The following is a 57,671-nucleotide window of genomic DNA, read 5'->3' on the forward strand; positions in this document are numbered from 1 at the left end:
ATCTCCAAGGGGAATCCGGTGCGGTCGACCAGTAGGCCGACCACGATCTGTGGATCGACCCGGCGTTCTTTCGAGTAGCCGACCTTGCGGAGGTTGTCTTCCTCCTCGGCCTCGAAGTACAGGGTGGTCACGTCGTAGAGCACCAGGGACAGGCCACCGGTCTCGGCCGCATGCTCGAAACATTTCTTCGCGACCTGATCGCGGTAATCGGCTGCGGCGCAACGTTTGAGTGCGTTGGCGTAGGTGTTGCGGTGCGCGGGGGTCAACCCGATATCGCCGACGACCCGGTTGGTGTCGCTCATCGACGTCGGCTCGACGATCCGGCCGAGGACGAGCTGGAAGAACGCCTCGTCGTCGATCACATCGAAACCCAGCCGACACCACGCCGTGGTGATCGCCTCGATCAGCCAGCGGGACCGTTTCGCTGCGATCACCGACCCCCGACCCTCATTGCTGAAACCAAGGTCGAGGTCGAGTTCCTGCTGGCCGGCCTGCAATTTCTCCCGGGCCGTCTGCACCAGAGCCGCTAACTCACCGTCGGTGTGCGCGGAACCGAGGTGTTCGAGGATCTTGTGGCGGCCACCGTCCTTCGCGGCGATTTGCACCGCCGTCGCACCCGACGCGGTCCGAACCTTCCGGATATAAGCTGCCACGATCGGCGATCCTACCGACCGATTAGTGCCCCGATCGGCCGACCCGCAATCGCGCTACCAGCACAAACATAAACCGGATCCGGCAACCGCCTTCAACCTGCGCAAGTCAGGCCTGGCGGTGGACAAGATGTCCGTCTCCGCGGTCGCCCGAGCCCTCGGGGTGGGGTTGGAGCACCGTCAATGCGTTGGCGGTCTCACTGACCCGCGAGATCGTGGTCGACCGGCCCGAACACCTCAATGGCGTGCGCTACCTCGATGTCGATGAGCACAAGTGGAAACACTGTCGCGGGCAGGGTGATCCGTCGTTCGTGACCGTGATCGTGGATCTGACACCGGTGATCGACGGCACCGGTCCGGCCAGGTTGTTGGACATGGTCGCGGGTCGTTCGGGTGCGGTCGTCTCCGACTGGCTCAGCAAGCGAGAGACCAACTTCCGCAGCAGGATTCAGGTGGTATCCATGGATGGGTTCGCCGGCTACCGCACCGCCGCAGCTGACGCGCTACCTGCTGCGCGGACGGTGATGGATCCGTTTCATGTGGTGCACCTGGCCGCCGAGAAGGTCACCGGATGTCGCCAGCGGATCCAACAGGACACCCGCGGGCACCGGGGCAGGGTCGGTGATTCGCTTTACGGGATCCGCCGGGTCCTGTTGACGCGTACCGATCTGCTCACCGACACACAGAAAACGAAGCTCGAGACGGCGTTGGCTGCGGACGACGCCCATGTGGCGGTCGAGGTCACCGCCTGGTGCTATCAGGACCTGATCGCCGCCTACTTCCAACCCTGATCGCAGATCAGGAAATCTGGCGATGCTCAAGTGCCTCAAAGGCATTCGAACAGGACTCCCGAAGGGGCTCGAAGAACTCGCGCAACTCGGGTGGAGTCTGTGGCGACGCCGTCACCAGATCCTCGCCTACTTCGACGTCGGTGTCTCCAACGGACCCGTCGAAGCGATCAACGGCCGCCTCGAACATCTGCGCGGCATCGCCCTCGGCTTCCGCAACCTCGACCACTACATCTTGCGGTCGCTGATCCACTCCGGTCAGATTCAGGAACGAATCAACGCACTCTGAAACGGGAAGAGCCGATTTGATCGGAAGAGGTCATAGCTGTCACGTCCGATCTTGTTGTATTCCTCGTAGTCAACGATGCCGTTACTCACCGGGATCGAAACGTAGTGTCTACCGGATTCCTCTTCGATCCCGACGGAGTATCGCCCTTGTTTCGAGACGATTGTGTCGGTGAATTTCAAGTTGGCTCCTCTCGCTGCTATCCGAATAGTTTTCGAAATGTCCTCGACGGGGAAGTTGGATCGACCCGTCGCATCCGGCCCGTCATTTCGGGGCGAGGCTGCGCAGGGCCAGGTCGAGAACACGCGGCAGATCCTCGGCGTCGTAGCCTGTTTCGGATTCACACGCCCTGTTGGAAATCAGGTGGTTGGACATGGCCAACCCATGCAGGATGACCCAGAGGAGTGGACCGACATCCCGAGCGTCGGCGGCGATGAGGGTCTTCGTTCGTTGCGCCTCGATGACAACTTCGTTGAAGTACGTGGAGAAGTCGGCGGCAGTTTCTTCCAGAACCGGACTCGGTGTGAACGTGTAGTCGCCGCCGAACTCGAGTCGGTAGTGGTTCGGGTAGTCCCAGGCGACACGGACATACGCGAGGCAGGCGCGAAACAGCGGCGTGGAAGTGGTCGACGGTTCCGCGATTGCACGTTGCATTTCGTGCTTCAGGTGCGTCAGGTTCTCTCCGGCGACCGCACTGAGCAGGTCGTCCTTGTCTCGAAAGTGGCGGTATGGGGCGGTCCGCGACACATCGGCCGCCGCGCCGACCGCGCGGAGAGTGACGTGTGCCGGCCCGCCCTGTGCCAAGAGATCACTGGCCGCGGAGAGTAGGGAGCGGCGAGTGTCCTGGGTTCGCTCTGGCATTCACGCAGAATAGGCGAGGTTGACGTTGTCAACAAGCCGATGTTACGTTGACGCTGTCAACAACGAGTCTGGAGGTTCGATGACAACGACAGTGGCGGCACGCTTCCTCGACTTGCTGCACTCTGATGTTGCCGCCTGGAACGACATGCGGGCGTCGGGCGACTCGGCGTGGATCGGTCTCGTCGACATCGATCTGGCCGGAGCGAATCTGACAGGTGTGAACCTGTCGGGCGTCGATCTCACGGGCGCAGATTTGTCGGGAGCAAACCTCACGGATGCGGCCCTGGTGGGTGCTGATCTCACGTCCGCCGAGCTGGTCGGGGCGGATCTGGCACGGGCAAACCTCACCGGAGTGGCCGCTCACGATGCCAATTTCACCGGCGCATACCTCACGCGTGCCTGCCTGCGAGATGCCGACCTGACGATGACCTATCTGACGTCGACATTCCTCGGAGGTGCAGGGCTCGGCGGAGCGGACCTCTCCGGTGCCTACATGACCGGCGCATACCTCGCCGACGCCGACCTGACTGGCGTGATCCTGACCGGCGCCTACCTGGGCAAAGCCAATCTGACCGGGGCACGCGTCGACACTGCAAATCTGGACGGTGCCGACCTGACCGAGATCATCATGCCGGACGGCACCTCATATTCGGACGACCGCTCATCGAGCCTCACTGCGTCGGCTGAGGTGTTCGGCGATCGCGGGAACATCGTCCAGTTCTCCGACTGAGACAGCGATGACCAGGTCGTAGGCCTCGTCGTTGGACAGGGTGAGCCGGCGCCCGTTGACACCCAGGAATGCGAGCGTGGCGGCGAGACAGAGTCGCTTGTTGCCGTCGATGAGGGCATGATTGCGGGCGAGGGAATGCATCAAGGCGGCTGCCTTCTCCGCGAGGCTGGGGTAGGTGTCGGCGCCGAGCACAGTGGTCTTCGGACGTGCCAACGCTGCTTCCAGCAGACCGTGGTCGCGTACGGGAACCACTCCATCGAGCGTCCGTTCTGCCACGTGGATCAACTCAGGCATGGTCAGGTAGATCACTGACCGAGACGCTCCAGTGCCTCCGCGTAACGAGGCAGCTCCTCATCGAGCACCTGGTCGAGTAACTCCGCCCTGCTGTGATTCTCCACGTACTCGCGCACCGCTGCTCGCGCGACATCTTGCATGGACCGATTCTCGCGCTCTGCACGAGCGCGCAGCGCGGCTGCTTCGTCGTCGGATAGGCGCAGAGTCATAGGCATACCACCACGGTATCACCAGTGATACCGTGGTGGTATCTGTTGCCGTGCATGGAGAAAGCCCCGACGGGCAGGCACTATCCGAACAGTTCTCGAATGTCCTCCGCCGACAGCGTGGCGTTGAACGCCCCGCCCTCGTCCACCACGGACGCGAACAGTTCCGATTTGCGGACCTGCAAAGCCATCACCTTCTCCTCGATGGTGTCCTTGGCGATCAGCCGGTACACCATCACATTCCGGGTCTGCCCGATGCGGTGAGTGCGGTCCACGGCCTGCGCCTCCGAGGCCGGGTTCCACCACGGGTCGAGCAGGAAGCAGTAGTCGGCCTCGGTCAGATTGAGCCCGAAGCCACCAGCCTTGAGGCTGATCAGGAACACCGGCGCCTTCCCGGTCTTCCATTCGCCCAACACTTTCGCCCGATCGCGGGTGCTGCCATCGAGGTAGGTGTACCCGATGCCCTCGGCGCCCAGGCGCGTTCGCGCTCGGTCCAGGAACCCGGTGAACTGGCTGAACACCAACGCCCGGTGCCCGCCCTCGATGACATCCTCCAACTGCTCGAGCAGTGCGTCGATCTTCGCCGACCCCACCGCAGCATGCTTGTCGTCGACCAGCGACGCATCCAGGCTCAACCGCCGCAGCAACGTCAACGACTGCAAAATGGTGAACCGGTTCGCATCCACATCTGCCACCAAGCCGAGGATCTTCTGCCGCTCCCGCTGTAGGTGGGTGTCGTAAAGCTTGCGGTGCCGGGGCGACAACTCCACCTCGAGCACCTGCTCCTGCTTTTCCGGCAGATCGGTGGCGACCTGTTCCTTGGTGCGCCGCAACACCAACGGCCGGATCCGACGACGCAACTGCCCAAGCAGCTCACTGTCGCCGCCGTTCTCGATCGGCTTGCGGTAGAAGTCCTGAAACTTCGTCGGATTCGGGAACAACCCGGGTGCGGTGATCGACAGTAGCGACCACAACTCCATCAGGTTGTTCTCCATCGGGGTGCCGGTGATCGCGATCTTCGTCGGCGCCTCGATCCGCCGCATGCACTGATACGCCTTCGACCGATGATTCTTCACGAACTGCGCCTCATCGAGCAGCAGCATCGACCACGGCCGGGCTCGGTACTCCTCGTCGTCGAGGCGAGCCAGGGTGTACGAGGTGACCACCACATCCGCGCCCTCGATCGACGTCGACAGCGGTGCACCACGTTTCGACGAAGTCTGCGACACCGCAACCACGTTCAGGTGCGGGGCGAACCGCGCCGCCTCCGATGCCCAGTTCGCCACCACCGACGTCGGCGCCACGATCAACACCGGGGGATCGGACGGACTCTGCTCTCGCGCTTGGCAAATCAGCGCCAGCGACTGCACCGTCTTACCGAGGCCCATATCGTCGGCGAGGATGCCGCCGAGACCGTGCGACCACAGGAAGCTCAACCAGCGGAACCCCTCCAACTGGTACGGGCGCAGCGTGGCCTGCAACGTCCCCGGTGCCTCCAATTCGGGCATCGCTCCGACGTCCAGCAGTCCTTGCACCTGTGCCCGCCAACGCTCCGCCTGCCGCTCGACGACCCCGAGCGCGGCCAGCTCTTCCCACAGCGAGACTTGAAACCGGCTCAGCCGCAACTGCCCCGAGTTCTTCTCCTGCAACTCACGGGCCTCGCCGATCAACTCCTCGAGACGCCGCAACTCCGGCTTGTCCAACGACAGGTATGCGCCGTCGTCGAACAGCAGATGAGAATTGCCGGCACTGAGCGCCGCAAACAGGTCTTTGAACGGCACCGGCCGGTCCTCCACCCGAACGGTGACCGACAGGTCGAACCAGTCGCCGTCCTCGGTGGCATCGGTGCCCACGCCGATCTGCAAGGAATCACCTGCATCCCGGTAATCGGCAGGGGCGCCCGTTACTCGCACCTGCACGTCCTCGCGGTTGTGCAGGAGCGGCAGCAGTTCGGTGGTCAGCCGCGCGGTGTCCAAGCCCTGGAGCGTCGCCCGTGGCAGCAACTCGCCGTCATCTGCGAGCAAACCGTACTTTTCGAGCGGTAGGTCCAGGCCACCAAGCAGCGACCGTTCGCGCCCCGCATCGCGGAACGGCTCGTCGCTGCCCGGGGTCAGCTCCACTTCGTGCACGCCGTCGCCGATGGTGTAGCGCAGCAGCCAATGCAGCTCGGTTCGGTGCCCCGGCAGATAGCCGACATCGAGCAGCAGCTCAGGTCCGGAGATTGTGGGCGCGGTGAACGAGTCCGCCACCGATCGGACGCTCGCCGCCCGCTGCAACCGTGGATAGTAGGCGGCGGCGAAACGGTCCGCATCCTCGGCGGGCACGGTAATCGAGGCGTTCTCGACCAACAGTTCCTGCATGGCGGGCGCAATCGTGCCGGACAGGCGAGCGATCCGGAACGGCCACTGCGCGCTGGTCATCGCGTGTGTGTCTTCTGGCCGCAAATACAGCACACCGTGCGCGTCCGACCCGACGAACCCGATCACGATCACCGGCATTTCGGAATCGTCGGACTCGACGGTGGGCGTGACCTCGAGGCCGCTTCCATGTCCCGTGTCATCGATGTCCACACACAGTTCGGCGGCGCCCGGGTGCGGGAAGCGGTTGGCGCGCTTACCGGAGTACACCAGCGCAATGCCGGCCTCCGCGGCCTCGTCGAGCAGCGTCCACAATTTGGGGCTACCAACCGTCGTCAGATCGATGTCCTTCACGGCGCCGTACGCGTAGGTGCGCCGACTACTTGCCTGATGGAGCGCATACAACTCGGTCAACAGGGCCAGGTGCCTGCGGTTCGCCTCGAACATGTTTCCCAGGTTCGACCAGTTCAGATTTCCGCTGACCCAACCTGACTTACCAGGCCGGACAATGCGTGCACTCAGCCGCCAGAACTGTGAGCGAGCGCCCGGAGTCAGCGACAGTTGCAGACCCAACGGGACCGCATCCGCGGGCTCGACCTGATGACTGCCGAGGGCAGCGTTGAGCACATCCTCCCAGGACAGGGGTTCTGAGGTGGGTTCGGTAGGTGGATTCTCGAGCAACGCGATCGTCACCGCCACCGTGTGCTTGCAGTTCATCCGAACCGGACAACTGCACTGTCCGAGAGCGAACTCCAGCGGGCTCGTGCCGGAAGCGAACGTCACCTCTGTGCGGTACAGGTCCGTCCCGTCGACCAGCCCGATCGCCACCCGCTCTTCCGGAAACCAATCCAACTGGACGACCGCACCCCGGCGCGCATAGCGGGCACCTCGGTCGTAGGTGACCTGCCCGACAGTCCGAACCATCGTTGCGATGGTGTGGTCGCGGTCCGCGGGCGAGAACATGGCCTACACGATAGCCGCGCGGGCGAACGCGACGAACCGTGCAACGTCCCACCCGCGCCCACTCCCCATCGGAACGCTCGGTCAGGGCGTCGACGGTTCCCTTGCAGGCTCGGTCGCGTCGTCTCGGCGGTCGCTCTCACGGATGAGGAGTGCGGACACCACTGCCGCCACGAGTGCGCCGCACCCGGCAACGACGAAGATCAGCCGCAGTCCTCCGGTGAAGGCCGAGGTTGCCAGCTCGGTTTGCAGTTCGCTCGGGTAGCGCAGCATGCCGGCCAGGACGGCGTCGGCGAACGAGTGAGTTTGTTCCGTGGGCAGACCCAGCCCTGCCTCGTCGATCTTTGCCCGGACCCACCCGGAGATCACCGCACCGAACATGGCGATACCTGCTGCGGTGCCAAGCGGAAACGCCGTGTTTGCGGCGCCCGTTGCCATTCCGACCTTGTTCGGAGGTGCGACGTCGGTCGCCAGGTTCATCAGATGTGGCATGGCCAGACCACATCCGATACCGACTACGACCAGACTCGGCATCATGGCCGACCACTCGGCGTCGTCGCCGATGAGGAGGCCGAGAAACAGTCCGACTGCGGTGATGACCATCGATACCGCCATCGTCTTGCCGACTCCGATGACGGTGGCAAGCGGCGCACTGGCTGCTGCAGTCACCATCAGCGGCACCGCCATCGCCGTCATGACCAGGCCGATCTGGAAAGCCGACAGACCGTGTGCTCCGGCCAGCCACAAAATCAGGAACGGGAACAGGGCGAAGCTGAGGAATCGCACCGTGAGGCCGAGGACGATTGCCGCAGTGAAAGTGGGAATACGAAACAGTGACAGATCGAGCAACGCGTCGGTGCCCAACCGTCGTTCGTGACGGATGAAGATCACCGCGGCGATCACGGCAATGGTCAGGGCGGCGACCACGTCCGGCTGAGACCATCCGGAATCAGCGCCGGTCAGCAGGCCGTAGTTGAGGCCGAAGAGCGGCACCACGACCATTACTGCCCCGGCCCAGTCGGTTCGGCCCGTGGTGGCCGCCGGCGTGCTGTTGGGCACCTTGACGGCCGTCGCAAGCGCCAACACGATCCCGATCGGAATGTTGATCGCGAAGATCCACTGCCACGCGCCGAGCTCCACGAGCCCGCCACCGATCAGCGGCCCGAGGGCGGCGGCCGCCGCGCCGGCAGCCATCGCACCACCGACCGCCTTTCTTCTGAGTTCGGGGTCGGCGCCGGCGTGGGCGTCTGCGATAAGTGCGAGGCAGGTACCGAACACCAACGCCGCGCTGGCACCTTGCAACGCACGTGACGTAACCAACATGGCCTCGGACTGTGAAAATACGCACAGAGCGGAGGTCGCTGTGAAGGCTACGGTTCCGGTCAGGAACACCTTCTTGCGACTCACGTGATCCGACAGGCTTCCAACGGTGAGCAGCAGCGATGCGAACGCCAAAATGTAGGCATTGACCACCCATTGCAGCCCAGTGAGAGACGTGTGCAGATCCGATTGGATCGACGGAAGTGCCACGTTGATGACGGTTCCGTCCAGAGTCATCAAAAAGCATGCCAGTGCAGCGACGAAGGTGGTCCACCGTCGGTTCGCGGCACCGGTGTCCGGTTGCTGTTCGGTTTCGGCCCCGTCTCGCATACCTCTCCTCGTGTTGGCGCCTTCTGTTTGCGTTGGCTAACCATACACAGCCGATAGTGATAATCATTATCGTTTAGAGTCTTCCTGGGGTGGTTGAACCGGGGGGTGGTTGAGCGTCGATGCCCTACCGGGCTCGAGCGAGTCTATGAACCCGCATGGGTAGAGAATGGAGACGATCGAGTTGAAGAGTTCTTTCGGAGAGTTGCCATCGAAAGAATTGCATGACCACACCGACTCACTGGATCAGACCGTCTCTCAGGTTTTTGCAGACTCTGTCCGAAGCCAGGCCGACAGGACGGCGATCCGCCTCGTAGGCCCCGACGGGTTCGATGAATGGACGTACCGCCAGCTCGCCGACAAGGTGGACAGAGTCTGCGGCGCTGCGTTCGAAGGTGTGGAGCCCGGTGCCCGCGTCGCGATGGTGTTACCGAGCGGCGCGGACTATGTGGCCGGTTTCCTTGCCGCACTGCAGTCCGGAGCAATTGCAGTGCCGGTGTACATCCCGTCGACGCGGTCCCCCGAGCGGTACCTCGCGCGAGCACGCAAAGTTCTGCTCGACTGCGCTCCGTCTGCCGTCTACACCTCGGCCGAACTGGTCGACGCGGTCCGCAGTGACTCAGCGCTGGCCGGAGTTCCTGTGTGTACGGCCCAAGGCTCGGATCCGATACGCGACCCTGCGCCGGCATCTCTGCTCGGGCCGGATGCCCCCGCATTTCTGCAGTACTCCTCCGGATCCACTGGCGACCCGAAGGGCATCGTCAATACGCACGCCTCGATCCTTCGGCAAGTCGACATCATCTCGACGGTGTGGAACCGCCCCGAACCCATACGCACAGTCAGCTGGCTACCCCTTTACCACGACATGGGCATGTTCTGGGGCATCTTGGGCCCCTTGCTGAGCGGCGGCACGGCCACCCTCATCAGGCCACACGACTTCGTGCGATCACCGAGAATATGGCTCGAGACGGTCTCCCAGGTGCGCGGAAACTGGATTGCCGGACCCGATTTCGGCTACCGACGATCTATCGACGCCTTCGACGAGAAAGCTGTTGCAACGCTTGACCTTTCCTGCCTTCGCATTGCCACCAACGGTGCCGAGCCGGTACGGGCGGATACCCTCCGTACGTTCACCGGCCATTTCGCTCCTGCGGGGCTGGCACCCGATGTGATGTCACCCCAATACGGGCTCGCCGAGGCGGGGCTCTGTGTGAGCGGCACCGTTCGCTCCCGCCCCTGGCGTGCCACCGATTTCGATGCCTCCGGCCTCGAGCGCGGTCGAGCAGTTCCCGTGAGTTCAACGCGTGCGGACGCCACACGAACTCGCACACTCGTCAGTTGCGGCGACTCCACAATCGGCTGGGACGTACACATCGTCGATCCCGACAGTGCAACGATCCTCGAAGACGGCCAGGTAGGCGAGATCTGGGTCACCGGACTTGGAATGCCTGCGGGATATTGGCGTCGGACGGCGGCGACGGCCGCGACGTTCGAGGCCAGGACCAGCGACGGCCAGGGGCCCTTCCTGCGGACCGGTGATGCGGGGGTGCGCTGCGACGGTGAGCTCTACATCTGCGGACGCTACCGTGACCTGCTCATCGTTGCGGGAACGAACCATTTCCCCAACGACATCGAGGCCACCGCGGAGAACGCCGGTTTCGGCCTGGCCCGGGGGAGCGCCTGTGCCGTGCAGCCGGGCCTCGACACCTCCGAATGGTCGCTCGTGATCGAAACCGACAGTTCCGCAGAGGATCTCGATGACCTGGCGCGGATCATCACCCGGCGCATCCTCGCCGAACACGACACCACCCCCGACCACATCTACTGGGTTCGGCCCCGCACCCTCCCGCTGACCACGTCCGGAAAGATTCGGCGCAGCGAGGTGGTGCGCAGACTCGCCGACGACGACATCGACGTCGTGTACCGGTCGTCGTTCCGGTCGGACGCAGCATCCGAGGAACACAGCGACGTGGTGCGCTTCGTCGCCGGAAGGCTGGGGCGCCGACCCGAACAGCTCACCGCCGACGTGGATCTGGTGGAACTCGGTTTGACGTCGATGATGACGGCCGACTTCGTCTCGTGGGCGGCCGCACGAGGACGCCGTCTCGAGTTCGCCGACCTGTACGCGAGCACCACCATCGCCGCATGGCAACGTCTGCTCGAGCAGACACCACAGACCGCGCCCGATTCGGGTGAACCGGCGTCTGCCGAGGAACCGACCGCGGTCGCCACCACCGCGCTGCAACAGGCGTACTGGGTCGGACGCGATCCACAGCAACCACTCGGCGGAGTGGGGTGTCAAACCTACTTCGAACTCGTCGGTGCGCGCCTCGATGCGGCGCGAATGCAGGACGCCGTGAACGCTGTTGCCGCCCGGCATCCGATGCTGCGCAGTAGTTTCCCCACCCCCGATAGTTGCGTCATCGATCCGAGCCCGCAGCCGGTCGAACTGACCGTCCATCACTACGCCGACACCTCAGTGGACCTCGACACCCATCTCCTCGGTGTGCGCGACCGTCTCCGCAATCAGCGGTTCGACGTGGCCGCCGGGCAGTGTTGGACGATCGAACTCACCCATACCCCGGATGCATCGATTCTGCATGTGGCCATCGACCTGATGATCGCGGACGTCACCAGCATCGGAATCGTGCTGCGCGATCTCGCCGCCCTGTACCGCGGTGAAACACTGCCGGCGCCCGTTCCTCCAGCGCGGAGTCTTCCCGCACAGGGCCTGCCCGCTCCCGCGGTGGTCGGCTCGCTGCCGGAAGGCCCACAACTGCCGCAGATTCCCGAACGCGACATCGAGTTCCGTCGTCGCCACCGCACCCTCTCGGCGCACACGCTGGCGGCCATCGACGCCGCCGCACACGAGGCGGGCGTCACCCGGGCAGCAGCCATGCTCACCTGCTACAACCTGGTGCTGCAACGGTGGTCGAGCAGCGTCGAGTTCATCGTCAACCTCACCACGTTCGGCCGCACCCCGGTCAACGACGGGGCGGTCGGTGATTTCACCGATGTGCGGCTTCACCATTGCGCGTTGACTCCTGGCGCGTCGTTGCTCAGTCATGCGCGAGAAACGCAGCAGGGGTTGCGCGCCGCGCTGCAGTCCGCCGACAGCGGAACCGCACTGCGCGAGCAGGTCACCGGCGGAAGCGGGCATTCCGGCCTGGCGCCGGTAGTGTTCACCTACGCCGGTGAAGCCACTTTGCTCGCCGGCGATGATGTCGCCACCCTGGGATCGGTCGATCAGGCGACGTCGATGACCCCGCAAGTTTTGATCGACAACCAGTGCTGCGCTCTCGACGACAGCATCATGGTCTCCTGGGATTACCGCTCGAGTTGCTTTCCACCCGGGGTCGTCGACGACATGTTCGACGCCTACATCGACCTTCTCGAGCGTGCCGGTTCGACCGACTGGAATGAACAGCTGACGGTCGGTCTTCCTCAGCGGTGCCGCACAATTCGAGCAGACCGCAACGCCACGGGCGCACCGTTGCCGGACGGGTTACTGTTCGACGCGTTCCTCGCACGAGTCGCCGATTCGCCGGAACGCACCGCCATCTGCTGGAGCGCGGACGAATACGAAGACGACGAAGCCGACCGCACGTTGTACGGCTCCCAGCCGCGACTGACGTATCGGGAGCTCGACCGATATGCACGCGGTGTTGCCACGGCTGTGTCCGAACACCACAGCCCGGGCGCCGTGATCGGTATCCAACTGCCCAAGGGTCCGTCCCAGGTGGTGGCGGTCCTCGGCACACTGATGGCCGGATGCACGTACTTGCCCATCTCGGTGGATCAACCGGTCGAGCGGGTCGACAAGATCCGTCAACGATCCGGAATGCGGGGGCTGATCCGTCATTCCCTCTCGCCGAAGGCGACCGACACCTCGTCCGCGATCGTCGAGCAGGTGCTGGCGGACATGATTGTCCGCGACCCGTGCGAGCCGGTCCGCGTGAGCCCGGAACAACCGGCCTACGTCATCTACACCTCCGGTTCGACCGGCGAGCCCAAGGGTGTGGTGCTTTCACACGTCGCCGCCCTCAACACGGTGCTCGACGTGAACGCGCGCAACAGGATCACCCGGGACGACTGCGTGCTGGCGGTGTCCGCGTTGGACTTCGACCTCAGCGTGTACGACGTCTTCGGTGTGCTCAGCTGCGGCGGCGCCATCGTCACCATCTCCGATGCCGCCCGCCGCGACGCGTTCCGCTGGCGTGATCTGATCCGCTCCTTCGGCGTCACGGTGTGGAACTCCGTGCCCGGATTGATGGAGATGCTGCTCATCGCGGCGCGCGCCGACGACACCGCATTGTCGAGTATGCGCGCGGTCTTCCTCTCCGGCGACTGGATCCCGTTGGATCTTCCCGAACGGCTTCGGCAGGCATCCCCGAACGCGCGACTGGTCGCGATGGGTGGCGCCACCGAAGCGGCGATCTGGTCGAACGAATTCGTCGTCGACGAGGTCGACCCGGCGTGGGCCTCCATTCCGTACGGTTTTCCGTTGACCAACCAGATGTACCGGGTGGTCGGCGAGCACGGCCTGGATCAACCCGATCTCGTCCCGGGAGAACTGTGGATCGGCGGAGAAGGGGTCGCGCTCGGGTACCACAATGCCCCCGAACTCACCGCCGAACGTTTCCGCGCCGACACGGACGGCACCCGCTGGTACCGCACCGGGGACCTGGGCTGTTACTGGCCCGACGGCACACTGCAATTCCTCGGCCGCATCGACAGCCAGGTCAAGATCCGCGGGCATCGTGTGGAATGCGGTGAGGTCGAGCATGTTCTGCGCGATCACCCGGCCGTCGACTCCGCTGTGGTGGTCCCCATTGCCGGCAACACCGCGCTCGGCTGTGTGGTGTGCCCGGCAAACGGGGCACACCCTGTCGACGAGGAGCTGCGCGTCTTTGCCGCGGGACGGTTGCCTACATACATGGTGCCCCGCACCTTCGTGCCCGCCACCACCGTGCCGCGCAGCGCGAACGGCAAGGTCGATCGCCGCGCCGCTACCCAGTTGGTCGAGCGGTCGGTGACCACGGGACCCGACACCGATGCACGGGGGTTGAACTCCGTCGAGCAGGTGATCGCGCAGGTCTGGCACGAGGTGCTCGAGGTGCCGGCCGACTCGTTCACCGTGGAAGCCAACTTCTTCGCCCTCGGCGGCGACAGCCTGCGCGCAACCGAGGTGTGCTCGCGTTTGGGGCGCCGCGGCGTGATCGGCGCGGACGTGGAAACACTTCTCGGTAAACAGACGCTGCGGGACTTCGCTGCCGAGTGTGTGCTGGGTGAACGCTCGGTTTCACCGGATTCCATACGTATGACTGCCGGCAGCAGGGTTTCCGGCAGCAGGGCCGCCGACAGCACGACTTCCAGCAGAACAGCTTCCGTGAGCGCGTTCCCGCTCACCCGACTGCAGCAGGCGTATGTACTCGGGGCCGCCGGCATGCGCAATGTCATCAAGTCGCCGACTGCATTCGCGATCGTTCTGGAGAACGAGGACCGCTCTCCGATCGATCTCGACAAGCTCGCGAAGGTGGTCGAACGCTGCACCGCAGAGCTCGACATGCTGCGCTGTCGTCTGGACACGGATGTCACCCAGCGAATCCGGGCCGAGTCCGGGCCCACAGCAGTGCACATCGTGGACGGAATCGACGACGATCCGGACTCGCTCCTCGGCCACCTCGGCGGTGTGGAACTCGACCTGCGTGATGCTCCCGCCCTGCAATGCTTCGCCGCACAGCAGGCACCGGCATCGGTGGGATTACTGGTCAACTACCTGACCCTGGACGCACGGAGCATTGCCACCGTGGTGTCGGCGATCCTCGCAGACTACGACGATCTCCCGCGGCCTGCCCGCATCGATGGCACGGGAGAGACTTTCCAACGTTTCGTGCTGGATGAAAGCAACGATCCGGACCCGGGCTCACGAGGTGCTGCCTCCGTCGCCGGACCGCCCGAATTGCCGGTCGCCGCAGGGGCGCAACAAGCCGGTGTCGGCGTCGATTCTTCGGTGCGGTTCGCCCGCCGGACCTTCACCTTGACGGGTGCCGATCACGAGAAGCTGCGCGCGGTGGCGCGCACCGCGCAGGTGACACCGACAGCGGTGATCCTCGAGGCGTTCACGGACGCCTTGCATTCGGTCGGCGCCGGTGAACGGTTCGCCATCTCCATCCCACGCACCTACCGGCCCGACTACGCCGCTCCTGAGCTGGAAACACTGGGTAACTTCACCCGGCTGTTCCTGTGCGAGAGCGACTACTCGGTGAATCGCCCGGCCTCGTCCGAGGCGATACGCGCGGTGGCGCAGCAGCTTCGCGGCATAGTCGGTGCGGCGGCCGATGGCACCGCGGCGATTGCCGCAGCAAGGTCCGCGCGCCCGGGCGGCTACCCGGTGGTATTCACCAGCACCCTGGGAGTCGGCCGGCCGCCAACCGGCTCGTTGCGCAACGTACGCACTCTCACCCGAACCCCAGGCGTGCACCTGGACTGCCAGGTCGAAGACGACGACGCCGGTATCCGTATCAGCTGGGACGTGGCAGAAGGCGCTTTGGCCGAATCGGCCGTGTCCCAGGCGTTCGCCGCGTTCGAGCGCAGTGTGCGCGCACATCTGGACCCCTCGTCGCTCGCTCATGAGGTAGAACCCGGCGATAGCTTCCCGATCGCGGCGATCTCTGGTGCATTGAAGTGCCTCGCGCAGGAGGGCAGTCGTCCCGTTTCCCCCGAGTACCGCGAACTCGTACACCGATGGCATGCACAGTCACCTACGTCCGGCATTTCCGACCGCGCGCATCGGGCTGGTCGACGCCTCGCCGATATCGTCACCGGGACAACCTCACCGCACGTGCTGCTGGGGGATGTCGAATTGTCACCGGAGGCGTTGCTGCTGCAAGAGCCGCAAGTGGCGACGGGAATCGAGGATCTGGTCGAGCGCGTCTTCGCGCACGCGAGGACGGTGCGCAGAACGCTGCGCATCGCCGAACTCGGTTCGCGCACCGGACTGATCACCGAAAGTGTGCACGCCGCATTGCGGCCGGTGGTTGCCGAATACGTTGCGGTGGAGCCGAACCCCGTGCGGCGGACGATCGCGGCAGAGCGCCCCTCTGCATCATCTGTCCGCCATATCGATCCCGCGGACCTGACCTCGAGTGATCCCTTCGACATCGTGCTGTGCTTCGGCTCGCTGCACCAACTCGCCGATGCCGGTTCAGTGGTGGCGAATGTGCCCGTTGCACAGGATGGGTGGTTGTGGCTCGCCGAGAACCACCGATTCACAGCGGCCTCTCTCGTCAGCGCTGCAGTCCTCGAACCGGCGGTGATCGACCGTGAGCCGGACTCGCCGGACCGGTGGTGGCAGTTCCTGAACGAGCACGGGTGGACGCCGTGGCAGATGACGGCACAGGGGCCTGGGCTGACGATCCTTGCACGCTCGAACGGACCCGGGATGCCGCACACGGAATGTCCTCCGTTTGCCCCGGCCACGTCCGTTTCTGCGGTTAGCGCGGCTGCGGATCCGAGCTTCGTTCCAGAAGAGAACGTCCCCCTGTCGGGTGCGTCGACATCCGGCTCCGCGGCAGAGCTACTGGCAGGCCTGTGGAAACTCCACCTCGGAGTGACCCCGTCCGCCGAAGACGACTTCTTCCTACTCGGCGGTGACAGCCTCGCGGCAACACGGATCTACACCCAGCTACACGAGGCCGGGTACGACCAGGTATCGATGGTCGACCTGTTCAACTACCCCGTGTTCGGCGAGCTTGTCGAACACCTCGGTGGGAAGCGGGTATCGGCGTCACACGAAGGTTCCTCGCCAGAGCGGGGACTCCCAGCGTCCGGCCACGCGGTCGAACAATTCGCGTATCCACTGACCCCCATCCAGCAGGCCTATGCCGCCGGTCGCAGGCCCGGGTATGTGCTCAGCGGGGTGGCGGCACACTGCTACTTCGAGTTCACCGCACACGATGTGGATGTTCCGCGATTCACCGACACCGTCCGCGAGGTGATCCGGCGTCACCCCGGTCTGCGCACGACCACCGACGACGCCATCGCGACGGTTCACGAACACCCGCTCGAACCCGTTGTGCGGGAGCAGGCCGACGTTCGTTCGGCAATGCAGGACCAGGTGATCGACCTGACGATCCGGCCGGGCATCGACATCGGAATCCAGTCGCTCGACGGGAATCGGACGCTGATCGGGATCAGCATGGACAACATGCTGCTCGACGGGGCCAGCATGATGACCGTGCTCGCCGAACTCGACCACCTGTACCGGGGACTTCCGGCATCGGAGTTGCCGGCGATCCCGACGACGTTCGCCGAGTACGTCAACTCTCACCCCACGCTGTCGGGTGAGCGGGACGAGGCCCGAACTCCGCAGCTTGCCAGCGCCCGTAGGTACTGGCGGGAGCGGTTGTCGAGCCTGCCGCCGGCACCGCGGATCGTTCCCAGTGCCACCGTGATCGACATCGAGCGGCCGGTCTTCGATCGCGTCGTTGCCGGGCTCGACGCGACCACATGGGCTGCCGCCAGAGGGCACTGCCGCAGCGAGGGGGTGACGGTGTCGGCGCTGCTGATCGCCAGCTACGCCGAGGTGCTCTCGGCATGGTCAGGTGCCGATCACTTCTGCATCAACGTCACCATGTTCGACCGCGACCCGGCCGTGGCCGGAATCGAGCACGTGGTCGGCGACTTCACGTCGCTGATCCTGCTCGAATGCCGCTTCGACCGACCCGGATCGATCTGGGAGCGGGCCCGCGCCATCCAGGTACAGCTGATGGCGGACATTTCGCATCGTGCGGCGGATGCGGTGTGGCTGCAACGCGAACTGCTCGGCCACCACGGATCGCCGGAGGCGGCGATGTTCCCGGTCGTGTTCACCAGTGGGCTCGGCTTGCGCGACAACAACAGCGGCGGGGTGTTCAGTTTTGGTGAGCAGGTGTTCGGCGCATCGCAGACCCCGCAAACGGTGCTCGACTTCCAGGTGTGGGAGGACTCCGGGCAGCTCCGCTTGTCCTGGGACTTCGTCACCGAGGCCATCCCTGCCCAGACGGCACGACACCATCTCGATCGGCTGGTCGAGAACCTGACGTCCTCGGCCGCATCCAAGTCGGAGGCGCCCAGCCAAACCCAAGCCAGCGCCTCGGGCACCGACCTGCCGGAGAGGATTGCGCAGATCTGTGCCCTCGCTCTGGGCCGATCGGCAGTGAACCCGAACGAGAACTTCTTCCAACTCGGCGGCGATTCCGTCACCGCGACGGCGGTAGTCGAACAGGTCAGTCGTGAGATCTCGGCTGCCGCAACACTACGAATGATGTTCGCGCACCCCGTCATTGCGGACTTCGCCGCAGCGATCCAACGCGCGGTCGCAGACGCCGCAGAAACAGAAACCTCCGACGACGACGTCGAGGAAGGCATGCTATGACCCCCCATGAACTGCTCGGACAGCTGCGCAACTCGGGCGTGAAACTGTGGATCGACGGAGAGAATCTGCGCTTCTCGGCGCCGCGCGGTGTTCTCAGCGCGGACCTGAAATCAGCCCTCGTCGAGGCAAAACCCGAGGTGATGGCCATCATCGCCGCCGAAGAGACCGTCGTGAGCGAGCCGGACAATCGGTATGCGCCGTTTCCACTCACCGACGTGCAGGCCTCCTACCTTCTCGGCCGTACCAACGCGTTTCGTTGGGGCGGCGTCGGATGCCACGGGTACGCAGAATTCCTCCTCGATCCGGAATCGAACACCGCCGGTGTGGAGGCTCCGGATGCAGCCTCGATCCGCGCCGCCTGGCACAAGGTCGTCGCCCGGCACGAGATGCTGCGATGCATCGTCCACCCCGACGGCTACCAATACGTCGAACCGCTCGCCGATGACAGCACATCCGAGGCCGTCCACGGTCTGACCATCCACACGAGCGACTCCGCGGCGCAGGTGGACCGCCTGCGCGAAGAACTCGCACAAACGCTGGCGCATCGCAGCTACACCCCCGGAACCGGGCCGATGTTCGACCTGGTGGTCACCATCGGCCCCGAGGACACGGTCGTTCATTTCTCGGTCGACCTGCTCATCGCGGACTTCGTCAGCATCGCCATCGTCATGCGTGATTTCGAGCGGTGTCTGCTCGACACCGAAGTGGAACTGGCGCCTTTCGATTTCAGCTTCCGCGACTACGTCCTCAACCTCACCCGCTCGGACGTCTCGGCGATCGAGGCGCAGAAGCGCCAACGCGATCTCGACTACTGGCAGTCCCGCCTCGACACTCTCCCGCCTCCGATCGCGCTGCCGTTGGTCCCCGAGCGCGAGGACGGTGGGGACGAGAGCAGTGGGGACGAGAGCAAGCCCACGTTCACCCGGCGGTCACTGCGGCTGACCCCCGAACAATGGTCGACGTTCCTCGGTTGCACCAGCGAACGGGCACTGACACCGAACGCCGCCATGTTGGCCGCCTTCGGTCGTGCCCTCGGCCGGTACGGCGATCGCGATCATTTCCTGCTGATGCTGACCACCATGAACCGTCGACCGTTGACGCCCGAGGTGGCCGAGCTGGTCGGTGACTTCACCGGCACCAGCGCCCTCGAGGTCGACGTCCGAGCCGAGGAAACCTTCGCTGGGGCCGCTCGGCGCGTGGGGGAGCGGCTGTTCGAGGACATGGACCACTACCGGGTATCCGGCGTCGACATCGTTCGGCAACTCGCCCGGCGCGACAACAACCTCGGCGAACAATCGCCGGTGGTGTTCACGTCCACCCTGGGTGCGGCCCGAGGCCAGGTGGCCGGTCACGAGCAGACCGGGGGCATCCTGATCCCGCGAACCGATCGTGGACTCAGCCAAACACCGCAGGTGCTGCTGGACTGTCAGGTCACCGAGATGCACGGCGGAGTCGAGGTCAACTGGGACACCCGCGACGACGCCATCGCCCCCGACATCCTCGACCGCGCATTCGCCGACTTCGGTGACGCTCTCACCGCACTGTGCTCGGATCGGGGGTCCTGGGACCGGGTGTTGTTGCCGGCCACCGCCCCTGAATCGACACGCCTCGACTGGACAGGGGTGCAAGCAGGATCGTTGTTGCACAGCGGTTTTCTTCGGCAAACCCAGCGGACCCCCGATGCGATCGCGGTCCGACATGGCGACCGGGCCGTCACCTACGCCGAGCTGGCGAGTGCTGCCGCCGCGGTGGCCGATGAGCTTCGAGTCGCCGAGGTTCGGCGCGGTGACTACGTCGGCGTCCGTCTCGAGCAGGGCGCCGACCAGATCGCCGCGATTGTGGGGGCACTCCTGTGCGGCGCCGCCTACGTCCCCATCGACGTACGCTGGCCCGACGCCCGGGTGAGCCAGATCGCGGAGCAATGTCAGCTCTCCGCCCTCGTCGATCCGGCCAGTTCGATCGCCGAGCGCCTCAGCCGACCGGAGACCTGGTCGACACCGATGCCGGATGCCGATCTTCAAGGCCACCTCCGCAGCGAGGTCGACCCCGGCGATGTCGCCTACGTCATCTTCACCTCGGGCTCCACCGGAACGCCCAAAGGGGTGGAGCTCTCGCACGCGGCCGTCGTCAACACCATCGACGACCTCAACGAGCGCTTCGACATCACCGCAACCGATGCGGTGCTGGCCGTCTCTCAGCACACGTTCGATCTGTCCGTCTACAACATATTCGGGCTCCTTGCAGTCGGCGGCAGTGTTGTTGTCCCGGAAGGAACCGACCGCTCGAACCCGCAGGCGTGGCTGCACGCCATCGATCAGCATGGCGTCACCGTGTGGAATTCCGTTCCCGCGCAGATGCAGCTGCTCCTCGAGCATGCGCAGACCGAGCGGCCTGCCGGTGCGGCCGCGCTGCCGGGGCTACGGCGGATCATGCTGTCCGGAGACTGGATTCCGGTCACCCAACCCGACAGCATTGCCCAGGCCGCCCCGGAGGCTCTCGCGTTCAGCCTCGGCGGTGCCACCGAAGCCGCTATCTGGTCGATCTGCCATCCGCTCGGCGGCGAGCAGTACCAGCGCAGTGTGCCGTACGGACGTGCTCTGCGGAACCAAAGCATTCACGTGCTCACCCACCGCGGGGAACCGGCAGCGCCAGGGCAGATCGGCGAGATTCACATCGGGGGAGTGGGTTTGGCGCTCGGCTACCTCGGTGACGAACAGCGGACCGCCCAGTCCTTCGTGACGCATCCGCTGAGCGGGGAACGGCTCTACCGCACCGGCGACTACGGACGCACGAGAAACGACGGGGTCGTCGAGCTGCTCGGTCGACGTGACAACCAGGTCAAGATCCGTGGGCACCGAATAGAACTCGCCGAGGTGGAGGCCGCGTTGGGCAGGCTCGACGGGGTTGCCGCGGCGGTGGCGTGCGTCATCGGGGATCGGCACCACAGCACCTTGGGCGCGCGGGTCGTGCCGGGGCCCGCCGACGGCGACGAGATCTGCCGACGGCGCGACACCTCCGCTGCGGTGGCACTTGCGGCGCAACAGACCCACCGCCGACTCACCCAAGACCTGGCCGAGGATGCGCTGACCACGTTCGCCGAGGCGGCGAAATCGGCGGCCCTGCACAGCATGGTCGCGGCATTGTCCACAGTCGCCGAGGCGGGTGAGTGGATCGGGCTGGACGAGCTGGGGCGGCGGATGAACGCGCCCATCGGACATCGGCGTCTGCTGCACCGTTGGGTCGACGTGCTCGTCGAGGAGGGGTTCGCGCAGCACCAGGGCAGTGAGCTCGCATTGACCACAACCTTCGACCTCGACCGGTGTGTGAGGCAGTGGCAGCACGTTCGCGCCTTGGCCCGCGACATCGACTACGGGGACGATTTGCTGGCCTACGTGGAGCGGTGCATCGAGGACCTGCCGGGACTGATGGCGGGGAGAATCGACCCGCTGGCCCTGCTGTTTCCCGAAGGGTCCACCGACACGGCGGCGGCGGCATACCGCGACAACCTGCTCAGTCGCTACGCCAACGGTGTCGTGGTCGCGGCGGTAACCGAACGCGCGAAACGCCATGATGCGGCTGGACCCCTGCGCATCCTGGAGGTGGGCGCCGGCGTCGGCGGCACCAGCAAGGAGCTCGTGGAGGCGCTTGCCGAGTACAACGTCCACTACACGTTCACGGACGTTTCGCAGTTCTTCCTCGGTCAGGCGCGGGAGATGTTCGCCGAGTACGACTTTGTCGACTACCGGAAGTTCGACCTGAACACGGACCCTGCGCTGCAAGGCTTCGCGGCCGCATCGTTCGATGTGATCATCTGCGCGAACGTGCTGCACAACGCTACGCACGTCGAGGAATGCCTGGCCAGGCTGGACGGGTTGCTGATCCCCGGTGGTGCACTGGGATTCATCGACTCGACCGTCACCAATCATCCGTTGATGATCTCCATGGAGTTCAAGGAAGGCCTCGAAGGTTTCACCGATGCTCGAGCGCAAGGCAACTCGACGTTCCTGACCTACGCACAGTGGAACGACGTTCTCGATCGGTCCGAGTTCGGTTCGGTGTTCAGTTTCCCACCCCCCGGACACGTGCTCGACAAGCTCGGACAACACGTGTTCTGGTGCGAATCGGATTCGCTCGCCCACGCGTTGCGGACATCCACGGTCACGGCGGCTGCACAGCAGGTCCTTCCGGGTTACATGGTGCCGCAGCACATTGCGGTGGTCCCGGAGCTGGCGTTGACCGCAAATGGAAAGATCGACAGGGCGTCGGTGGCGGCCGATCTGCAGCGTCTTCTGTCCGCCCGGGCGGAGACGATGTCGGAGGCAGACGGCGACGGCGGACTCGACGAGATGCAGACTCGAATCGGGCAGATCTGGGCGGCAGTGCTGGGCCTGCCCGATGCTCGGACACTGACCCCACAGTCCGACTTCTTCGGTCTCGGTGGCGACTCCCTGCTCCTGGCTCAGACCATCGGCCGGATGCGTCAAGAAATACCGGAGGCCGGTGCCTCGGCATGGGACAACCTGCTGCGCGCAATGGTGTCCGATCCGAGCCTGGCGGGTGCCGCGAACGCCGTGCAAGGCGGGGACAATCCCGGCGGAGGTGACACGGGTAGCGCAGACCCGGTGACCTCGCCGCTGGTGCGTTTGAGTCCAGGCGACCCTGGAAGCCCAGGCACTGACACCTCCGGCCGACCGGTCGCCGTGTTCGTTCACGACGGCAGCGGAGGAGTCCGGCCCTACGACAAGCTCGTGGAAGCCCTCGCCGCCCACGCCACCGCACAGACCGAGGTGGATGCCCCTGCGCTGTACGGAGTGCGCAGGGTTCCCGGTGACGGCTACCTCGAGATCGCTCCCGGCGAGCTGTTCACCACACTCGCCGCCCGATACAGCGAAGCGATCATCGCCCTGGCACCCTCGCAGGTGCACCTCGTCGGGTACTGCATGGGCGGGCTGTTGTCCGCCGAGATCGCCAAGTATCTCGAGGAAGCGGGCGTGCGGGTCGCTGATCTCACCGTTGTCAGCTCGTACCGGTTGCCACTCGAGATCGACGACGAGGACGTACTCGACTACTGCTTCGCGCAGATCATGGGCGTGCGCGCCGAGGATCTCGGACTGCCGTCCGACGACGAGGCTTTCGTCGAAGCCTTCGCGCAGGCGCGCGCGGTGCACGAGGACGTCATCCCGGCAGGCACGCTCCGGCAGTTGAGCCCCTCGCTGGCGGCGGCGCTGGCCGACGGGCCGGAACCGGGTGAACAGCGGATGAAGGTGCTGGCCTCCTCCGGTGCCCTCGGGCAGGGGTGGACGGTCGAATCGTTGCTGGAACTGCGGTCGGTGTTCCTGCACAGCCTCCGCGCGGTGGTTCGCGGCGCGCAGGAGCCGTATCTCGGCGATATTCACTTCCTGCGGCAACGCGGCGATATTCACTTCCTGCCGACCTTGAAGGAGGACATGACCGATTTCTGGCACGAGTACTGCCTGGGAGATCTGGCGATCACCGAGATCGAGGGCAACCACTTCGACTGCCTCACCGGCGACAACGCCCACGCCGTCGCCGACCTGCTCGTCGGTTCCTGGGGCACCACCGTCGAGGTCGGCGCATGACCCGGGTGTTGCTGCTCGGCGCGACCGGAGCAGTGGGCCGCTCGTGCCTGAAAACCTTGGTAGCCGATCGGTCGGTGTCGGTGACCGCGGCGGGACGCGATACAGGGCGCCTGCGCACCGCGTGTGAGGCGGCGCCAGGGGTGCAGACCGCGGTCGCCGATGTGCAAGACGTCGAACGGATCGGGGAGCTGGCCGCAGGCGTCGACGTCGTTGTGAACTGTGCCGGACCCTCCTATCGGTACAGCCGCTCCGTTGCGGAATCATCGTTTGCGGCAGGGGCCGCCTACGTCGATGCCGGTGTCGACGAGGCTCTGCTTCAAGATCTGCGGGCGAGCGCACCGCAGGTTCCGGCCCTCGTGCAAGCTGGGATTCAACCGGGATTGTCCGGTCTCGCACTGCGAATCGCGGCCGACGAGTTGGGCGGTACCCCGCAGCGGCTGACGGCCTGGTGTGGCGGACTGCAGCCGTTGACCGGAGCAGCGATCGCCGAGTACCTGGCCAGCCTCACCGGCAACGAGGCCGGCGGCGTGTCGACGGTGCTGCGCGACGGTGCCCGCGAACGGATCCACCCCACGGACTGCGTGCAACGGCTGGCCCCGCCTCGGCAGTTCTTTTCGGCATCCGCCACCTCACATGCGCATCTCGACTCCGAAACCGCATCGGTGGCAGCGCACCTGGCGGTGCCGAATGTGGAGTGGCTCAATGTCAGCGACGGTTCTCGTACGGCACTTGCCGTCCAACGCATGCAGGCAGGGGAGGCGAACACCGACGACGTCCTTGCCGCCTCACAGCTCGACCTGTTCGGCAAAGACCCGTACTTCACACTCGTCGCGGAAGCCGAACGAGACTGCGCACAGGCGACCTTCGTGCTCACTGCCGAGGACAGCTACGCGGTGACCGGGGCCGTCGCGGCGTGGGCGGCAAGCATCGTGACCACCATGCCGGCGGGAGTTCACCCGCTGTGGGAGATTGCCCGGCCCGCTCGACTGTTGACGGACCTGCCACCGCTCGTTGCCGGACTCACGATTCGGGTCGACAACGGAGACAGCGAGGACGCCGTCGAAGAAGGAGCACTGTGACACCGCAAGATTCGGCCCGCCTGGACGTCGACCGGCCCACTGCAGTGGTGGTCGGCGCAACCTTCGGCGCCGTGTACGCGGAGGCACTGATGTCGCCGAGTTCTCCGGTGAGTCTCGTCGGGGTGGTCGGGACCGGGTCGCAAACTTCCATCGACCTTGCCGAACGGTGGGGAATCCCGCTGTATACGAGTATCGCGGACGTTCCGCCTGTCGATATCGCGATCGTGGTCGTCCGTTCGGGCATCGTCGGTGGCTCGGGAAGTCGCCTCGCCGCCGACCTACTCGAACGTGGAGTAAACGTTCTGCAGGAGCAACCCGTCCACGCGGACGAAATGCTCGATCTGCTCAAGACGGCGGCCCGCCACTCCGTCATGTACGCCGTCAACGACTTCTACAGTTCACTGGCCCCGGTGCGTCAATTCGTCTCCGCAACCAAGGTAGTGGCCTCCAAATCTCCTGTGGAGTATGTGCATGCCCGATGTTCGCTCCAGGTCGCGTACCCGATGTTCACCATCCTCGCCGATCTGGTTCCGGCGCTCGCACCCGCGCGAATCGACGTGCCGAAGTCGACGGGTGGCCCGTTCGCATCCGGACGGCTCACCCTGGGTGCGGTCCCGGTCGACCTGCTCGTCCAGAACGAACTGTGCGCATCCGACCCCGACAACTACGCGCAGCTGATGCATGAGGTGACCGTCGGCACTCGTGCCGGCGAACTGATCCTGACCCATACCCACGGTGCGACACACTGGCGGAGCCAGGACCGGACGGTGGTGGATACCCCCATGTCGGAAATCGTCGGGACCGACTTCGACCCCACCCTCAGCGAGGTTCGTCACGAGCTGTGGCCCGACGGTGTCCGCTACGCGGTAGCAGAATTCGTGCAGGCGATCGCGCAACGCCGACGCCCGCTGTCGCAGCGTTTCATCCGGGCCACCCGTCTGTGGTCGGAGTTCACCGCCGCCCTCGGCCCCGCCGAACTGATCGAACCGACCTCACCCGTGCACATCACGGCGAAGGAGCTGACTTCCCCATGACCGTCCTCTTCGAGGCCCTGTCCGCGAACACCCGACCATCAGCGACCCCGGTGGTTACCTTCCCCCATGCCGGGGGCAGCCCCCGCTACTTCGCACCGTGGTGCCTGTCGCTTCCCGAATCGCTCGAGTTGCACGGCATGACGTATCCGGGACGGGACATGCTGTCCGAGGAAGCCTTCGCCGAGAGTGTCCAGGACCTGGCCGTCGAGTGCGCCGACGCCATTGCGCCGCTGGCACACGCACGTCCCACGTTGCTGTTCGGCCACTCGTTGGGTAGCTACGTGGCGTTCGAGACCGCTCGGCAACTCGAAGGGCGGCAATGCCCGATCCTCGGCCTGGTGGTCAGCGGGGCCGACGCGCCCACGATCGGCACCGCAGACACCTGGCACCTCGCCTCCGACGAGGATCTGATCGCCCACGTGGGATCGCTGGACGAACGGAGCGCGGCGGCATTGGCGATCCCGGAGTTGGCGCGAATGTTTCTGCCGCTCATCAGGTCCGATTATCGACTGGTCGAGACGTACCGTGCGAACGAGGACGACACGGTGTCCTGCCCCGTCCATGTCATCTACGGCGACTCCGACCCCGACGTCGCACAAGCGGGGATCCCGGCATGGGAGGCGCATGCGCGGGGCGAGATCCGCATCGACAAGTTTCGGGGTGGCCACTTCTACTTCACACCGGACAGCGCCGGGGTGCAGAGGTACCTCGCCTCGGTCGTCGCCGACACCCGAAAGGCCGCAGTGACCTAGAAGGGACTAGGGCGCTTCACCCTGCACCGGGATTGTCGGTGCTCGCGAACACCATGCTCTGTGGGGGTTCGGTCAGGTGATGAATCCGAACTTCCCCGTAGCCGGCCTCGGCAAGCCAACGTTGGTACTCCTCACCGCTGTAGGCGTCGCCCCCCGGCGTCCAGGCCAACATCTGCAGTCCGAAGCCGGCGGTGACCTCGTTCCGTTCACGCAGGTAGCTGACAATCACCAGCGCCCCGCCCGGGTGATGAGCCCCCGCAGACGACGGTACAGGTCCCGATTGGCGGCCTCGTCGAACATGTTGGTCACGGTGGAGCACAGGACGAGGTCGAACGGCCCGCCAGGAAGTGCCGTGAACAGGTCAGCCGGGAACAGCTCGATACCGGCCCGGCTCAAGCGCCCGTCACGATCGGCGGCCTCGAGCACGGCGGGCAGATCCTGAAGGACGGCGGACAGGCCACGCCGAGTGAACTCGAGCGCATGCTCTCCGTGCCCGCCGCCCAGGTCGAGAACGCGGCGAGCCTGCGGGAACCGTCGCACGCATTCGTCCACCAGTGTGCCGGTCAGGCGGCGAGCGTTGATGGCGAGGAGATCCGGGCGGGGCCGAGCGGGCTTCGGCGGGCCATCGGTCATCCCGTCGGGAAGAGCCTTGCGGTCACGCAGGCGCGGGCCCAGGAGCGTGGACCAACGGCGGATGGTGGCGGCATGATTGAGCAACACGTCATCGTGCGGCGGCTGCGGAGCGGCCGGACCATGCGTGAAGATCCCGTCGCCGTCGAGGGCGAGAATCTCGTACGAGCACAAATGGGTGAGCAAGGTGCGCAGTGCGCGAGCGTCGAGCGTGCAGCTGTCGGCGAGTTCCTCGCAGGTTCCGGGGAGTTCGTCGAGGACCCCGGCGTGCGCCACCGCCTCGTAGGACAACACCATGCGCCAGTCGGCCAGAGTGTCGGGGGCGGCGAGGAAGGACAGGTCGGGCTCGGTCATCAGCGGTCGGCCTGGGCGCCGCCGGCATGGGCGATGACCATGTCCTCGTCGATTCGCACGTTCGCGGCTCCGGCATCGCGCAACTCACCGGCCAGTTGCTCAGCGGACACGATCCACCACTGGTAGTCGGCAGTGGCACTGGCGATCTCGGTGTCACCATCGAGAGTTCGGTAGCTCATCGTCCAGCGAACAGCGTCTGGGCCAGTGGGCACGGCCCGACCCGTTCCTTCGTACCGCAATCGCCCCACCGTGGTGCCGAACGGTGGCCACGAAGGCACCTCGACCGCGGTGTCGGGCGGTTGCACGTTGAACACCACCGGCGCACCCGGCGCGAGTCGAGGCATCAGATCGGAGAACAACACGCGTCTTTGATCTGGTGAGAGATGACCGATCATGTGCATGCCCACGACCGCGGCAATCGTTGACGGCAGCGGTAGCTCGGCAGCACCGACCGGAAGCACTGTGAACCGTGCACTGTCCGGACGGGAGGACACCCGTGCGAGGAGCACCGCCCGTAATGCCGCTGACGGCTCGGCAGCGAGAATCGGGGCTGGGGACAGTGTGTCGAGGAGGACATCGGTACTCAGACCGGTGCCTGGTCCGAATTCGACAACCGTTCCTGCCGTGGGATCCACGTCGGTGAGGGTGTCGGCGAGGCGCCCAGACAGTTGCTCCCACATCGGGATGCTGAGCAGGTGCAGATACTCTGCCGATTCCCAGTATTCCGAGTTGCCGTTGATGGTCATGCGAACTCCGCGAGTGTCAGTGAGGGGCGGTGATTGCGCAGGACGGGCAGATCTCCGACGAACCACAGCAAGGGGTTTCCCCAGAGTCCCCGGCCGCGAGGGAGCACCACATCGTGGACGGCACTGATCGAGGGGATGCGATCGGGAATCTTTGCGATAGCGGACACCGTCAGCGAGAAAGGCATCGGCGGCATTCGATACCGATCCGTTGTATCGAGTCCTGAGATGGACTTGTTGCTCAACCATTGTGGGATCGAGTCGAAGATGATTCGGCCCCCAGGGAACCGTTCGGACATATCGGTGAGAAGTGACCACACCTCGTCGGGTTCGAGGTACATGAACAGTCCCTCTGCGGTGATGAACACGCCGTCACCTTCGGAAACTCCGTCCATCCAGCGACGGTCGGTTGCGGACATTGCGTACTCGGTGACCTGTGCTTCGCGCGGAAGTAGCTTTCTGCGTGCCTCGATCACGGGAGGTAGGTCGACGCTCACCCAGGCGAGATCGGGATTGTCGATACGCCAGAAGCCGGTCTGTAATCCCTCGCCGAGGTTGACGATCGTGGCGCGTGGATGGGTGGTCAGATAGTCACGGATAGCGTTGTCGACTGCGAGCGCACGGAGTGGGTGAGACTGGCTGGCCTTCCCGAACTTCTCGTAGTCGTAGTCGATGGACTTGTACAGCGCGATCGCCCACGGGTCTTCGAGTACCGCGTCCTCGCGTAAGGCTTCTTCGGCGCGGTTGCGCAGCGTCCACAGCGTGGTTGCCGACACCCCGTCCAGCGTGTTGCCGTCGATTCGTTCGGTCACGGCGTCCCTCCTGTTCTCACCCTAGTTTCGGTCCTCCAACGAGCGCAGCTCGACGACTCGTTCGCACAACCTGTCCACCACGGCGCGGCTGTGGGTGATGACCACCAACGCCAGCCGATGACGCTGCCGGATGTCATCGAGCATGGAAAGAATCTTTTCTTCGGTGACCGCATCGAGTGCGCTCGTCACCTCGTCGCACAGCAGTACCTGGGGCTGCCCGGCCAATGCCCGTGCCAGCGCGACTCGTTGACGCTGCCCTCCCGATAGCGCAGACGGGCGTCGCTGCGCCATCGTCGGGTCCAGGCCCACCTGGGTCAGTAGCCGTGCGACCTCGCCGCCTCGGTCACGTCGGCCCGGCAGCGCCCGGGTGATCGAGGTGCGTATCGACAGGGCGGGATTCAACGAGGTGTCCGGGTCTTGGGGAACCAACGCAATCGGATGAGCGGTGTTTTCTCGGTTGGCTTTCGCAGGAGGATTACCGTTGAACCCGATGGAGCCGGTCAGCGCAGGATGCAGCCCCACGATCGCTCTCACCAGAGTCGACTTCCCGACACCGGACCGGCCGATCAACCCGACCGACTCACCTGCACACAACTGCAGATCTACAGGGGCGAACAGGGGAGTGCGCGACGTTCCCGGCCCCACCGTGACCCCCGACAACTTCAGTTTCGGGCCGGTATCGACGGAAAGTGGTACGTGCGCCGGCCGCTGGTCTCGTACCGCGGACTCCGAGCGCACTATTTCGATCAGCGCATCGGATCGCGGCCGTGACAACACGGCTTTCGTGGGACCTGCTTCGACGACCCTGCCGCGATCGAGAATCGAGGCGGTATCGGTCAGCTCCCGTGCCGTATCGAGGTCGTGCGTAATGAGCACCAGAGACAGCTCGAACCGTGCCCGCGCTTCGTGGAGTTCGTTGATCACCTGAGTGAGGGTCAGCGGATCGAGCCCAGCAGTCGGCTCGTCGACAATGAGCAGTTTCGGTCGACTCATCAACGCGCGGGCAAGCGCGACGCGACGCCGCTGCCCACCGGAGAGTTGGTGGGGAAAACGGCTGCGAAACGTTGGGTCAGCGGGTAGATGCACCGACTCGAGCACCCGAACCGGATCTGCGTCCGCCGCCTTCGACTCGTCGAGCAGTTGCGCCACAGTCATGGTCGGCGTCAGGGACGAACCGGGATCCTGGCCCACGTAGACGGCGCTTCTCCTGAGTGTGCGCAGTTCGGCGGGCGAGACATCGAACGGTGACACGCCATCGATATCGACAGTTCCCCTCACGCGTGTCAGGCCGCGTCGAAGATGGCCGACCAATGCCAGGGCAGCGGTGGTTTTTCCTCCCCCGGACGATCCGATCACAGCATGGGCGGCATTGGGCGAAACCGTCAGTGAGAACCCGTCGAGGACCAGATCGCCTTGTCGATTTCGGACGGTGAGGTTGTCGACGGTCACCAGATTGCCCTCACGCGAGTGGGTGTACCGATCCCCGGTGCCCGGCTGTTCGTCATCGGTCACTGTCGGCGCTCCAGGTACATATCGGCCAGAAGGTTGGCAGGGATCGTGACGGCGGCGATCATGATTGCTGGCGCGGCCACCGCCCACACGTTCAAACTCAGTCCCGCACTGTTGTGCTGGACCATAGCCGCCCAGTTGGGGTCGTCACCGAGCGCGCTGGCACCCAGGAAGCTTGCGGTGGCTACGAGATAGACCGCTCCGACGAATCGCAAGCCGATGTCCGAGACGATCGGGACGATCAGGTTGGGCAGAATTTCGGTGACGACGATTCTCGTCGTGGAGTCGCCCCGCGCTCGTGCGGCCTCGACGAAGCCGGCCGACACCAGCGGTGCTGCCAGCGACTGAAAGTAGCGGCTGACGAACGGCAAACTGATCGTCAGTACGAGCAAGATCATGCCCAACGGATTGGTTCCCGACGCCGTGAGAACGATGAGCAGGCTGACCGCCGGTGGAACCACCAGGATCACGTCCAGGACATACCGCGGCACCTGCCGCAGTCGGGGGGCTTGCGCCAACCAGACACCTATCAGCGCTCCACAGGCCTCCGCGAGAACCACCGCAACGATGGGAATGACGACGAGAGCCCAGCCGCCTGCGAGTAGCCGCGCCACCACATCGCGCCCGAGGTAGTCCGCTCCCAACAGTGGATGATCGGCGGCGCTCGCATACGGGGACGTCACGGTGCGGGTGGCCGGGGACGACACCAGGTGTTCGGCCAGCAGAGGTCCCAGAATCGCGATCGCGAGTGCAGTCGTCAATATCAGACCGGCACAGATTGCTGTGCCGCGCCGTAGCAGGGTCATACCTGGGCCCTCCCCACCGCGCGCCGGTCGAAGTAGTGCGAACACACGTCGGCGGCAACGTATCCCAGCACCGTGAGGGTCGACAGCAGCATCACAATGGTGAGTACCGTTGCTTCGTCGCGGGCGGCGACGCGGTCCACGAGCAGACTGCCCACACCCGGGTAGCCGAATACGCGCTCGACGACGACCGCGCCGCCCAACACATAGGGCAAGAATTGGGCGCTCACCTGTGCGATCGGCCCCCAGGCGGATGGCAGAACGTGACGCCACACGATGAGACGAGGGTGGATCCCGGCGAGGACGGCCGCTTCGACATGCGGTTGCTCATAGGCAACCCGAACGGCTGCTCGCACGAGCCGAGCCATCGCACCTGCGGCGTAGATGCCCAGCGACACCGCGGGCAGCACCAGTATCGACGGGTCGGTGAGCACGGTACCGCCGACCGGGACAAGTGACACCGACGGAAACCAGTTCAACTGCTTGGCGAAGATGACGATCACGAGCGTCGCGAGCACGAACTCAGGACTGCATAATGCAAGCAGGGCTGCCGTGCTCACGACGCGATCGGGTCTACTCCCGGGACGTACTCCCGCCCAGATTCCGGCCCCGGTGCCCAGCGTCAGCACGATCAGGCCTGCAGCGGCACCGAGTACCAGGCTGGCCGTCAGTGGTTCGCCGAGGAGTTCCGACACCGGTTGTCCGGTGGGAAGCGAAGTGCCGAACGATCCGTCGACGACCCCGTGCCACCAGGAGAGGTAGCGTTGCCATGCCGGTTCCGTGAGACCGAATTCCGACTGCAACTGCTGCACCCGCTCTGGCGAGGCGAGACCGGCGGCCTGGGTCGCTGCATCCCCCGGTAATGCGGCGACACCGAAGAAGACCACCGCGCTCACGCCGAACAGGAGCAGTGCTCCGAGCAGTAGTCGTCCGAGTACGAATCGAGCGAGCGTTGCTCCGCTCAATTGAAGGTAGCGGTTGCCAGCAGGGGTAGTCCCTGTGAGATGTCCTTCAACTGAACCCCTTTGGCGGCACCATCGATCGACTTCTGGTATCCCCAGATCGCTTCGGCGCCGTTCTCGTACAGTTCGCGCTGGGCTGCATCGTAGAACTCTTGTCGTTTGACTTCATCCGTTTCCGCCTGCGCGGACTGCAGCGCCGACTCCAGAGCGGGTGAGGTGAACCCGGAGAAATTCCACGATGAGGTGGCCCCGGCCATGAATGGCAACGATGCGGCCACCGGACGGTTGACGTAGTACGAGGTCAGGAAGGGTGTACTCAGCAGTGTGGGGATGTCCGCGTAGAAGGTTGTCGGGTCCACCTGGTCGATGGTCAGGTTGACACCGATCTCGGAGAGCTGTTGTTTGACGAGTTCGGCCGCGCTGTTCATTCCGGGAATGATCTCCGATGACTTCAGCGTGAGCTCGGTCATGCCCTTGTCTGCGAATACTTTTCGGGCATAGTCCTTGTCGCGTTGGCGTTGGGTGATCGCGTTGTCGTACCCGGGCAACCCGAGCCCGATCAAGTCGTTGCCCACTTCACCCTGCCCGCCGAAGACGATATCGACCAACTGTCGACGGTCGATGGCAGCGGTCATCGCGCGTCGTAGCTCAGCATCGTCGAATGGCGCTGTTCGGGTGTTCATCACCAGAGTGAGCGCCGATGCCGATCCGCCACCATTCGTGATGACCTGCACGGAGTCGTTCTCGCTCAGTGTTTGCGCGTCGGTGGAGCTCAAACCGAGGGCGAGGTCGACCTGGCCACCGGTCAATGCATTGCGGCGGGCAGTGGTGTCGGGAACAGTTCGGACCTCCACTCGGGTGAGCGACGGCTTCGGTCCGTAGTAGTGCTCGGACGGTACCAAGACGTAGCCGGTGGAGGCGGTCCCGGATTCGAGTCGGTACGCGCCGGACCCGACCTGGGGATTCGACTCTCCCTTCGGCATCACCGGGCTCATCAAGGCTAGAGTCGCCAGGACGAAGTCTGCTCGTGGCCGACGAAGGACGAGAATTGTGGTGGCCGGATCGACGGCCCGGCTCTTCTCGGTGTCCAGGTCGGACCAGAACTGGGCAGCATTGGGGGACTTGGCGATTGCCAAGATGCTCGCGAGAGCGTCGTCCGATGTGATCGGCGAACCGTCGGAGAACTTCAGGCCATCCTCGAGTCGGATCGTCCATTCGGTGGCATCGCTGTTCGGTTCGATCGACTCTGCCAGCTGGTACCTGACCTCGTCGCCGACCAACAGCGCGAGGCTGTCCCAGATGTTGTATGCCGCAAGATAAACCGAGGGGCTGGTTGCGGTGGTGAGGTTGAGTTCGTCCGTGGGGTTGCCGAAGGCTGCGATCCGCAGCGTCGAGCTGCCACGCGAGGTGTCCGACTCGGTGGAGCAAGCGGCGGTGGTCCCGATCGCTGCACTGACTGCACCGAAGACGATCGAGGCACGAAGGAAGTCACGTCTGTCCACTGCTGCTCTCCTGTGAGACGCTATTGACAATGATGGTCGATAACAATGGTCGCTAACGTAGCACTTCGCATGCGCCGCGTCAGTACGCACGGCGTTCTGGCGCCTTGTGGGAGGGGCTCGTTCCCTCGGTGATTGCGTTACGCTAACGAGAATCGTTTTCAGCGCGGTGCTCGTTCGGCAGCCAACGTCGACGCGCGCAGCCGCGCGTCCGTACCGAATCGAGGCATCCACTATGAGCCCTCAGGCAAAGGCGGAACAGGCAGAGCGTCCCTCCGTCGATCTGTTTCGGCCAGTCCGCGGACGGATCGCTTCGATCGTCATTCTCAGTCTGATCGGCGCGCTGGCCAGCGTTGTCCCCTTCATCGCCATCGTCGAGCTGGCGCGAACGTTGTGGCCGGCCATCTCCGGCGACCCGGTCGATTCCGGTCGTGCGTGGGCAACCGTCGCCGTTGCGGCCGGGTCCTCGATCGTCGGGTTCGCCGCCGCGTTTTCCTCGGGCTTGGTCAGCCACCTGGTCGACAACGACCTCCAGTTGGATCTGCGTCGACGGATCGTGAACCACCTGCGCACGTTGCCGTTGGGTTGGTTCGATTCTCGGTCCTCGGGATCGGTGAAGAAGGTCGCCGAAAACGATGTGTCCGCACTGCACCAATTGGTGGCTCACGCGATTCAAGACGTGATCATGGCGGTCACGATCCCAGTGGTCGCACTGATCTACCTGTTCACGGTCGAGTGGCGAATGGCACTGGTGTGCATCGTGCCGATCGTGGTGGCGATGGCCCTGTACCCGATCATGATGAGCGGCGGCGCAGAGAAGTACGCCGAGTACGACGCGTCCGTGGCGCGATTGAACGCGGCGACCATCGAGTACGTGCACGGGATCGCCGTGGTGAAGGCATTCGGGCAGAGCGGGCGCAGTCATGGACGCTACCGAGACGAAACTCGACGGTTCGTCGGCTTCTACAAGGGCTGGATGCGCGAGACAGCCGTAGTGTCGAGCCTGATGGAGTTGGTGACCTCACCTGGGGTGATCCTGGTCTATCTGTGCTGCGCCGGAGCCGCACTCGTGAACGCGGACATGGTGGCCCCGCGCGATGTGCTGGCGGCGTTCCTGCTCGGACTCGGACTGACTGCACCACTACTTCAGTTGGGTTTCAGCGGGCAGTTCCTGCGTGACGCCACCAAAGCGCGCGAGTCGCTGACCGAGTTCCTCGCTGAGCCACCGATTCCACAGGCGACGGATCCGACCGAACCCGATGGACACGAGGTTCTCCTGAAGGATGTCTCGTTCAGCTACGACGGGGAACATCACGTGCTGCACGAAATTGCTGCGGCCTGCACACCCGGGACCGTCACCGCGCTGGTCGGACCGTCCGGATCAGGAAAGTCGACGCTGGCCCGCCTGGTTCCTCGGTTCTACGACGTCACCGACGGCTCGGTGTCCATCGGAGGTGCCGATGTGCGCGAGATGGCGGCGCAGCGGTTGTACGCAGAGGTCGGCTTCGTCTTCCAGGACTCGTACCTGTTGCGCACCACCGTGCGAGACAACATCGTCCTCACCCGCCCAGGGGCCTCCGAAGAGCAGATCGAGAGCGCGGCCCGCGCCGCGCAAATCCACGACCGCATCCTGCGGCTGCCTCGCGGTTACGACTCTGTGATCGGCGAGGACGCCCACCTGTCCGGCGGTGAAGGTCAGCGATTGACGATCGCGCGGGCGTTGCTGACCGACGCACCGATCCTCGTGCTGGACGAGGCCACCGCCTTCGCCGACCCGGACTCCGAAGCGGCAATCCAGACCGCGTTGTCCGCGCTGGCTCAGGACCGGACGCTGCTCGTGATCGCGCACCGGTTGCACACCATCACCGGAGTCGAGCAGATCCTCGTTCTCGACGACGGACGCATCATCGAACGCGGCTCGCACGCGCAACTTGTCGAAGCCGGTGGGCAGTACCAGTCGATGTGGCAGCGCTACCAGGCCTCCCGAACCGCAACCACCCCGCAAGGAGTGCACTCATGATCGGAAAGTTGCTCGCGTTGAGCGACCCGGCCGGGCGTCGACAGCTCCGAATGCTGCTGGTGTGCATCGTGGTCGGCGCCATTTTGCAGGGTGCGGCGTTCGTGGCTCTGGTCCCGTTTCTCACCGACCTCTTCGACGGTGACAACAACGTCGACATGACCTGGTTGATCGTGCTCGTCGTACTCGGGGTGCTCTACGCCGTCGCGTTCTGGGCCGGCAGCCGCCTCGGTCAGACGGCGGCCAACCAGGTCGTCGAAGTCCTGTTGAACCGACTCGGCGACCGGCTCGTCGAGCTTCCGCTCGGCTGGTTCGCCGCCGACCGATCCGGCGACGCAGCCGATATCGCGACGCGCGGAATCGTGTTCGCATCGTGCGCGCCGTACGCGATTCTGCGCCCAATCCTCACCGGGTTGATCACGCCGGCCACGGTGTTGGTCGGGACGATCTTCATCGACTGGCGGATCGCGATCACCATGGCGGCGGCAGTGCCGGTGATCTGGATCGTCTATCTCTGGCTGGGCCGACGGATCGCCCTCGCCGACAAGGAAAACGTGGCCGCGGTCGGTGTTGCCGCCAGCCGGATCATCGAGTTCTCGCGGGTGCAGCCGGCGCTGCGTGCCGCCGGAGAGAATTCCATCGCCCGGAATCTGGTCGACCAGGCGCTGCGGGGTCAACATGCGGCCAACCGCCGGGCCAATATTGCAGGTGGTGCGGCCATCGGGCTCTTCGGTGGCGTTGTCCAGCTGGCCGTGGTGGCGGTAATCGTGGTGGGCACGTTTCTGGCGTTGGACAACAGCCTGGCCGTTCCCAGTCTGGTGGCGTTGCTCGTTCTTGCGGTTCGGTTTGCCGAACCGATCATCCACTCGGGCGCACTCGGCGGCGGCATCAGCATCGCAACCAATACGCTCGATCGCATTCAGGAGCTGGTGGACGAGCCGACCTTGACGGAACCGGCAGCACCGGTTGCCCCGGCGGACTGGAGTATCCGTTTCGATCACGTCACCTTCGGCTATGGCGGCGATGCCGTTCTGCGCGACCTGACCTTCGAGGCGCCTACCGGAGCCATGACGGCGATCGTTGGCCCGTCCGGTTCGGGCAAGACCACCATCACCAGGCTCATCGCCCGGTTCTACGACCCTGAGCAAGGCACGGTCACCATCGGAGGGGCCTCGCTGCCACAACTCGGGAGCGAGCAGATCACCCGCGCTGTGGCCCCGGTCTTTCAGGACGTCTACCTCTTCGACGGCACCGTCCTGGAGAACGTTTGGCTCGGCAACCCCGAGGCGAGCCGGGACGAGGCGATCGGTGCCGGTGAGCGTGCCCGCGTCGACGAGATCGTGCAACGGTTGCCCGGCGGCTGGGATGCACGGGTCGGTGAGGGCGGAACCAGCCTTTCCGGCGGAGAGCGGCAACGGGTTTCGATCGCGCGGGCACTTCTCAAGGACGCGCCCATCGTGGTGCTCGACGAGGCGACCGCGGCGTTGGACATCGGCAACGAGCAGGCGATCGCGCAGGCGTTCGACGTCATTCGGCGTGACCGCACGCTTGTCGTCATCGCTCATCGGCTGTCCACCATCGCCTCCGCGGACAAGATCATCATGCTCGATCCCCACGGGAGCATCGCTGAACAAGGCACCCACGATCAGTTGCTCGCATCCGGCGGCGATTACGCCCGGTACTGGTCCGAGCGAGTCGACGCCACCGGTTGGCACCTGGCTCACGCCAGCAGTATCCCCTGATATCTGCGAGCGATGTCCTGTCCCAACGGAGCTGGAGGCGGTGCGATACTGGAATCCGCCGCAACACGTGTGCTACCTATTCGTGCGGGGATTCACCGGTGACGACATGATCCGCGTGGTTCATGCCTTCGAGAACCAGTCGGGTGAGGTGTCCGTCGCGGATGCGGTAAACGACTCGACGGCCTTCTTTGCGGGCGTCGACGAGACCGGTCAACCGCAGCTTGGCCAGATGCTGACTGACCGCGGTGCGAGATGCCTCGCATGCCGTGGTCAGGGCAGTGACGTCCGCCTCGCTTTGAGTGAGTAGCCAGAGGATGTGCAGCCGTGTGGGGTCGGCGAGCATCCGGAACGTGGACGTCGCAGCGTCGAGCCGTTGCTGATCTGGTGCGGTCGGGTGTGTCAGACTCGCAAAGTTTCGCGGTGTCTCGGTGACCGGCTTCATTGCTCACACCCCTTCGAGAAGCACCGCCTCGGTGCTCGGCTTGGTCCCGACAGGCCAGACCCGCACGGCAACCAGTGCTGCGAGTGTAGCGAGAATCGCGAGCACGACAGCTGCGGCCGCTTGTCCTTCAGTCGCTCCGACCCAGCCCGCGACAAGATAGGTGAAGAAGAAGCACGCGTGAGAGAGCGAGAACTGAGCGGTGAACACAGCGTTTCGATCACTCGCCGTGGACTCGTATCGCAACAGTTGCGCCGACGGGGTGTTGATCAGCGACGTACCCGCGCCCAGCGTCAGCCAGATCACGGCGAGCATCGCCCATCCCATTCCAGGGGCGGGGTCTGTCAGCAACAGCCCGACCGTGGCGGCGAGGCCGACTGGAACGACAACGCAGCCGGTGAGCATCACCCGCCGGTCCGCGATCCGGTCGAGTATCCGTGGCAGGGTCAACGCGACGAACATAGAGCCTCCGCCGTAGATGCTGAGGGCAACGGCAACCTCGGCGTTCGACCCGTCGAGGAGATCACGGACATAGACGATGGTGTTGACAAGCACCAACCCGGTTGCGGCTGCCACCACCAGATTCATCGCTAACAGCCCCCGCAGGACCGGCCGTGCGAACATAACCCGCGCACCAAGCGTGATTCGGTGCAGCAAGGGAACAGACGGATCCCGTGTAACCGTTTTCGGCAGGAGAGTCACCACGACCAGCGACGCCGAGAGTGCGAACCCGACGACGGTACCGAGGAACAGGTAGTTGTAGGTCATCACAGTCAACAGTGCCGCCGCCAGGATCGGACTCAGCAATGACTCGAGGTCGTAGGCCACCCTCGATAGCGACAGCCCGCGCGTGTAGTCCCGTTCCTCGGTCAGCACCGAGGGAATCACCGACTGAAACGCCGGAGTGAAGGTAGCCGACGCTGATTGCAACACGAAGATGAGTACGTAGATCTGCCACGGTTGATCCACGAGTGGCAGCAACGCTGCGACTACCGCGCGCACCACGTCTGCACCGACCAGGAGTAGCCGTTGAGGCAGTCGATCTGTCACCGCCGCAGCTACCGGGGCCACCACTACGTAGGCGACCATCTTGATTGCCAACGCCACCCCCAACACGGCACCTGCGTCGGCCCCCGCCAAGTCGTACGCCAGCAGGCCCAGAGCCACCGTCAGCAAACCGGTGCCGATCAGCGTGACGACCTGCGCGGTGAACAAACGACGGAACGTGTGGTTCCGCAAGATCTCGAACACCAGCGGACCTCCTGAACTATCGGACGATCTGCGCGATATACGACATGATGTGCGCACATGTGATCCTATAGACAGGTTCGAACCGGTGCGACCCTTGCGTGGCCGAATTTAAGTATCTTATTGTATAAGGATGCGTGAAGGTAAGCAGATGTGCACATTCAACGAGGACAGTCAGTACGCGGACTTTGCAGCGGAGGTGTTCGCCCTACTGTCGGACCCAACCAGGGTGAGAATCATCCTCGCCCTTCGTATGGGTGAGCGGCCGGTGGGGGAGTTGGCCGAGCAGGTTGGGAAGTCGCCGACGGTCGTCTCGCAGCATCTGGCGAAACTGCGGTGGGGCAAGATTGTCCGCGCCCGCCACGAGGGCACCAGGGTGTTCTACAGCCTGGTCGACGACCGCGCTCGCCAGCTCGTCACGCACGCGGTGTTTCAAGCCGAGCATGTCGTCGACGGTGTGCCGGAGCACCGCCTCGGCGCCGACGGGTTGCCGGTCAGCGTCGAGGACAGTCGCGACTCGTGAGCGTGACCAGCAATGTCGGAGTCACCCCAACCCGACCATCCGGTGGGGCGAGTCTGGCGTCTCGGATCGACCGCGGCGAACTGACCCGCGCGGCATTCGTTGCAACCTGCGCCGGTGCGGTCGCGGTGGGATGGGCCTGGTCCTGGCAGTCGATTCCGGTCATCGCGGTGGTCGGCTTGGTGGTCGGCTGCTGGCCGATCCTGGCAGCGGCATTGGCAGACATACGGCGCCGGCGGATGAGTATGGAGACGTCCATGCTCATCGCGATCGTTGCTGCCGCTGCGATCGGTGAGTGGATCACCGCGTTGGTGATCACCGCCTTCGTATTGGCCGCAGAGATCCTCGAAGACCTTTCGATGGACCGCGGCCGCGATGCGTTGACCGATCTGATGACGTTCCTGCCCGAGGCGGTGCAGGTCCGCGACCGCGGGGACGTGATCACGGTACCGCTGGCGCAGGTCACACCGGGGCGAGTAGTCGTTGTGGGTCCGGGTGGGCGCATCCCGGTGGACGGCATCGTGCTCGTCGGTGAGTCCACAGTGGATCAGTCACTGGTCACCGGTGAACCTCTACCGGTGGAGATCACCATCGGCTCGGGAGTGTTCGCCGGAGCGATCAACCAGGTCGGTGCCGTCGAGATCCGCGCTGAGAGGGTCGGTATCGACTCTTCCTACGGTCGCATTGTCGAAGCGGTGCGCCAGGCTCAAGCCTCCGAGCCGCCGGCGCAGCGGTTGGCGGACCGACTCGCTGCCTGGCTGGTCTACCTCGCCTTGGTCGGCGCCGCGGTTACCTACGTCGTCACCCACGATCTGACCGCGACCATCGCCGTGGTCGTCGTCGCTGGAGCCTGCGGAATTGCCGCGGGCACCCCGCTGGCTGTGCTGGCCGCGATCGCGCGGATCGCCCGCAACGGCGCGTTCGTCAAGGACGGTGCACACCTCGAAGCGCTCTCCGTCGTGGACACGGTGGTATTCGACAAGACCGGCACCCTCACCACCGGTACCGCTACCGTCGTGGGCATCCGCACCGCGGAAGGAACGGCCCCCGTCGAGCTACTCGCGCTCGCCTCCGCCGCCGAGTGCTACTCGGAGCATCCGCTCGGACAGGCCATTGTCGCGTACGCGCGGGGGCTCGGCGTTCCGATCGAGTCGCCGAAGAAATTCGCCTATCAGCCCGGTCGCGGCGTGACCGCCGAGGTCTTCGGAAGAATTGTTGCCGCAGGCAATCTCGCGCTGGTGCCGGACGCCCCCGCTGAACTCGACGGACAAGGTATCGCCACTGCCGTTCACATCGGCGTCGACGGCGAGTACGCGGGCACGTTCCTGCTGGCCGACACCCCACGCGATTCCGCCAAGGCGGCTGTCGCCGAGCTGCGCCGGCGCGGGCTGCGTACGTTGGTGATCACCGGAGATACCACGCTCACTGCCCGCACGATCGCCGCCGAACTGGGGATCGACGACATCCGTGCAGGCCTGCTTCCGGAAGAGAAGCTCGCCGCGATCGATGCAGAACGCGCTGCCGGGCACACTCTCGCGATGGTCGGTGACGGCGTCAACGACGCTCCGGCGCTGGCCCGCGCCGATGTCGGTATCGCCATGGGGAGCGGCACGGCCATAGCTCGCGAGAGTGGCGACATCATCCTTGTCAGCTCAGACCTCGGCGACCTCGTCCGCACTGTCCATACTGCTCGTCGAGCACGCCGGATCGTGATGTTCAACTTCGGCGGCACCGTCGCTGTCGACCTCATCGGCATGGTCTTGGCAGCACTCGGCTTCCTCAGCCCAGTCCTTGCCGCCCTCATCCACGTCGGCTCCGAATCCGCGTTCATCCTCAACTCTGCTCGACTCGTCCCCGGGCGTCATACCCGTCACTGACCACCCCAGAACCTCACTGTTAGGTGGCAACCCGGCTGCCAAGTCGCGCCGACTCGGCATTCCGAGGCTGGACGCTACGCCAGCACGCGCGCCAAGGCACGCCAGCGCCGTTGACGGTAGCGGAACATCAGGTGGATGAAGAGCCAGGTGGGGTAGCCCGCGACACCGTCTTCGAACTCGATCTCGTCGGTATAGGTGCAGCTGTGCTCGTCGATCGGAGTGAAGGTCAGATGGTGGTTCCAGGTGTGAACGGGACCGCCCCACTCGTTGGTGTAGATCTCGGTGGGCTCGAGTCGGATCAGTTTCAGGTGATGCTTCCAGGCGGGAATGATTCCGAACCACCAGATGCGCGCGGAGCCTTCGGTTCCCGGCTCCACGTGTTCGGGCAACGTCAGATGGGGCACCCGAATGATCGGCCAGACAACGTATTTGAATAGTTCGGGCTTCTGTGCAAGGGCACACGCGGTTGTTGCCGGTATGGACAGCTTGGTGGTTAGGATTACCTTAGTCATGTGTTGATCTTGGCGGAATCGATCGGCTTGCGCAAGCAGCTAGAGGCTGATGACCTGGTCTGGCATGCTTCCCGATAACGCCGCGTACAGATCGGGGAAGTCGCCGACCTGTACGCCGGCTACGGTGTCGAGCGCGTTGCACTCGCCGGGTTCGGTACGGCCGGTGCCGTCGGGTTCGCACCAGCGGGGTTCGCCGGTGGTCAGGCCGCGCTCGATGGAGGAAATATCGCACATCATCGGCAGCATCCCGCTCTGTTCGGCCTGCTTGGCGAGGCGTTCACCGATCGGGTCGCCGATGCGCGGCGCATGGACGTTGTCGTCGAAGAAGAACATCCCGAGCACCTCGACGCCGTGCGTGCCCGCCTCGAGCAGTGGGAGAATCACCCGTCTCTACTTGCAAGCGTTGGGGTCTCGGTGATCGAGGCGGTGTCCACTCATGGTCCAGCGACCCCAGACCGCTGCTTACAACACCGATGGCCTCACGGCATCGGCCAACGTGACGAGTGCTACGTGGTCTCGGGTTTCGCAGTGCCACGTTGATCACTCGACACGTGTGGCCGAGCGAACGGCGTAGGTCAGCGCCCGCCGTCAGGTCAGTGCTCGTCGTAGTGGCCGTCGTGCGCAGCGTGGCGGTGTCCGTCGTGTACGTAGTCGATGTGGTCACCGTGCGGAACGGCGACGTGACCGCAACCTTCGCCGTGTTGGTGCTCGTGGTTCTCGTGGGAGGCGTGCCCGGTAGGTTCGCATTCGTCGAAATGACCATCGTGGGCGCGGTGCAGGTGTCCGTCGTGCGCGTAGTCGGTGTGGTCGCCGTGCGGGACCGCGACATGGCCGCAGCCCTCGCCATGGACATGGGTGTGGTCGGGATGTTGAACGTGAGCCGAGGTGGTCACAATTACCTCCTGGTAGACGGAATCATCGCATTCGTACATAGCTACATTACTATATGTCGAGCGGTTGTGAGTCGGTGTCACGATCCCGTTTCATGAACCTTGCGTGCACGACGTCGGTACTGTCGGCCGACAGCTCTGTGGTTATCGGCGTAGTCGCGCCCCCGCAGCGACCATCCAATCCAAGTCGGCGTTCCGAATCCGGACGCCGCCCGTGCAGGGGATCACTAGGACCTCGCTGGCAGCGGCGGTCAGTCGGCGCAGCATCGTTGCCGCCTGCTCTGTCGCGCTCTCATCGGAAAGCCCGGGCAATCGCACTGTGGCAGCGCCATCACTGAGAATCACCACGCGAAGATCGGTCGTGTTGGGTTGCCGTGTCACGTCCAGGGCGAGTTGGAATGCCGATGCCAGGGGTGTGCCGCCCCCGGCAGGCAGATCGCGGATGACTCGATGAGCATTGCGAATTCCGCGTGATGGCCGCAAAGCGACGCTCGCTTCGGAGCCGCGCGCAACGACGACCGCAACCCGGGCGCGGTCGCGGTAGGCGCCTTCCAGTGCCGCTGTGGCGTGTGCTGCGGCGGTGCGGATTCCCATCTCGCCCATCGAGTCGGAGCGATCGACGACGACGACCGTCAGCGAATCACCGGGAGCAACACGCTGAACGCCCCTCAGGTCGGAGGGTTCGATCCTGCTGTGGCCCTGTCTGATTGCCTCGACCATCGACGGATGGATCGCGATCCGATCACCAGCCCGGTCGATCGGTACGACGCGTCGGACACGACCGCGTGAGAAAGATGTCTGTGGCAAGCCCCGTCTCGCAATCGGCCGGACGCTTTCCCGGAGACGACCTTGCGCATTCGCCTCCCACTGGGGTGTGTCCCCGTCCGCCGGGTCGTCGACGGTGATGCGTGCCGTCTCGTCTGCATCATCGGGTTCGAAATCACCTTCGGCGGCGTTGGGTGTGCTCGAGCCGTCGAGGCGAGTAACGCCTTCGCCTTCGTTAGTGGAGTCTGTACCGGCGGAATCCCCGCCCCCGCCCCCACCGTCATCGTCGTGATTCGTGGAGACCTCGTCCGGTTCTGCCGACGACGTACCCGTGCGCCCGACCAGCCTCGGTCGAATCACATACTCGACGACAGCGCTGAGCGCATCGAGGCCCGATGCCGCGGCAGAATGCGCGAAACGGGTAGCGCCGATGTCGAGAAGATGATCGTCGATCCCGTTGCGTGACAACGCTGTGACAACGCCTTCTGTAAGATCGCGCTGTCTGCGGTCGATGCGTACAGGAATATCGACAGGCCGCACTCCGGCGAACACGACAACCGTCAGTCGGCGCGCAAGAACCTCGGGTACATCCGACGGATCACCCGCGGAGGCGAGGATGCGATCGTGGCGTAATGCGGCCGCGACGTCCGATGCAATCGTGTCGGCGGACGGAATCAGAAGCGCGCCGCGGCGGCAACGCTCGAGCAGCGACGGCCGATCCCGTCCGTTCACACCCACCTGCCGGGACGTCACCGTGTCGACGTGGTGCGCAGTGCTCAACGTCGGTGCGTTCGGCACACGACGGCTCAAGGCCAGCCACAATTGCTCTCTGGCCCATGCGTCGCCCGCCAGAAGTAGCCCGAACTCGCCTCCCGCGCACCATGCTTCACAGACCGCCCAGCTACGTGCGCTGATCAGCTCCGAAGCATGCCGTTCCCACAGCTGCGTCACGCAGCGGACCAGTGCTGTCCCAGAGTCGACACGATTCGATTCCTGACGCGTGCCGTCAATCGTGGTTGCGGTTCGAACGGTTCGCGGGGGATGCGATGACGCAGCGCGGCAACCGCACTCCGGCCGAGGTCGCGATCGGTCGTGACCCGCGCGCCGCGCAGCGCAGCAGTTGCGCGTGCCGCACGAACCAGTGTGATCTCGGCTCGGTGACCGACAGCACCCAGCTCGGAGCACAGTTCGACCGCGCGCGTGACCGTACGGTCGTCGACCTCCACTTCCTCCAATCGGTCACGGGCCGATGCAATCGTTGTTGCCATCTGCTGTTGTGAGTCGGCGAACCCTGCACAGAAGTCGACCGGATCCGCATCGAACTGCATACGGCGGCGGACGATTTCGACGCGCGTGGAAACGTCGGTCACCGTCCGAACGTGGGTGGACAAGCCGAAGCGATCCTCCAACTGCGGCCGCAATTCGCCTTCCTCCGGGTTGCCCGATCCGATCAAGACGAATCGCGCAGAGTGTTGGTGACTCAGACCGTCCCGTTCGACATGGTTCACTCCGCTCGCGGCGACGTCCAGGAGTAGATCGATGATGTAGTCGTCGAGCAAGTTCACTTCGTCGATGTAGAGGTATCCGCCGTCTGCCGCAGCGAGAAGACCCGCCTTGAACTCCGCGCGACCGGTGGCCAGGGCTGTCTCGACGTCGATCGCCCCCAACAGCCGGTCCTCGGACACTCCCAATGGAAGGTCGACAACTGGTGCGATCACGCCAGCCTCCGACAGCAGATCGGACATGCCACGCACGGTGGTCGATTTGGCGGTGCCGCGGTCGCCGAACGCGAGTACTCCGGAGATGCCCGGGTCGATCGCGGTGAGCAGCAGCGCATGCTTGAGTTCGTCCTGGCCGAGCACAGCGGTGAACGGAAAGGTCTTCGCGGGTGCGTCGGGTAGCGAGGGCGCGGACGTGGCTTCTACGTTCACGCGCACCGCGCGGGGCGAATCGGGGAGAATCACGCCGTCATACTACTGGAAACGATTGTCACTAGCGATGTGCGTCATCTATGGAACCAACTGCTGCTGCGTTGTCGTCACGCAGCAGGTGACCCCTTCGTTCGACGCAGCAGCGGCAGCATGAGGATCCCCGCGAGGGCCGTGAGGGCGACCAACGCCGCCGCACAACCCGGCCAGCCGCCCACCGCAAAACCCGCTCCTGCGGCCCACGCGCCGGCGAAGGTCCCCACCGACTGCCCGGTGCCCGCCAACGCGAGAGCCCGTCCGCGAAGTCCGCCCGCCCGCCGGACGATGAGCGTGGTGGCACACCCCGCAATCAGTGCGTGCCCCGCCGCCAAGAGAGCGGTGCCCGTGATCATCGCGGGAAGCGGCACCGAGCAGAACACGAGGACGACACTGAAGAGTGCCGCCGCGAATCCAGCGACGAACAGCCTTCCTGCCGAGGTTCCGCGGGCGAGTCGTCGCCCGGTCCACCAGTTGGCCGCGAAGAACGAGATCCCAGAGACAGTCCAGACGAGCGTGAACACCGTGCCAGTCAGGGAATGCCGCTCGGCGTATACGGCGGCAACCACTGCGAGCGCGCCCATGAACGCAGCCGTGCGCAGCGCCGAGATGCCTACGAGAGCGAGCAGGTCCCCTCGGCGGAGGAGTCCCGACCAGCCGAGGCCCTCGGCTCTGTGCGCGGTCTCGTCGATCTTCGGGTTCTTCTCTGCAAGGTGTATCGACGGACGGTAGCGCGCGACACCCAGGGCTGCGAGCAGCGCGAGCACGGCGGTGAGCGCCATGATCAGATGCCAACTGCCCAGCAACGAGATGCCACCGAGGATCGGCCCGGCGAGAGCGGCGGTGAGCGTTGTGGTGGCCGTGACCATCGTCGCCGCACGACCTTGCTCTGCCGAGACAGAGAACCGGCTCGCCGCCTCGGCCTGCAGAGCAGGGTTCAGTACTGCGGTCGCTGCGCCGGTCGTCAGGCAAAAGGCGACGATCGTGGGGACGCCCGAGATCAGGAGGAGTCCCGCGCCCAGGGCGAGCAGGAGGAGAGCTGTCGCGGCGGCAAGACTCTGACGCAACCGGTCCGCAACCGATACGTAGAGTGCGCCCACGAACACGGCCGAGAGGCCGCCCAACCCCCGCAACGAACCGACGGCCACCGGATCCCGGTCCGTCCCGCTCGCGATGTCGACCAGGAACGTCGAGAAGACGGTGAACGGGACCAAGCCGAGGGCGGCAGCCAACATGATCGGCCAGATCCGCCGGGCGATCGCCCCGTCGCCGAGGACCGTCGCGGTATCGCCCACGCGGTCGCTTCCGCCCGCCGCCTTCGCCGGAACCCCGCCTGGCCCGCTCAGCGGTTCTCCGCGAGCCACGCGGCGAACTTCTCCGCACCATCGACGTTCCGGGGGCCGGAGATGCACTCGTTGTAATCGATGACGTAGATCCGGTCGTTCTTGATCGCGGGGACGTCGCGCAACGCAGGATTTGCCTTCAGATCCTGAATCTTCTGCTCCGCTGGTTTGTCTCGGTAGTTCATCACCATGATGACTTCGGGGTTCTTTGCTACGACGGACTCCCAGCCCACTGTCGTATAGCGCTCGTCGAGATCGTGGAAGATGTTCGTGCCGCCCGCGGCGTCGATGATCTCGTCGGCCGGGACCTGGTTGCCGACGGTGCTGGCTTGATCGGTGCCCGAGTCGTAGAGAAACACCGATGGGCGAGGTGCGTCGCTGGGCACGGAGCTACGGACCGCGTCCATGCGCTTGTTCATGTCCGCGACAACTTCGCTGGCTTTGTCCTCGACGCCGTAGATCTGCCCCAGACGTTCCATGTCGGTGTAAAGCGCCTCGAACGGACGCTGCTTCTCGGGAAATCCCGGGTAGTTGTAGCACGTCTCGGTGTGCATGAAGCTCTGCACACCGAGACTGTCGAGGATTTCCGGGGTGATCCCACGCTTCTCGCTGAAGCCCGAGTTCCAGCCCGCCACGACCATGTCTGCCTTCTCCTGGATGACGACCTCCTTGTTCAGCAGGGCATCGGAGAGCAGCGGCTTCTTCGCGTAGTGGTCGGCGTACGGAGAGGTCGACGGATCGGGGTTGGTCGGCGTCATCACATACCCGAGCATTTGGTCGTCCAGTCCGAGGGCAAACATCTTGTCGGCACTGCCTGCCTCGTAGGCGATGGTCCGCTGCGGATCGTGGTAGGTGACCATTTCGCCGCAGCGGCGGACCTCGACACTGCGCTCTTCGCTCGCGCTATTTTCGTCGATCTCGGCGCCGCAGCCGGCGACAGTCAGCAGGCAGGCCGCGAGTGCGATGGGGATGGCGCTGCGGGACCGGCGAGAACGTGCGGGTGTGGCGGTCATGAACTCTCCTCGGAGGTAATGGGGTGGGAATGGCTGGGGTGTGTGTCGAGAGTGAACAAGACCTGGGGATCGCCGGTGAGCGGATGCGGGACAACCACGGTTGGCACGCCGAACACATCAAGCAGGTTCTGCGTGGTCATCACCTCGCCCGGGGTGCCGCTCGCGCAGATGACTCCGTCCTGCATGAAGTGAATTCGATCGCACACGGCTGCGGCCAGGTTCAGGTCGTGCAGGACCACCAACACGCTGATTTCGAGGTCGCGCAGCATCGCGAGCAATTCCACCTGGTGCGCAATGTCGAGATGGTTCGTGGGTTCGTCGAGGACCAGCAGCTCGGGCTCTTGCACGAGCGCACGGGCGATGAGCACGCGCTGGCGCTCTCCCCCGGACAGCCCGAGGATCCCGCGATCACGAAGGTGGGAGATCCCCAGCCGAGCGAGGGCGTGATCACACAGGCGCTGCTCCCGGGTCGAGAGCCGCCCGTCCCCGGAATGCGGGACACGTCCGAGGGCCACGATTTCGCCAACGGTGAAATCGAAATCTGTGTCGGACTGCTGGGACAGTGCGGCGACTCGCCGCGCGGCCATTCGCGGGGGGAGTGCACGCAGGTCCTGCTCGTCGAGAAGAAGGTGGCCGGCCCTTGGCTTCAGTGCCCGGTAGACGGTCCTGAGTACGGTCGACTTTCCGCACCCGTTCGGGCCCATGAGCCCGATCACGGTGCCCGGCGGTACCTCGAGATCGAGGCCGCGAATGATCGTAGCGCCGCCGAGTTGCACCTCGAGACCCTCGATGCGCAGGCGGGCGCTCGCGTGACTGGCGGCGAGATTGGTTGCGACGGTCATCGCGCGCCCAGCACGCGTCCGCGGCGACGCAACAGCACGATGAACACGGGCACTCCGATGAGCGCTGTGATCGCGGAGATCGGCAGCTCGCGCGGCGCGACGAGAGTGCGGGCGAGGACATCGGCCCACACCATGAACAAGGCGCCGACGAAAGGGGATACGAGCAGCACCCGGCGATGGGAGGCCCCGACGATCATGCGCACCGCATGGGGGACGACGAGGCCGACGAAACCGATTGCCCCGCAGACGGCGGTCACCGCTGCGGTGGCAAGCGACACGACGACGAAGAAAATCGATCGGGTGCGATCGGCCTGAACGCCGAGCCCGGCGGCCGCCTCGTCCCCCAAGGAAAGCACGTCCAACGCACTCGCGCGCCGCACGAAGTACATCACCGACACGACGACGAGGACGGCGACCGGAAGGAGTAGCTCCCAGCGGGCGGCGCCGAAGGACCCCATCGACCAGAAAAGGATGGTCGCCGTCGACTCGGTATCCGGCACGAGGTAGATGAGAACGCTCATGACCGCCTGGAACCCGGCAGCGAGTACGACACCTGTCAGCACCAGCCGCACCGGGCTGACGCCGTCGTCGCGGCGACGCGCTGTGACCCAGACGAGGGTGGTTGCGACGAGGGCACCCACGAAGGCGCCCAGCACAGTGAGGGAGGCGCCGAGGCCCGAAGCGAGGGACCCGAGACTGAGGGACGCGAACCCCCCGCGGACGATTGTCACCGACACTGCGCCGACCGAGGCTCCGGACGAGACCCCGAGCAGGAAAGGGTCTGCCAGGACGTTGCGAACCATCGCCTGAATCACGGCGCCGGCCGCCCCCAACCCTGCCCCGACGAGCGCTGCGAGCAGGACCCGAGGTGCGCGGATGTTCCACACGATCTGATAGGCGGAGACCTCTTGGCGCTCGATGCTGTCGCCGAAGACCGCGGCTCCGAGGTAGCGCAGGGTGTCGCCCACCGGAATGGAGGTGCCTCCGATCGCGCAGGCGAGGACGGCGGAGACGAGCAGGGTCAGGCCGAGGAGCAGGCACAGGCCCTGGATCGCGAGAGGACGCTCGACCCAGCGACGTGCCGACGCATCGGTATCGCGACGAGGCAGTGCGCTCTCGTCCGACCGACCCACGGGCGTTCGGACGCTGTCCGGAGCAGCTGTGGAGGCAGGCGGGGAATGCACCCTGAAACATTAGGGGTTATTGGTAACGGTTTGCAATACGCCTCGGAAAAGGTTGCTGCTGGCCGTCGGCGTCCACTATGCCGGCAACCGATCCCGGGCCGAAGCGACGGCCAGGGGCGTCACCGTCAACGCCGTCGCGCCAGGTCCGACTGCGAGACCTCTGTTCCTGGACGGCAAACCCCAGGAGGCCGTCGACACCCTCGCCGCGATGAGCCCGCTGGAGCGACTCGGCCGGCCCGAGGACATCGCCGAGACCGTCGCCCACCTCGCCGGCCCGGCCCGGTGGATCAACGGCCAGGTTCTCTACGTCAACGGCGGTGTCGCCTGACGGATGAGTCGGCGCTATTGCAGGGGCTGCAGTCGCAATTCGCGATCGGCCGCAGCGGCGAGGAGCTCGTCGTCATGGCTGATCAGGACGACGACCGCGCCCGCCTCGGCGATGCTGCGCATGACGTGCGTGATCGTTTCGAGGTGGCGGCCGTCGACGCCCGAGCTGGGTTCGTCGAACACCACGATCCGGCGGCCGCTGAGCCGCGCAGCGGCAACCACGAGGCGCTGCTGTTGTCCGCCGGACAGGGACAATGGATGGCGATCGCCGAGCCCGCCCAGTCCGAGCTCACTCAGCAGGCTCGATGCCGTGATGTCCGTCGTCAGGCATGCACCGAGCCCCAGCTCGGCGTCGACGCTGTCGGTGAAGAGCTGTCGCTGCACGTCTTGCATGACCAGCGCCGACTCCTCCAGTCTGCGGGCGCGCGAGAGTCGAGTGCCGTCGAGGAGTACCTGACCGTCGTGCCTTTGCAGTCCGACGAGAATTCGGGCCAGCGTGCTCTTACCGACACCGTTCGGGCCGGTGATCGCGGTGATCGACTCCGCAGGCAGAACCGCCTCGGCGATCTCCAGGACACGGCGCCGGCGAAAGCTGCATCGAACATCCCGAAGTATCACGCCCGCGGGCCTGGAGTCCGGTACGGGGGAAGCGGATTCGATGCTCGCGCCGCGAGCATGCGCCGGGCGCGCCCGCTCGCGATTCGGCGTAGTGATACTGCGAAGTCCCTCCGCCCGGAGCACGCTTTCCGGGAGGCTGGTGAACTGTTCACCGGTCCACTCGGTCGCGATCCGGCCATCTCGAAGCACGAGGACACGGTCGGCGATGCCACGCAGGAAATGCAAGCGGTGCTCGGCGATCACGATCGTCGCACCCTCGGAGCGGAGCCGGCGCACCGTCGCTGCGAAGCTCTCGATGGCGGCGGCCGAGAGATTCGACGTAGGTTCGTCGAATAGCAGGACCGGCGGTCGATGGGTGCTGGCAGCGGCACCGGCGACCAACTGTTGTTGCCCGCCGGAGAGGTCGCGCAGGCGCCGCCCGGTCAATTCGTCCAGGCCGTATTCGTCGACAACTGCGCCGACACGCTCACGAATTCGGGCAGGTTGGTGCCCGAAGTTCTCGAGTGCGAACGCCAGTTCGGTCTCGACGCCGTCGGTGAAGAACTGACGGCGCGGGTGTTGCAACACGGTGCCGGTTACGCGTCCGATTTCATCGAGGGGTAGCTCGGCGACCGAACGCCCGTCGACGCGCACCCCGCCGTCGAGTGTGCCGTGATGAAAGTGCGGGACGAGGCCGTTCATCAGTCGCAGCGCGGTGCTCTTTCCCGAACCGCTGGGCCCGCACAGGACGACCGTCTCGCCCTCTCGAATGTGCAGATCGAGTCGGTCGAGTGTGGCGGACTCGGCGCCGGCGTAACTCCACCGAACGTCGTCGATCCGGATCATCGTGTCACCCGCCAGCCCCACGTGGCGGCGACGAGCACGACCACCAGTAGGCCCGCCACGACGTCGGCTCGGCCGAAACGCGGCGGATGCATCGTTGTCGGAGTGGTGTGAGATCCGAGCCCCCGTAGGAGTGCAGCAGCCGAAAGATCCTCCGCCACACGCAGAGTCGACGCTATCAGCGGGACAGTGAAGTATTCCACACTCCGGATGGGGTGGCGCAGCATCCCGAGTCGCCCACCCAAACCTCGTAAGCGCATCGCGTCGTACACCGCGCGGGCCTCCGTGACGATCGTAGGTATGAATCGCAACATCACAGCGGTGGTGACGGTGAGCGCCCGAGGGATACGGGCAACGCGCAGGGCGGCCGTCAACGCAGTCGGCGACGTGGTGCTCACCAGGTGGGCGGCGACGCCCCAGAGCGCGATCAACCTCAGCAGGTACGCGCCCACCGTGCCCAGCACTCCGACCGCCGGATGGACGACGGCATGCGGCAGAACGTATGCAATTCCAACTGCGACGGCAGCCGCAAGCGGAACGCCGACCGCTCGGGTCCAAGCGTGTTCGGTGCATGCGAGCAGGACACCCAAGCACAGCGCAGCAGGGACGAACGTCCCGCCGCCAGGCGCCATGATGACGATGCTCGTGGCCACGACCAGCAGAATCTTGGTGCGCGGATCGAGCTCCACTTCTGCACCACCACGCCGCTCGGTCTCGTCGAACGTGACGGTCATGGGTGGTATCGGTTCCAATCGGATCGGATCATGCAAGCCCCGCCTTCTCGAAATGCTTGCGCAGCAGACGCAACCCCAACAGGCCACCGATGAGGCCGAACACCGCGGTCGAAATGTCGAAGGCGACCAGCACCGCGGGGGAGAGCAACGCATCCATGGACTCGACGTAGTCTGATCCCATCTGCGCCATGGACTGGCTGGAAAAGTAGTCGTCACGCGCGTAGAAGATCGGCAGCATCGGCCCGATGAACCACATTGCATAGACGGCGTACGCGAGGACGCCCATGCGGCGCGAACGGTACCGCCCGAGTGCGAGAATGGCGTCGGCGACGAGGCCGCAGACGAGGGTGACCACGAAACTGATCGGGGGATGCCCGGTGAGCAGCATCAGCCCTGCGGTGACTATCGCAAAGATCGTGACCATCCCGGCATGCTGCACACGGCTGACGAAGAGCATGAACGGAACACCGCCGGCGATAATGCTGACGGCCATCGCGACCAACATGACCGCCGGGTTGATGAAGCCGAGCATATTGATCGCAAAAACGGTGACGACGTAGAGAGCGCCGAAGATTCCGATGTTGATCAGATCTCGTGGGCTCATCCGGACGTCGATACGACGGGCCGAGGAAGGTTTGGTGGCGTTGATGGTCACGGCAGTCCTGACTGTGGCTCGTTCGGTGCGGATCGCGCAACTGGGCGCGCACTGGTAATGACAGTGGTTGTCAATAGCGTAAGGTAGTCGCGTGCCGTCCTCGCGTCCAGGTGGTCGGCTCCTGTGCGGGACCGGCGCATGGGAGCACGAGCAGTTCGTTGATCAGTCGGAGCTCGCGGCGGTCTTGCTGTTCTCGCTGATCAGCCAGTCGGCGACGTCGCGGAGTTTCATATTCGCGTGCTGGGACGCGGTGACGAGCATGGTGAAGGCCTGGTCGGCGCCGATTCGTTCGCGGTGCATCAGGATGCCCTTTGCCATGCCGATCGTGTCCCGTGTGTTCATTGCCTGCCGTAGTGTGGCCTTCTCCGCCGACCCGGCCAGTGCGACCGCGGCGTGGGCGGCGAACAGTTCGCCGGTCAATTCGGCGGTCGTGTCGAATGCGTGCTGTTCGAAGGCGTACAGGTCCAACGACCCCTGGGTCCGTTCGTTGGTGAACAGCCGAAAGCCGAGCATGGATCCGATGCCCATCTCCTGTGCTGCTGCCGCAAATCTCGGCCACCGGCGCTCCTCGGTCATCAGGTCGATTCGGTAGATCGCCTCGTCTCTGACGGCATCCACACACGGCCCCTCCTCGAGCTGGTGCTCGATTTCGTTGACCCTGTGCACCAACTCGCCGGTTGCGGCAACGGTCCGCAGCTCGCCTCCCTCGAGTAACGAGACCGCCGCATGATCGGCGCCGGGGACGGTATCGACGACCGCCGCGACGATGCCTTGAACCGTGCCCTCGATGTCGGGCTCGCCCTCGAGTGACCGAGTGACGGCGGCAAGAGCTTTCGTGATGTCCCGCCACTGCTTCTGCATACCGGAGTGGTTGTCGTTTCTGGACATCTGCGTATCTCCCTACGCTGCACGGACCGGGTGCCCGACGTCGCCGAACACTCAGGCCGACATGGTGATGGGTGCCGAAGTGAACCCACTATAGGTCTTCACGCACCACGGGCAATTGCGTGGTTACGCACACGAGTTCCCGATGCACAGAAGCCGAAGAACCCGCGAGAAGCCACCTTCGAATGCGCAATCAGCCCCCGTGACTACGGGTGCCTCGACTGGACGGTCGCTCAGCCCGTCCGTTAGCATGGTGACGCTGTGGTTGGGCAGTCAGCCGCGCGATGTTCATCCGGCCGTGTGCGCTCGCTCCTGGTTAACCGTGTAGCGGGTATCGCTCATCGGTCGGGTCGCGGCGAAGTGAGGTGTTCTTCGTGACCTACAGTCCCTCCGATTCTCGCGCGTCCCGGCATTCCTCCGACGCGCATCCGTCGTATCGAGAGCGCGCAAAGCGCCCGTTCGTCCCTCCCGGGTTCATCCGCTCGGGACGGTGGCTGCCGGCCACCGGAATCGTCGTGAGTGCAACAGGATTGAGCGTTGCTGCCGTGTGGGTGACCGGCTCGCTGGTGCTCGGCGGTCTGATCATGCTGTTGACGCTGGCCTGCGTGCTACTCGCCAGTGTGATGATCTGATCTTCGGCGGAATCCAGATCTGCCGATTGCGTACACCGATTCGAGCGGCAAAGTGAACGTCATCCGCTCCGACTGCACCGCGAGATTGTGTGGTACTTCTTGTAGCCCTCAGCGCGTAACCTGCGAATATGTCCTCCGAATGGTCGACTCGAGGCGTCCGGCTCGCAGAGTTGTTGGGCGTGCTCTCACTGGGGGCCGATCTGGGCATGGGCCAGCCGATGGAGCATGTGCTGCGACAGTGCCTGATTGCGCTGCACCTCGCAAGACGGGCGGGACTGGACGAATCGAAGCAGCAGGTCGTCTATTACACCTCGATGATCGCCTGGGTCGGTTGTCACGTCGACGCATACGAGCAGGCGAAGTGGTTCGGTGACGATCTGGCCTTCAAGTCCGACTTCCGGCGGGTGGACCTCTCCGGACCGGCAGCGCAGGCGAGGTTCATCCTGGGACACCTCGGTACGGGGAGACCAGCACGTACTCGTGCCGGTATCAGCATCGACTTCGCCCGTGGCGGAGGGAGACGCGCCGCCGCGGACATGATCGGCAATCACTGGCGAGCCACTGACGATCTGGCCTTCCGGCTGGGCCTCGGCACAGTGGTGCGTCGCAGCATCGAGCAGACGTTCGAGCGCTGGGACGGTAGGGGAGTGCCCAAGGGCGCCAAGGGTGCCGACATCCTGACGACATCGCAGCTGGTGAACCTTGCCGACGTGGTGGAGATTTTCCATCGGGCAGGCGGAATCGATTCTGCGGTCGGGGTGGCCCGACAGCGCAGTGGTACCCAGTTCGCGCCTGACCTGGTGGAGCTTTTCTGTCACGAAGCGCCACGGATGTTCGATCGTCTCGGGAACTCGAACAGCTGGGATGCCGTCATGGACGCGGAACCTGCGTCGGTGATCTGGCTGTCCGATGCCGAATTCGTTGCGGCACTGGAGGCGGTCGCGGATTTCGTAGACCTCAAGTCGCCCTACACGATCGGTCACTCGCGTGCGGTCGCAGATCTGGCCGCGGCGGCAGCCCGTCATTACGGGCTTTCGACAGCAGAAGCACACACGATTCGAATGGCCGGGCTGGTCCATGACCTCGGCAGGCTCGGCGTCCCCAACACGATCTGGGACAAGCCCGGCGCACTGACCGAGGCGGAGGCCGAGCGGGTACGGATGCATCCGTACCTCACCGAACGGATGCTGACCTTCTCCCGTGCGTTGGCGCCGCTGGGAGAGATGGCTGTCGAGCACCATGAGCGTCTCGACGGCTCCGGCTATCCGCGGGGATTGGCTGGGGACGCTGTGACTTCAGGAGGTCGGGTTCTGGCCGCCGCCGATACCTATCGTGCGTGGCTCGAGCCACGCCCACACCGCCCCGCAGGGACTGCCACACAGGTGGCCACGAGGTTGAGTGCAGAGGTGGGCGCCGGCCGGCTCGACGGCGCCGCTGTGGCCGCCGTGCTCCGTGCCGCCGGCCACAGCGGCAGCACACGAAAGACCTGGCCTGCTGGGCTCACGACCCGGGAGGTGCAGGTACTTCGCCTGCTTGCCCACGGTTTCTCGAACCGGCAGATCGCCGACGAACTGGTGATCTCGCGAAAGACGGTGGGCAATCACGTCGAGCACATCTACAGCAAGATCGGTGTTTCCAACCGGGCCTTGGCGAGTCTGTTCGCCTCGAAGCATGGACTTATGCGCGGCGTGCTGGCCGACCCCGCGTGACCTGCCCTGCGCCTTCCAAGAATTCGGGCCGGAAGATGGGGTCATTGCCCCATGCCTTGGGAGGGCCTCCTGCCTAACGTCGAATATGTGATCCGTTCCCGGGTCCGCTTCGCGAAAGGGATGACTGACAATGACTGAGTTGAAACGGCCCACCGAGGTCGACGTGGACAAGCTGATGGGCTTCGTTTTCCGATCGGTCGACGAGATCGGGGCAACTCTCAACACCGCACTGGTTGTGATGGGCGACAAGCTCGGCTACTACCGAGCCATGGCGGCTTCGGGGCCGACCACGCCCAGACGACTCGCCGCCGACACCTCCACCACCGAACCGTATGCACGTGAATGGCTCAATGCCCAGGCCGCCGGCGCGATCGTCGAGTACGACGAAACCTCCGGTCAGTACACGCTTCCCCCCGAGCACGCTGTCGCCTTCACCGACGAGTCCAGTCCGGCATATCTGCCTGGCTTCTTCCAGCTCGCACTCGGCACGATGCAGGACTCCGCGCGGATTATCGAGCAGGTTCGCAGCGGAGCAGGATTCGGCTGGGACCAGCACACTCACGATGTGCACGAGGGCTGTGAACGGTTCTTCCGGCCCAGCTACAACGCACATCTGGTTGCCGAGTGGCTACCGGCACTCGACGGTGTAGTCCCCAAGCTCGAGACTACGGGTACGCGGGTGGCCGATATCGGCTGCGGTTACGGTGCCTCCACGCTCATCATGGCCGAGGCGTTCCCCCACGCGTCGTTCATCGGGTTCGACTACCACGCAGGTTCGATCTCCGAGGCACGCGCGAGAGCGCAGGCCGCGGGCCTCGGAGACCGGGTGCGATTCGAGGTGGCCGCTGCCGACTCGTTCGACGGGGACGACTACGACCTGGTCACCACCTTCGACGCCTTGCACGACATGGGTGACCCAGTGGGCACGGCCACGCACGTACGCCGCAGTCTTGCCGATA

43 protein-coding genes and 2 pseudogenes (1 of these 45 running past the window's edge) are annotated in these 57,671 nt (G+C 64.9%); 15 read left to right on the plus strand and 30 right to left on the minus strand.

The features are described 5' to 3' along the window. Nucleotides 1-653: pseudogene (locus ACFWO3_RS00005) on the minus strand (IS1634 family transposase); the annotation flags it as partial. 112 nt (nt 654-765) lie between these two features. On the opposite strand from ACFWO3_RS00005, the pseudogene ACFWO3_RS00010 reads away from it, so the two are divergent. Next, nucleotides 766-1,727 (plus strand): annotated as a pseudogene (locus ACFWO3_RS00010) (ISL3 family transposase); the annotation flags it as partial. Here the strand turns inward: ACFWO3_RS00010 and ACFWO3_RS00015 are convergent. Both ACFWO3_RS00015 and ACFWO3_RS00020 read right to left on the minus strand, forming a co-directional pair. Beyond that, nucleotides 1,703-1,906, minus strand: coding sequence for a hypothetical protein (locus tag ACFWO3_RS00015; RefSeq protein ID WP_378572412.1), 204 nt, complete (start codon nt 1,904-1,906; stop codon nt 1,703-1,705). The pseudogene ACFWO3_RS00010 and the gene ACFWO3_RS00015 sit on opposite strands and share 25 nt — an antisense overlap. A gap of 82 nt (nt 1,907-1,988) precedes the next feature. Continuing rightward, the gene (locus tag ACFWO3_RS00020; protein ID WP_378572414.1) at nt 1,989-2,585 is read right to left on the minus strand and encodes a TetR/AcrR family transcriptional regulator; all 597 of its coding nucleotides are present in this window, start codon (nt 2,583-2,585) and stop codon (nt 1,989-1,991) included. 79 nt (nt 2,586-2,664) lie between these two features. On the opposite strand from ACFWO3_RS00020, the gene ACFWO3_RS00025 reads away from it, so the two are divergent. After that, entirely contained in the window at nt 2,665-3,315 is a 651-nt protein-coding gene (locus tag ACFWO3_RS00025; RefSeq protein WP_378572416.1) for a pentapeptide repeat-containing protein, read from the plus strand. On the opposite strand, the gene ACFWO3_RS00030 is transcribed toward ACFWO3_RS00025, so the two are convergent. From ACFWO3_RS00030 to ACFWO3_RS00045, 4 genes are all read right to left on the minus strand, one after another. Further along, entirely contained in the window at nt 3,247-3,609 is a 363-nt protein-coding gene (locus ACFWO3_RS00030; RefSeq protein ID WP_378572418.1) for a type II toxin-antitoxin system death-on-curing family toxin, read from the minus strand. The two genes, ACFWO3_RS00025 and ACFWO3_RS00030, sit on opposite strands and share 69 nt — an antisense overlap. 11 nt (nt 3,610-3,620) lie before the next feature. Beyond that, nucleotides 3,621-3,824 carry a ribbon-helix-helix protein, CopG family gene (locus ACFWO3_RS00035; protein ID WP_378572420.1) on the minus strand — a complete coding sequence of 68 codons (204 nt, stop codon included), beginning with the start codon at nt 3,822-3,824 and terminating at the stop codon, nt 3,621-3,623. Between the two features lie 74 nt (nt 3,825-3,898). Beyond that, nucleotides 3,899-7,135, minus strand: a complete 3,237-nt coding sequence (locus tag ACFWO3_RS00040; RefSeq protein WP_378572422.1) for an SNF2-related protein — start codon at nt 7,133-7,135, stop codon at nt 3,899-3,901. An 81-nt stretch (nt 7,136-7,216) separates the two neighbouring features. Continuing rightward, nucleotides 7,217-8,782 (minus strand): MFS transporter, encoded by a 1,566-nt coding sequence (locus ACFWO3_RS00045; protein WP_378572425.1) that lies wholly within the window; start codon nt 8,780-8,782, stop codon nt 7,217-7,219. Between the two features lie 217 nt (nt 8,783-8,999). Between ACFWO3_RS00045 and ACFWO3_RS00050 the strand changes: the two genes are divergently transcribed. From ACFWO3_RS00050 to ACFWO3_RS00070, 5 genes are read left to right on the plus strand one after another with little or no spacing between them, the layout of a single operon-like run. Then, nucleotides 9,000-18,197: an amino acid adenylation domain-containing protein gene (locus tag ACFWO3_RS00050; RefSeq protein WP_378572427.1), complete on the plus strand. Its 9,198-nt coding sequence runs from the start codon at nt 9,000-9,002 to the stop codon at nt 18,195-18,197. Then, a complete protein-coding gene (locus tag ACFWO3_RS00055; protein ID WP_378572429.1) occupies nt 18,194-23,797 on the plus strand; it encodes an amino acid adenylation domain-containing protein in 5,604 nt (1,867 codons plus the stop codon). The genes ACFWO3_RS00050 and ACFWO3_RS00055 overlap by 4 nt, the downstream gene beginning before the upstream one ends. Then, nucleotides 23,794-24,876, plus strand: coding sequence for a saccharopine dehydrogenase NADP-binding domain-containing protein (locus ACFWO3_RS00060; RefSeq protein WP_378572431.1), 1,083 nt, complete (start codon nt 23,794-23,796; stop codon nt 24,874-24,876). The genes ACFWO3_RS00055 and ACFWO3_RS00060 overlap by 4 nt, the downstream gene beginning before the upstream one ends. Next, the gene (locus ACFWO3_RS00065) at nt 24,873-25,910 is read left to right on the plus strand and encodes a Gfo/Idh/MocA family oxidoreductase (protein WP_378572433.1); all 1,038 of its coding nucleotides are present in this window, start codon (nt 24,873-24,875) and stop codon (nt 25,908-25,910) included. Before ACFWO3_RS00060 ends, ACFWO3_RS00065 begins: the two co-directional genes overlap by 4 nt. After that, nucleotides 25,907-26,662, plus strand: a complete 756-nt coding sequence (locus tag ACFWO3_RS00070) for a thioesterase II family protein (protein ID WP_378572435.1) — start codon at nt 25,907-25,909, stop codon at nt 26,660-26,662. The genes ACFWO3_RS00065 and ACFWO3_RS00070 overlap by 4 nt, the downstream gene beginning before the upstream one ends. Before the next feature lie 16 nt (nt 26,663-26,678). On the opposite strand, the gene ACFWO3_RS00075 is transcribed toward ACFWO3_RS00070, so the two are convergent. The 8 genes from ACFWO3_RS00075 to ACFWO3_RS00110 are packed head-to-tail and all read right to left on the minus strand — an operon-like array spanning nt 26,679 to nt 33,977. Beyond that, nucleotides 26,679-26,891, minus strand: coding sequence for a hypothetical protein (locus ACFWO3_RS00075; RefSeq protein ID WP_378572437.1), 213 nt, complete (start codon nt 26,889-26,891; stop codon nt 26,679-26,681). Next, nucleotides 26,888-27,646, minus strand: a complete 759-nt coding sequence (locus ACFWO3_RS00080) for a class I SAM-dependent methyltransferase (RefSeq protein ID WP_378572440.1) — start codon at nt 27,644-27,646, stop codon at nt 26,888-26,890. Before ACFWO3_RS00080 ends, ACFWO3_RS00075 begins: the two co-directional genes overlap by 4 nt. Then, entirely contained in the window at nt 27,646-28,392 is a 747-nt protein-coding gene (locus ACFWO3_RS00085) for a hypothetical protein (RefSeq protein ID WP_378572442.1), read from the minus strand. The genes ACFWO3_RS00080 and ACFWO3_RS00085 overlap by 1 nt, the downstream gene beginning before the upstream one ends. Further along, nucleotides 28,389-29,201, minus strand: coding sequence for a class I SAM-dependent methyltransferase (locus ACFWO3_RS00090; RefSeq protein ID WP_378572446.1), 813 nt, complete (start codon nt 29,199-29,201; stop codon nt 28,389-28,391). The genes ACFWO3_RS00085 and ACFWO3_RS00090 overlap by 4 nt, the downstream gene beginning before the upstream one ends. A gap of 21 nt (nt 29,202-29,222) precedes the next feature. Further along, complete coding sequence (locus ACFWO3_RS00095; protein ID WP_378572448.1) at nt 29,223-30,713, minus strand: ABC transporter ATP-binding protein; 1,491 nt, start codon at nt 30,711-30,713, stop codon at nt 29,223-29,225. Next, entirely contained in the window at nt 30,710-31,516 is an 807-nt protein-coding gene (locus ACFWO3_RS00100) for an ABC transporter permease (protein WP_378572451.1), read from the minus strand. The genes ACFWO3_RS00095 and ACFWO3_RS00100 overlap by 4 nt, the downstream gene beginning before the upstream one ends. Continuing rightward, entirely contained in the window at nt 31,513-32,478 is a 966-nt protein-coding gene (locus ACFWO3_RS00105) for an ABC transporter permease (RefSeq protein ID WP_378572453.1), read from the minus strand. The genes ACFWO3_RS00100 and ACFWO3_RS00105 overlap by 4 nt, the downstream gene beginning before the upstream one ends. Further along, complete coding sequence (locus ACFWO3_RS00110) at nt 32,475-33,977, minus strand: ABC transporter substrate-binding protein (protein ID WP_378572455.1); 1,503 nt, start codon at nt 33,975-33,977, stop codon at nt 32,475-32,477. The genes ACFWO3_RS00105 and ACFWO3_RS00110 overlap by 4 nt, the downstream gene beginning before the upstream one ends. Nucleotides 33,978-34,209: 232 nt before the next feature. On the opposite strand from ACFWO3_RS00110, the gene ACFWO3_RS00115 reads away from it, so the two are divergent. Both ACFWO3_RS00115 and ACFWO3_RS00120 read left to right on the plus strand, forming a co-directional pair. Further along, the gene (locus ACFWO3_RS00115) at nt 34,210-35,994 is read left to right on the plus strand and encodes an ABC transporter ATP-binding protein (protein ID WP_378572457.1); all 1,785 of its coding nucleotides are present in this window, start codon (nt 34,210-34,212) and stop codon (nt 35,992-35,994) included. Next, a complete protein-coding gene (locus ACFWO3_RS00120) occupies nt 35,991-37,733 on the plus strand; it encodes an ABC transporter ATP-binding protein (RefSeq protein WP_378572459.1) in 1,743 nt (580 codons plus the stop codon). The genes ACFWO3_RS00115 and ACFWO3_RS00120 overlap by 4 nt, the downstream gene beginning before the upstream one ends. A gap of 76 nt (nt 37,734-37,809) precedes the next feature. On the opposite strand, the gene ACFWO3_RS00125 is transcribed toward ACFWO3_RS00120, so the two are convergent. Both ACFWO3_RS00125 and ACFWO3_RS00130 read right to left on the minus strand, forming a co-directional pair. After that, entirely contained in the window at nt 37,810-38,175 is a 366-nt protein-coding gene (locus tag ACFWO3_RS00125) for an ArsR/SmtB family transcription factor (protein ID WP_378572461.1), read from the minus strand. A 3-nt stretch (nt 38,176-38,178) separates the two neighbouring features. Next, the gene (locus ACFWO3_RS00130) at nt 38,179-39,423 is read right to left on the minus strand and encodes an MFS transporter (RefSeq protein WP_378572463.1); all 1,245 of its coding nucleotides are present in this window, start codon (nt 39,421-39,423) and stop codon (nt 38,179-38,181) included. Nucleotides 39,424-39,553: 130 nt separating this feature from the next. Here ACFWO3_RS00130 and ACFWO3_RS00135 point away from each other — a divergent pair, with 130 nt between their 5' ends. Further along, the gene (locus tag ACFWO3_RS00135) at nt 39,554-39,943 is read left to right on the plus strand and encodes an ArsR/SmtB family transcription factor (RefSeq protein WP_378572465.1); all 390 of its coding nucleotides are present in this window, start codon (nt 39,554-39,556) and stop codon (nt 39,941-39,943) included. Then, nucleotides 39,940-41,817: a heavy metal translocating P-type ATPase gene (locus ACFWO3_RS00140; RefSeq protein WP_378572467.1), complete on the plus strand. Its 1,878-nt coding sequence runs from the start codon at nt 39,940-39,942 to the stop codon at nt 41,815-41,817. The genes ACFWO3_RS00135 and ACFWO3_RS00140 overlap by 4 nt, the downstream gene beginning before the upstream one ends. Nucleotides 41,818-41,891: 74 nt before the next feature. Here the strand turns inward: ACFWO3_RS00140 and ACFWO3_RS00145 are convergent, their stop codons facing one another. The 9 genes from ACFWO3_RS00145 to ACFWO3_RS00185 all read right to left on the minus strand — a co-directional run bounded on the left by ACFWO3_RS00145 (nt 41,892) and on the right by ACFWO3_RS00185 (nt 50,330). Next, complete coding sequence (locus ACFWO3_RS00145) at nt 41,892-42,329, minus strand: hypothetical protein (RefSeq protein ID WP_378572469.1); 438 nt, start codon at nt 42,327-42,329, stop codon at nt 41,892-41,894. A 39-nt stretch (nt 42,330-42,368) separates the two neighbouring features. Then, entirely contained in the window at nt 42,369-42,662 is a 294-nt protein-coding gene (locus ACFWO3_RS00150) for a hypothetical protein (RefSeq protein WP_378572471.1), read from the minus strand. Nucleotides 42,663-42,922: 260 nt separating this feature from the next. Then, nucleotides 42,923-43,261, minus strand: a complete 339-nt coding sequence (locus ACFWO3_RS00155; protein WP_378572473.1) for a hypothetical protein — start codon at nt 43,259-43,261, stop codon at nt 42,923-42,925. Between the two features lie 102 nt (nt 43,262-43,363). Next, complete coding sequence (locus ACFWO3_RS00160; protein ID WP_378572475.1) at nt 43,364-44,935, minus strand: VWA domain-containing protein; 1,572 nt, start codon at nt 44,933-44,935, stop codon at nt 43,364-43,366. Next, entirely contained in the window at nt 44,932-45,948 is a 1,017-nt protein-coding gene (locus tag ACFWO3_RS00165; RefSeq protein ID WP_378572477.1) for an ATP-binding protein, read from the minus strand. Before ACFWO3_RS00165 ends, ACFWO3_RS00160 begins: the two co-directional genes overlap by 4 nt. Nucleotides 45,949-46,022: 74 nt before the next feature. Further along, nucleotides 46,023-47,312 (minus strand): MFS transporter, encoded by a 1,290-nt coding sequence (locus ACFWO3_RS00170; RefSeq protein WP_378572479.1) that lies wholly within the window; start codon nt 47,310-47,312, stop codon nt 46,023-46,025. Further along, nucleotides 47,291-48,304: an ABC transporter substrate-binding protein gene (locus ACFWO3_RS00175; protein ID WP_378572481.1), complete on the minus strand. Its 1,014-nt coding sequence runs from the start codon at nt 48,302-48,304 to the stop codon at nt 47,291-47,293. The genes ACFWO3_RS00170 and ACFWO3_RS00175 overlap by 22 nt, the downstream gene beginning before the upstream one ends. Beyond that, nucleotides 48,301-49,146: an ABC transporter ATP-binding protein gene (locus tag ACFWO3_RS00180; RefSeq protein WP_378572483.1), complete on the minus strand. Its 846-nt coding sequence runs from the start codon at nt 49,144-49,146 to the stop codon at nt 48,301-48,303. Before ACFWO3_RS00180 ends, ACFWO3_RS00175 begins: the two co-directional genes overlap by 4 nt. After that, nucleotides 49,143-50,330 (minus strand): FecCD family ABC transporter permease, encoded by a 1,188-nt coding sequence (locus ACFWO3_RS00185; RefSeq protein ID WP_378572485.1) that lies wholly within the window; start codon nt 50,328-50,330, stop codon nt 49,143-49,145. Before ACFWO3_RS00185 ends, ACFWO3_RS00180 begins: the two co-directional genes overlap by 4 nt. 52 nt (nt 50,331-50,382) lie before the next feature. Here ACFWO3_RS00185 and ACFWO3_RS00190 point away from each other — a divergent pair, with 52 nt between their 5' ends. Beyond that, nucleotides 50,383-50,658 (plus strand): SDR family oxidoreductase, encoded by a 276-nt coding sequence (locus ACFWO3_RS00190; RefSeq protein ID WP_378572487.1) that lies wholly within the window; start codon nt 50,383-50,385, stop codon nt 50,656-50,658. Between the two features lie 14 nt (nt 50,659-50,672). Here ACFWO3_RS00190 and ACFWO3_RS00195 read toward each other — a convergent pair whose 3' ends face one another. From ACFWO3_RS00195 to ACFWO3_RS00210, 4 genes are all read right to left on the minus strand, one after another. Beyond that, complete coding sequence (locus ACFWO3_RS00195) at nt 50,673-52,100, minus strand: ABC transporter ATP-binding protein (RefSeq protein WP_378572489.1); 1,428 nt, start codon at nt 52,098-52,100, stop codon at nt 50,673-50,675. Next, nucleotides 52,097-52,831 carry an energy-coupling factor transporter transmembrane component T gene (locus ACFWO3_RS00200; RefSeq protein WP_378572492.1) on the minus strand — a complete coding sequence of 245 codons (735 nt, stop codon included), beginning with the start codon at nt 52,829-52,831 and terminating at the stop codon, nt 52,097-52,099. Before ACFWO3_RS00200 ends, ACFWO3_RS00195 begins: the two co-directional genes overlap by 4 nt. Before the next feature lie 28 nt (nt 52,832-52,859). After that, nucleotides 52,860-53,486, minus strand: coding sequence for an MptD family putative ECF transporter S component (locus ACFWO3_RS00205; RefSeq protein WP_378572494.1), 627 nt, complete (start codon nt 53,484-53,486; stop codon nt 52,860-52,862). A 162-nt stretch (nt 53,487-53,648) separates the two neighbouring features. Beyond that, nucleotides 53,649-54,374 carry a GAF and ANTAR domain-containing protein gene (locus ACFWO3_RS00210; protein ID WP_378572496.1) on the minus strand — a complete coding sequence of 242 codons (726 nt, stop codon included), beginning with the start codon at nt 54,372-54,374 and terminating at the stop codon, nt 53,649-53,651. 371 nt (nt 54,375-54,745) lie between these two features. On the opposite strand from ACFWO3_RS00210, the gene ACFWO3_RS00215 reads away from it, so the two are divergent. The 3 genes from ACFWO3_RS00215 to ACFWO3_RS00225 all read left to right on the plus strand — a co-directional run. After that, nucleotides 54,746-55,003, plus strand: coding sequence for a hypothetical protein (locus tag ACFWO3_RS00215; protein WP_378572498.1), 258 nt, complete (start codon nt 54,746-54,748; stop codon nt 55,001-55,003). Nucleotides 55,004-55,131: 128 nt separating this feature from the next. Next, the gene (locus ACFWO3_RS00220) at nt 55,132-56,712 is read left to right on the plus strand and encodes an HD domain-containing phosphohydrolase (RefSeq protein ID WP_378572500.1); all 1,581 of its coding nucleotides are present in this window, start codon (nt 55,132-55,134) and stop codon (nt 56,710-56,712) included. Between the two features lie 130 nt (nt 56,713-56,842). After that, a protein-coding gene (locus tag ACFWO3_RS00225) for a class I SAM-dependent methyltransferase (protein ID WP_378572502.1) crosses the window boundary here: on the plus strand, nt 56,843-57,671 show its 5' portion. The gene runs 254 nt beyond the window's last position; only the first 829 of its 1,083 coding nucleotides appear in the window; it begins with the start codon at nt 56,843-56,845; its stop codon lies off the right edge, out of view.

The organism is Rhodococcus sp. NPDC058521, assembly GCF_042719695.1.
GTDB lineage: Bacteria > Actinomycetota > Actinomycetes > Mycobacteriales > Mycobacteriaceae > Rhodococcus_F.

Excerpts from the sequence above, each read along its gene's own strand:
- ACFWO3_RS00210 (WP_378572496.1), bottom strand. The coding sequence starts at position 54,374 with ATGTCCAGAAACGACAACCACTCCGGTATGCAGAAGCAGTGGCGGGAC.
- ACFWO3_RS00100 (WP_378572451.1), bottom strand. The coding sequence starts at position 31,516 with ATGACCCTGCTACGGCGCGGCACAGCAATCTGTGCCGGTCTGATATTG.
- ACFWO3_RS00115 (WP_378572457.1), top strand. The coding sequence starts at position 34,210 with ATGAGCCCTCAGGCAAAGGCGGAACAGGCAGAGCGTCCCTCCGTCGAT.
- ACFWO3_RS00020 (WP_378572414.1), bottom strand. The coding sequence starts at position 2,585 with ATGCCAGAGCGAACCCAGGACACTCGCCGCTCCCTACTCTCCGCGGCC.
- ACFWO3_RS00220 (WP_378572500.1), top strand. The coding sequence starts at position 55,132 with ATGTCCTCCGAATGGTCGACTCGAGGCGTCCGGCTCGCAGAGTTGTTG.
- ACFWO3_RS00025 (WP_378572416.1), top strand. The coding sequence starts at position 2,665 with ATGACAACGACAGTGGCGGCACGCTTCCTCGACTTGCTGCACTCTGAT.
- ACFWO3_RS00035 (WP_378572420.1), bottom strand. The coding sequence starts at position 3,824 with ATGCCTATGACTCTGCGCCTATCCGACGACGAAGCAGCCGCGCTGCGC.
- ACFWO3_RS00080 (WP_378572440.1), bottom strand. The coding sequence starts at position 27,646 with ATGACCGAGCCCGACCTGTCCTTCCTCGCCGCCCCCGACACTCTGGCC.
- ACFWO3_RS00175 (WP_378572481.1), bottom strand. The coding sequence starts at position 48,304 with ATGACCGCCACACCCGCACGTTCTCGCCGGTCCCGCAGCGCCATCCCC.
- ACFWO3_RS00155 (WP_378572473.1), bottom strand. The coding sequence starts at position 43,261 with ATGTACGAATGCGATGATTCCGTCTACCAGGAGGTAATTGTGACCACC.
- ACFWO3_RS00125 (WP_378572461.1), bottom strand. The coding sequence starts at position 38,175 with ATGAAGCCGGTCACCGAGACACCGCGAAACTTTGCGAGTCTGACACAC.
- ACFWO3_RS00045 (WP_378572425.1), bottom strand. The coding sequence starts at position 8,782 with ATGCGAGACGGGGCCGAAACCGAACAGCAACCGGACACCGGTGCCGCG.
- ACFWO3_RS00060 (WP_378572431.1), top strand. The coding sequence starts at position 23,794 with ATGACCCGGGTGTTGCTGCTCGGCGCGACCGGAGCAGTGGGCCGCTCG.
- ACFWO3_RS00120 (WP_378572459.1), top strand. The coding sequence starts at position 35,991 with ATGATCGGAAAGTTGCTCGCGTTGAGCGACCCGGCCGGGCGTCGACAG.
- ACFWO3_RS00150 (WP_378572471.1), bottom strand. The coding sequence starts at position 42,662 with ATGTTCTTCTTCGACGACAACGTCCATGCGCCGCGCATCGGCGACCCG.
- ACFWO3_RS00135 (WP_378572465.1), top strand. The coding sequence starts at position 39,554 with ATGCGTGAAGGTAAGCAGATGTGCACATTCAACGAGGACAGTCAGTAC.
- ACFWO3_RS00055 (WP_378572429.1), top strand. The coding sequence starts at position 18,194 with ATGACCCCCCATGAACTGCTCGGACAGCTGCGCAACTCGGGCGTGAAA.
- ACFWO3_RS00040 (WP_378572422.1), bottom strand. The coding sequence starts at position 7,135 with ATGTTCTCGCCCGCGGACCGCGACCACACCATCGCAACGATGGTTCGG.
- ACFWO3_RS00180 (WP_378572483.1), bottom strand. The coding sequence starts at position 49,146 with ATGACCGTCGCAACCAATCTCGCCGCCAGTCACGCGAGCGCCCGCCTG.
- ACFWO3_RS00030 (WP_378572418.1), bottom strand. The coding sequence starts at position 3,609 with ATGCCTGAGTTGATCCACGTGGCAGAACGGACGCTCGATGGAGTGGTT.
- ACFWO3_RS00195 (WP_378572489.1), bottom strand. The coding sequence starts at position 52,100 with ATGATCCGGATCGACGACGTTCGGTGGAGTTACGCCGGCGCCGAGTCC.
- ACFWO3_RS00145 (WP_378572469.1), bottom strand. The coding sequence starts at position 42,329 with ATGACTAAGGTAATCCTAACCACCAAGCTGTCCATACCGGCAACAACC.
- ACFWO3_RS00200 (WP_378572492.1), bottom strand. The coding sequence starts at position 52,831 with ATGACCGTCACGTTCGACGAGACCGAGCGGCGTGGTGGTGCAGAAGTG.
- ACFWO3_RS00085 (WP_378572442.1), bottom strand. The coding sequence starts at position 28,392 with ATGACCATCAACGGCAACTCGGAATACTGGGAATCGGCAGAGTATCTG.
- ACFWO3_RS00070 (WP_378572435.1), top strand. The coding sequence starts at position 25,907 with ATGACCGTCCTCTTCGAGGCCCTGTCCGCGAACACCCGACCATCAGCG.